The following is a 57,671-nucleotide window of genomic DNA, read 5'->3' on the forward strand; positions in this document are numbered from 1 at the left end:
CAATCGTAATAGGGGTTATCGGGATGTACATCTTCTCCTTCATTATGGGAAAAGTGCTAAAGGTAAGCAAAAATATGGCGTTCGCTATTTCTTTAACTGCATTATATGGCTTCCCAGCAGATTATATTATTACGAACGAAGTGATTAACTCTTTAACACAAAATGAAAAAGAACGAAAGGCACTGACTGATCATATGCTTGCACCGATGCTTGTAGGCGGATTTATAAGCGTAACAATCGTATCGGTTATTCTTGCAGGTATATTCGTAGGATTCTTATAATAAAACAACTAATGGGGGTAATAAAACATGATAAATCAAAAAATAAAGCAATCTATTAATAATAATAGTGAAGAGCTTACTGCCTTACGTCGCCAGCTGCATAGTGAGCCTGAGTTATCATTTGAGGAATTCAAAACAACTGCGTTTATCTGTGAGTATCTAGACAGTCTTGGTATTCCTTACCGTCAAACGGAGCCTACTGGAGTAATCGCTGAAATTCAAGCAGTTCCAGGTGGAAAAACAGTTGCACTACGAGCTGATATGGACGCACTTCCGATTCAACAACTGAACAAACATGTACCATATGCTTCTAAATTTGAAGGAAAAATGCATGCTTGTGGACATGATGCACATACTTCTATGTTGTTAATAGCAGCGAAGGCTTTGAACGATGTAAAAGATCAGCTTCCAGGAAATGTACGTTTCTTGTTCCAACCAGCGGAAGAAGCAGCACGAGGAGCAAAAGCAATCGTTGCTCAAGGTGCGATGGACGGTGTAGACAACGTGTTTGGTATTCATATTTGGTCTCAAATGCCAACAAATAAAGTAGCCTGCTCACCCGGTCCGTCATTTGCTGCTGCAGACATTATCAAAGTGAGATTCAAAGGTAAAGGTGGACATGCTGCGATGCCAGAAGCTTGTATCGACGCAGCAATCGTTGCTTCCTCCTTTGTTATGAATGTGCAAACGGTTGTTTCTAGAACGATTGACCCGCAAAGTCCTGCTGTTCTTACTATCGGAAAAATGATTGTCGGAACAAGATTTAATGTAATCGCTGAAAATGCTGAAATCGAAGGAACAGTTCGTACATTCCATCCGGAAACGCGCGACCATATTGAGAAAAGCATTACGCAGTATGCAGAAAGTGTTGCTGCCGTTTATGGTGCTACTGCTGAAGTGGAATATATTCGCGGTACAGATACGGTAGTGAATGAAGAAGAGAGCGCAAAACTCGTGCAACAAATTACTTCGGAAGCATTTGGATCTGATGCGGTGTACGATGAAAAACCAACCATGGGTGCGGAAGACTTCTCTGCTTACTTAACGAAAGCACCAGGTAGCTTTGCCCTAGTAGGAAGTGGAAATCCTGAAAAAGATACCGAATGGGCACATCACCACGGGAACTTCGATATCGACGAAGATGCACTTGTTACTGGAGCAGAATTGTACGCGCAGTATGCTTGGGCGTATTTGAATAAATAAATCGAGACTGTTAGCTACTCCGAAATTGTTCGGGGTAGCTTTTTTAGTGCTTTTACAACTAAAGCGGCATTTTTTACAACTAATCTTTCAATAATTACAACTAAATGCTCCGGGATTACAACTAAAATTTTTGGAAGACTAGAATAATCATTTAATTCCGAAACTATTTCTTTCTTTTTTCGTATATACTTAAGAAAATGTCTTTGGAGGGATAATTTATGGAAGATTTGTTCGCACTAGGGATTGGCCTAGTGGCTATCGTAATGATTTTTTCTATACCACTTACCGCAATTTGGACAACTCATTTACGAAAAACGCAAAAGTTTAAAGCACAAATTGTAAAAGATGAAATTGAACTAGAAAAGCTGAAGTATAACAACTTTTTAATCGAAACGGAGAAAATGCGGCTAGACCTGCAACAAAAACAAGCAGACCTACTAGAGACAACTGCAGATCCAATTATATTAGATTTACAAAAACGTGCACCAGCAGAAACTAAAACTTCATCTTTCTAAAACAATCGTGCAGAGGTCGCTCCGCACGATTGTTTTTTAAAGAGACGCTGAGTTATTAAATTCAGCTCGTAGCAGCTGCATTATTCGAATCCATTGCAAAAATAATTGTTTCCAAATGCTAATAAACGAACGGTATTCCGTGAATGTATTATGTCATAACCTGGTACCCTTCAACGATTACTAATATACGAGGAGTGTATAAAATGAATAAATATTTTTTGTCTTTTGCAGTTATCTTTTTCGGGATTAGCATTCTTTTTAGTGCCTATATCTTATCACAGGCATTAAAAGAAATAGCTTATAACCAACAGCCTGATAATACAACAATTAATGAAGACACTAGTGAATGGGAAATGATAGTAGTGAATGAAAATAATATTATACTATTCAATCGCTATACCGGAGATTATTGGACAAAATCAATTAACCGCAATGAGGGAAATACTGAATGGGAAAAGGGCCTTTTACCATTCAATTTTTAATAAAAAAACAAAAAGTAATTAGACCCAACTTTTTCAATCCCCTGTATGACATGCAAAACCGGAGATTACTTCTGCCCGCAATCTTGTTTAAAATATAGTCCTCACATAATATAAGCAGCAGTACTCTACGTTCTTTGGAGTACTGCCTACTTTTTTTCATCTAAATATTAAACTGGCTTTCATATAGCTCCGCGTAAAAACCTTTTTGCTGCAACAATTCTTCATGTGTGCCTGATTCGATCAGTTCCCCTTGATTAATAACTAATATTCGGTCAGCATTTTCGATTGTTTTTAATCGGTGCGCAATGACGAAGCTCGTTCTACCTTCCGATAATCGATTCAACCCTTGTTGGATTTCGATTTCGGTTCTTGTATCGATGCTTGATGTTGCTTCATCTAGAATCAATATATCGGAATCGGCTAATATCGCTCGAGCAATTGCTAGTAGTTGGCGCTGTCCTTGACTTAGACTAGATCCGCCTGAAGTAATAAGCGTTTCATAGCGATCTGGCAAATGCTTAATGAACCTATGTGCGGAAGCCATTTTGGCAGCGGCAATGACTTCTTCGTCCGTTGCTTCTAGACGACCGTAGCGGATATTTTCCATGATTGTTCCGGAAAATAAGAATGTGTCTTGAAGTACTATTCCTATCTTTTCACGCAGTTTACTAATCTGATAGTCTTTAATATTTCGTCCATCGATTTTAATTTCCCCGGAATCGATATTATAAAACCGCATTAATAAATTGATAATAGTTGTTTTGCCTGAACCAGTTGGTCCTACTAATGCAATTTTCTCTCCTGCTTTTGCTTGGAAGCTAATGTTTTTTAAGATTGGCTTGCTGTCTTCATATGAAAAGTTTACATCGGAAAACGTGACATCTCCTTTGAAGAAGTCGACTTCAACCGCATTCTCTTTATCCGTTAGATCTGGTGTTTCGTCCATAATCTCAAATACTCGTTCTGCTCCTGCAATGGCAGACTGAAATGTGTTTAATAGACTCGATAGTTGGTTAATCGGACGGAAAAATTGGCGAGAATAGGTAACGAATGCGGCAATAATCCCGACTGTTGCCATCTCTTGTACCGTCATAAGAGCACCAACCCCTATAATAAGCACAAGTCCTAAGTTATTTATGAAGTTATTAATCGGCCCTAAAAAGCCGGATACGGTATCAGCTGCCATCGCAGAATGTCTTAGTCTTTCATTCACCTCGGAAAACTTCGTGAACGTTTTTTCTTCTCGTCCGAAAATAGTAATGACTTCATTTCCGGAAATGGCTTCTTCGATAAAACCATTCAGTTCACCTAAATCACGCTGCCTTTTGATAAAGTTACTACTGCTATATTTAATAATCTTTTTCGTTGTAAAAACAATTAATGGAATGACTAATAAGGATATAATAGCAAGCACCCAATTCAGTAAAAACATCGCTATCGTAACACCAGATACCATTAAAATAGATGAAATAATTTGAATCACACTTTGACTCAGAGCATTATTCAAGCTTTCAATATCATTCGTCACGCGACTCATCAAATCTCCATGTGTTCGTTTATCAAAAAAGCGCAAAGACAATGTCTGAAACTTATTAAACAAATCCTGACGTAAAATCCGAATCGTCTTCAGCGACACTCGCACCATCAAAAACGTTTGTAGCCAAGTAAATATGGATGCAGCTATATACACAATAGCTAGTAACAGTAAAAATCGAAGTGTGCCATTCATATCTTTCGGAATAATATATTGATCAATAATCACACCAATCATATAAGGGACGAGTAAGTTCAAAAGAGTAGAAATGATGACAAAAATAACGGATGTAATCATCGCTATTTTTTGCTTTTCCATGTACCTCCATATCCGCTTCAGCGTACCTTTTCTATCCTTTGCTTTTTCCACTGGCCCACTAAACCCTCTTGGTCCACGTGCTCGCCCAATCGCATTTGAAGTAGAAGCTTTATTCATAAGAATAGACCTCCCTTCCAGTTTGCGTTTCATAAATTCCACGGTATACACTGCTTCTCTCTAGTAGTTCTGTGTGTGCACCGCTTGCTTCAATCATTCCATCTTCTATAACGAGAATTTGATCTGCATCGATTATGGAGGAAATCTTCGCTGAAATAATGAATACCGTTGTGTTTGCATGATTTTGTTGTAATGCTTGTTGAACAGAAGCTTCCGACAAAGCATCGATCGCAGAGGTGGAATCATCTAGTATTAAAACTTTCGGCTGGCGGATAAACGCACGAGCCATCGATAGACGTTGTTTTTGTCCACCAGAGAGATTCTTTGCTCCTTGCATCAGTTCATAAGCAAATTTATGTTCTAGCTTATCGATAAACTCCATCGCAGCTGCTGACTTAGCTGCTCCTTCCATTTCCAAAAGACTCGCTTCTTCTTTTCCATAGCGTAAATTCTCTTCAATTGCGCCTGAAAATAACGTAGCTTTTTGTGGAACAAAACCAATCGTTTCTCTTAAACGCTCAAGTGGATATTCCTTTACATTCACTCCGTCGATTAAAATAGATCCCGAATCTGGGTCATACAGCCTTGGAATAAGCTTGACGAGCGTTGACTTTCCGCTACCAGTAGAGCCGATAATCCCAATCGTCTCTCCTGCTTTTGCTCGAAATGATATATTTTTCAAGACGTATTCTCCATTTTTACTATAGCTAAAATAGACATCTCTAAACTCCACTTCCCCTTTTGCTAGTGGAAGCAAAGCAGGCGTTTTGGTTTCCTGAATATCGATTTCCGTATCCAGTACTTGCCCAATTCGATTAGCAGAAGTAAAAGACCGAGTAATTTGCATTAACACATGACTACTCGTCATCAGTCCATTCATAATAATATTTAAGTAATTGATAAAAGCTAATATAACGCCAACTTGTAGCGTCCCTTCGTTCACTTTTATGGCACCCATCCACATACCTGCGACGACCCCTAAATTCACTACAAATAGCATAATCGGCATCAGTGTTAGAATGACTTGTTCAGCAGACATATTCCGTTTTGTTAATGTATCATTTACGTTTTGGAAGGCTTTAATCTCATAATCTTGACGATCGAATGCTTTAATCACTCGTATACCCGCAAACGTTTCTTGTAGCTTTGTATTCACTTGATCCATCGCTTTTTGGACTTTTGCAAATAGTTGTCCCGATTTAGTCGAAAAATAATAAATACAAATCATTAAAATCGGTATCGCTATCAATAGTACCGGGAACAACTCGCGCGCAGTAAACCAAACAATTGCTACTGATCCAATAAATAATAGCGGCCCACGTACAAAAACACGCAACGTCATCATTAATGCTTGCTGAACCGCTGTTATATCATTCGTTACAATCGTGATTAGTTTTCCAACTCCAAATGCATCCGTATTTTTACTAGAAAACTGCTCCGTTTTTTTGAAAACATCTCGGCGTACGTCAGCAGCAAAATTGACTGCCGCTTTCGTACTATAAATCGTACAACCAGCCCCGCCAATTAAGCCGATCAAGGCGGTTAAAAGCATTAGCAATCCTAACCAAATCACATAAGCATTATCATTATTTGCAATTCCTACATCAATAATATGCTGCATAATGGTCGGCTGTAGTAAATCCATTGCAACTTCTACACACATTAATAGCGGGCCTAAAATCGCAAACAGTGTGTATGGCTTTACATATGGAAGTAGTTTCCATAGGGATTTCATAGCATTTCCCCTCTCTATCTATTTTCTTTTTGTAAACGTTCGGTTATTTCTTTCACGAAATCTATTAATTTGGTCGTTTTTTCTGGACTTTTACGTGATTGTTTAATCGCTTTATGTATTTCCGCTTCCCATAATTCCATTGCTGACTTTAGCTCTGTTGCTTCATCTGAGTTTTGCCAAACCCAACGTGCCTTCCACTCGTCCCAAAAGTCTCCATCTCTTCGACTTGCGGATTCCTCTAGTCGCGTATTCCCTTTTTCTTTTATCTCATAAGTCTTTTTGTCCGATGTAGAATCTAGACCTATCATCTCCTGCTCCATTAACTCTTGGAGCGCTGGATATACCGTGCCAGCACTTGCTGAATAAAGCCCACCAGAGCGATTTTCTAACTCTTTCATCATTTGATAACCATGCATCGGGCCTTCCTTCAGCAAATGCAAAATAGCTATTTGTATAAATCCTCTCCGTCTTTTCATTTGAATCCTCCTTTTAACTATATCGATTATTTTAATCGATATATCGATTAAAAACAATAGATAAGAAATTGGGCAAAAACAAAAACAGGCTACCCAACAAGTCAAATTGCAACTTATCGGGTAGCCTTACTCAGTCTCCAATATCTATTTTTTCAAGTGGCTCATACGCTGGTCCTTCAATTACTTCCCCAGTATATTTATATCTAGATCCGTGACAAGGACAATCCCATGAGCTCTCTGCATCGTTGAATACAACGTCACACCCTAGATGCGTGCATACTGGTTTGACTAAATGGATGATGCCGTAATCGTCTTTATAAGCGCCTACTTTTTGGCCATCTAGTTTGATAATATCTCCAGAGCCCGCTTTTAAGTCTTGAAATACTACGTCTATTTTTTCTGTTTTTCCTTTGACGAGCTCTTTTGCGACGTTTGCGTTTATTTTGGCAAAAGTTGTAATGTCTTCTTTTTTCATTTTTGAACGGGTTGGGGAGTAAAGTTCCGCAAAGCGATTTTCTTTTTCGAGCACATTATCGACCATAATTTTTGCAGCGACGGTACTATTAGTCATTCCCCATTTGGCATATCCTGTTGCAACGAGCACATCCTGAAGTCTCGATGTCATTGGTCCAACGTACGGAAGCCCGTCTAGTGTGACTAAATCTTGTGCAGACCAGCGATAGGCGTACTGCTTTGCTTTGAACTGCTCCCTTCCAAATGCAGCTAAAGCTTCATAATTGATAGTCGTATCTCCTTGAAACCTTCCCGTAATATGCCCTTCCCCGCCTAGCAACAAATATCTTCGCCCATCAGACCCTAATGCTATTCGTATCGACCTTGTAGGTTTTTCTACATTAATATAGATTCCTTTTGGATAGTTTGCTTCCGCGAGTGTTGCGAGTGCATACGACCGCTCGGAGTACATTCGGGTAAAATAAAGTCCGTCTTCATCATTGAAAGGAAAATGACTGCAAACTAATATTTTTTTCGCACGTATTTCATTGCCATCTAACATTTCTACTCGGTTGCTACCATGGATAGACTTTGCACGGGATTGTTCGAAAAATTGAACCCCATTTTCGACTGCTTTCTCCACTAATGCGAGTGCATATTTCAATGGATGGAATTGTCCTTGATTTTCAAGCTTGAGAGCTTCTTTCACTGTAAATGGAAGGCCCGTTTCTTGTGTTAAAGTCCCCCCTTCTATTCCGATCTTATGGTAAGCATCTAGTTCTTTTTTTAATATTTCCACTCCATCATCTGTATCGGCATATAAAAAGGCATCGACATTTTCAAAATCACATTTGATGCCTAATTGCTTAATCGTTAGTTCGATATAGTCTTTCGCCTCCATATTTGCTTTGTAATACAATTCCGCTTGTTCTTCTCCGAAAGTAGTAATGAGCTGTTGATAAATAGGGCCGTGTTGTGCCGTCACTTTTGCTGTTGTGAAGCCGGTAGTCCCTTTTAATATATTACTTCCTTCTACAACGACTACTTTTCGACCGCTTTGACTAAGTAAATAAGCTGCCGTAATTCCGGTGAGGCCCGCCCCAATAATTGCAACGTCTACTTCTATATCTTCACTTAGTTTTGGGAAAAGCGGAAATTCTTTATGCGCCCTCCAATAAGATTGCGATTCACTCGGTAATATTTTCTGCGTCATGTATGATTCCCTCCTGTTTCTTTTATTCTCTATCTATCGGTGAAACTTTATTCAAGTTGGGTCGTATATAATTGAAAAGAAATAGAGGAGGAGCACCGTGGATATGTTTGACGTCATAAGTGTAGTAGGTCCTATTTTTATTGCTGTTGTTTTTATTGTTGTTATTAGCGGATTCATATTAATAATTGTTAGTAGTATTAAACAACGTAATAAAAATAATAACTCTCCGAAACTTTCAGTACCCGTTCAAGTGGTAACGAAACGTTCCGATACTTGGGGAGGTTCAGGTGATAGTTCAGCTTCCACTTCTTACTACGTAACATTTCAAGTAGAAAGTGGAGACCGGATAGAGCTCAAACTAAGTGGCAAAGAATATGGCATGATAGCAGAAGATGATCTTGGCATACTAACTTTCCAAGGTACTAGATTCCTAAGTTTTGAAAGAAAACACTAAAAAACCTCTTCCAAATTTTGAGAAGAGGTTTTTCTTCATTGTGTCCGGATAACCGTATACACAATCTGAAGCATTATTGTGCAGGAGAAATGCCTTCTTCTTCCGCTACTTTGTTCAAAGCACCAACAAATGTTTCTAGTGGCTGTGCACCTGAAATGGCATACTTATCATTTAGCACAAAAAATGGTACTCCGCGAACACCAATTTGACCAGCACGAGCAATATCTAATCGAACCTCTGTCAAATAAGCATCTGAATTTAACACTTTCTCTGCTTCTTCTCTTGATAGACCAAGTGTGTCAATTAAATCTAACAGGACATCATGCTTGCCAATTTCTTTTGCTTCAATGAAGTAAGAGTGTAGTAATAGTTCATTTGCTTCTTTTGCTTTCCCTTGCTCAGATGCCCATTTTACTAAACGATGAGCATCTAGCGTATTAGCTGGTTTCATGGCATCAAAATTATAATCCAATCCAACCGTTTTCGCTTGCTCTACTACACCAGCTGTCATTTGCTTTGCAGCTTCTACAGTGGAGCCGTATTTTTCAGCAAGCAATTCGTACATCGATTTATCTGATGTTTTTGGTGAATTTGGATCTAATTCAAAGCTTTTGAATTCTATTTCTGCTTGGTTATCAAAACCTGCTTGTTGTAACGCTTCTTCTAATCTTCTTTTTCCGATATAACAAAACGGACATACAAAGTCGGACCATACTTCAATTTTCATCTTTATCACCTCATGTTTATTGTAAGGTGTACTTGTTTTGATTTCAAAATAACTGCCTGTAAAATGTTCAGCGGTCGTTATGTCTTGCTCGGCCATTTTACACAGAAATAAAAAAGACTTCCAGACCAAAAAAGCCAGGAAGTCCATTTAATTAGTTAGCTAATGCTTCAGTCAATGCTGGTACAACTTGCTTTTTACGAGAAACGACGCCTTTTAATAGAGCAGTGTTGTTTTCGAAGCTCACTCCGAAGGCTGCTTCTGCTTTTAAAGCTAATTTTCCAAGCGCTAATGCTACGGAGTCGTTATTTAATATATCTGTTACAACGAAGAAGAATAAATCTAATTCTTGCTCTTCGATTTCACGATGAATTAGTTCTTCTAGTTCTGCTTGGCGACCCATTACGTCGTTTACATCTACTGCGTTTACTTGTGCGATAATTACTTTATTGTCGCCCATATTGAATTCTTTTGCGTCTAGTGATAGAAGATCTTCTAAGCTTTTATCACTTAAATCAGCTCCTGCTTTTAGCATAGCTAGTCCATACTCTTCTGCGTTTACGCCAGCAATTTTTTCTAGTTCACGTGCAGCAGCGATATCTTCTTCTGTGCATGTTGGTGATTTGAATAATAATGAATCCGAAACGATTGCAGATAGCATTAGCCCTGCAATATTTGCTGGGATTTCAACGTTTTTTTCTTTATAGATTTTATTTAAAATAGTTGCAGTACATCCTACTGGCTCTGCACGGTAGTATAAAGGCTCAGCCGTTTCGAAGTTTGCAATACGGTGATGATCGATTACTTCTGTTACTTGTACTTCCTCGATGCCATCTGCACTTTGTTGTTTTTCGTTGTGATCCACCAAAATTACTTTTTTCGCTTCAGTTGCAACATTTTCGATTAATCGTGGTGCTTCGAATCCGAATTTTTCTAAAGCATATTTTGTTTCGTTGTTTACTTCACCTAAACGAACTGCTTCGGCTTGTACTCCGATTGCATTTTTTAAATGTGCGTATACAATCGCTGAAGTGATTGTGTCTGTATCCGGGTTTTTATGTCCAAAAACTAATACTTTTTCCATTATAAAATCCTCCTAATCAAGTTAAACAATTTCCGAACTTATTTTATCATACATCCTGCTTGTCATTGAAAAGTAAATTTGCTAATTTGTGCTTTTGGTGCAAAAAATCTGCGAGCGTGTATTCATCCAATACCTTTAAATAGGCAAATAAGGCCCGATTCAATGCACCTTTTAGTCCGCAAACGGGCGAAATAACGCATGTATTTGTTTTACAATCGAAGCACTCTACTAAATGAAAGTCATCTTCCGTATGTCGAACTACTTGTCCTATGTTAATGGCCTGAGGCTCCATTGCCAAACGAATGCCACCTCCTCGTCCACGAATTGTTTCAATATAGCCTAGTTTCCCTAACTCATGTGTTACTTTCATTAAATGGTTTTTAGAAATACTATATGCATCTGAAATAGCTTGAATTGTAGAGAGTTCGTTTTTATCTTTTGTTCCCAAGTATATTAACACTCGAAGTGAGAAATCTGTATACATAGTCAATCTCATATTGCCACCGCCATTCTACCTTCTCATTATAACGATTTTGACAAACCCGTGAAAGAAATGTGTCCGATTTATAAAAGCCGCCTTAAAGATGTATTTAAAATATTGCTTTAAAGAATATTGAGGAGTATCGTAAAAAGTGTAAACACCAACAAAAAGGACGTGTAATAATATGTTATCTCAACAAACAATTGATATCGTCAAATCTACAGCTCCAGTTTTAGAAGTACATGGAGTAGCCATTACTACTACTTTTTATAAAAATTTATTCGAAGCACATCCAGAATTACTTAATATATTTAACCATGCGAACCAAGTAAAAGGTCGTCAACAAACGGCTCTTGCAAATACTGTATATGCAGCAGCCGTACACATCGACAACTTAGCAGCAATTATTCCAGTTGTGAAACAAATAGGACAAAAACACGTCAGCCTTGGCATTAAACCAGAGCATTATCCAATCGTCGGCGAGCACTTACTTGGTGCTATTAAAGAAGTACTAGGAGACGCTGCAACAGATGATATTATCAATGCGTGGGCTGAAGCATATGGCGTAATTGCGAATGCGTTTATGAGCGTTGAAGAAGAAATGTATGTAGCAGCAGAATCAAAACTAGGTGGTTGGAGATTCTTTAAAGATTTCACTGTAGTTCATAAAGAAAAAGAAAGTGAAAATATCACATCATTTTATTTAAAATCAGCAGACGGAAAAGCAGTACCCGCATATGCATCAGGTCAATTTATTACAATTCGAGTAATTGTTCCGGGGGAAAAATATTTACTAAACAGACAATATAGTTTATCTAAAGCTTTTGATTCCGAAACCTTCCGTATTTCGGTTAAAAAAGAAGATGAAAATAATCCAGAAGGAAAAGTATCCGTTCACCTCCACAATAACGTGAACGTTGGAGATACAGTAGAACTAAGTGCACCTGCTGGAGATTTCATCTTAGATCCAGAAAAATGTTCACCTGTCACTTTCATAAGTGGTGGGGTTGGGATCACACCTATGATGAGTATGTTCGAAACAGTTGCTAAAAACCAACCATCTCGAAAAGTTTCTTTCATCTATAGTACACGTAACGAAAGTTTACATCCATTCGATAAAGATATTCATTCATTAATGGAACCTATGGAAGATGCAAAATACGTTTCGCTTTACTCCGAAACGGGAGATGGGTTCATTACTAAAGAGGTTTTAGCAGAGCATTCGATTCAAAATGGAGATGTATATGTTTGTGGACCAGTTGGATTTATGGAAGCAATGATTAATCATTTGCTTGAATTAGGATATGCAAAAGAGCAAATCACTACGAGTTCTTCGGGCCTGTTATGCAACTTGAACTAGCAAACGCTTAATATATAGAGGGTTTAAAAGTGTTACTTCTTCTGGAGTAACACTTTTTTGATGTTGTCTGACCGCAGTCATTTTTTGACGTTTGAATATGCTATAAGTAGTGTGCATAAACGGAAGGTAGTGCTATAATTAGCCTATAATTCTATATAAGAGTAGAAATGAGTGAAGTTATTAACTATGACCAAACACTTTGAAAATAAATATCTTCCCCTTGCAGCTTTTTTCAAACAATCGACAAGTAAAGAAATTACTTTGACTTATAATGAAATGGAAGCGATAATCGGACAAGCTTTGCCGAATGCAGCTTATTTAAGTAGTAGCTGGTGGAAAAAAACAAAGCCACCTGCTTTACATTATTTTGCCTGGGCCGATTATGGATACTCGATCCGAGATGTTGAATTAGGAAAGTCCGTTCATTTCCATAGTGTGGTGCATGAAAAAGATGAAAGAATAGCGAATGAAAGCGAGCAAAAAGACATTTTGATCATACGAGAGGCTGAGCTAGAAGACGCTCGTCCTTTTATCAAGTTACAAGAAACTATTTTCTCAGAGACCGACTTTATGCTGTATGGGAAATCAGATATTCAAATGACCGTACAAGGTATTCGAAAAAATTTCACTTCTTGGAAAAACGAAGCCAATTCCATTCTGTTACTAGCCATTATGAATGGACAATATGCAGGCTATGTTCAATTCACTGGAGGTCCAGCCCCACGTGCCTTACATAGAGCATCTGTTGTAATAGGTGTAACGCAAGAATTTTCTAAAAAAGGAATTGCTTCTTCTCTTATGCTTCACGGCGAAAAATGGGCAAAAGAAGCAGGTATCTCTAAGCTCGAGCTTAGCGTTATTAAAGAAAATTTGAATGCCCAAAAACTATATAGAAAGCTTGGCTTCAAAAATGAAGGCGACCGACAAAACGCACTTATTATTAATGGACATTTTGTTGATGAATACTATATGGGAAAATTAATTTAAAAAGATCGACCCAGTTTAATTGGGTCGATCTTTTTGATGGTGAACGCTTCATATTATCTTGTTTTGGATACAAACGGATTGCCTGTTTCCCAAAATCTATACGGATAATGTATCGCTTCCCCGCTATTTTCGATACCGATTCTTGGGCCTGTAGAAATCGCGTTCACTTTCTCTCCTTCAGCCAAATACAAAGGCTTTTCCGTCCAATGCTTACCGTAGGATTCCATTGTAATTCCTAATGCTTTCGTCAATTTACCTGGACCATTTGTCCATTGTTTCATCGGTTGGTTTTTCCGAAATTCTTTCATTTGTTCTATACCTTGGATCGGTTCCACCGCACGTATTAATATCGCATTCGGGGTATCAACTGGCGCAGCAACTACATTGATCAGTGTATGAGTATGCATTTGATACGTATAGATAAGGCCTGGCTCTCCAAACATCACTTCTGTTCGTTTTGTTCTTCTATTACCGAAGCTATGTGCAGCTCTATCTTCCGGTCCCATATACGCTTCTGTTTCCACAATTTTTCCAATTAGGAGTCCTCTGCTATGTTCATGTACAATGTATTTACCTAGTAAGTCTCTTGCTAAGTCTAATGTCGGTTGATAAAAGAATGCTTTTTCCACTACCTTCAATTTAAATAAACCCCATTTTCTTTGCTTCAAATGTTAATTCTTCTCTAAATTTCGGGTGTGCTATAGAAATAAGCTGTTTTGCTCGCTCTGAAATGGGCTTGCCGTACATTTTAGCAATTCCATATTCTGTTACGATTGCATCTACATCATTTTTAGATGTAGTTACAACAGAACCTGGTGCAAGGCTTAGCTTGATACGTGAAATTTCGTCGTTTTTTGCAGTAGATGTCATACATACGAATCCTTTTCCTTCTTTAGCAAAACGAACTCCTCGTGCAAAATCAGCTTGTCCTCCAGTAGAGGAATAATATTTGCCTGCAACCGTTTCAGATGCACATTGGCCAAATAAATCGACTTCTGTCGTCGCATTAATGGAAACGATACGCTCTTCTTTTGCAATTTCACGTGGGTCGTTAACGATACTTACCGGTAAAAATTGGACAGCAGGATTATTATGTAAAAAGTTATAAATTTTATTGGAACCGTGTGCAAACGTCGCAATAATTTTACCCTTATTTGTAAACTTTTGAGTCCCGTCTACTGCACCCGCTTCTACTAAATCGACGATTCCATCCACAAACATTTCTGTATGGATACCTAAATGTCGATGTTCCTTTAATAGACTGACAACTGCATTCGGAATAGAACCTATTCCGATTTGCAATGTGTCTCCATTTTGAATGCTTTCCGCTACATACGAGGCAATTTGCATATCTTTTTCCCCAATAGGAGGCGCAATATCCTCGAACAAGGGACGATCATTCTCTACAAAACCAGCAATTTGGCTAATGTGAATCTGGTTTTCACCAAAAGTACGAGGCATATACTCATTCACCTCTAGTATGAACGGAACAGTCCCGATAAATTCACTTACAATATCCGCCTGTGTCCCTAATGAAAAATAGCCGAACTCGTCCATCGGGGAAGCAACTGCCATAATCATCGATAAGTTTGTTGACTGCCTTAGTATTCTTGGCATCTCATGGAAATGGTTTGGAACAAGGTCCACCATTCCTTGTTGGAACATTTTTCGTGTAGCGCCACTCAAAAAGTAAGAAACATGCTTGAGTTTTCCTGGATATGCACCTTCCATATACTTTCTTTGTTGCAAAGCTAATAGTTGATGTATCTTAACATTCGTTAGTTCATTTGCATTTGCTTCTAATATATCGAGTAATTTATGCGGTTCCCCATTGGTTAACGGAAAAATGATATCCGCATTTTTTTGGACTAAATCAATTACTTGCCTATTTGATAGCTGTTTAGTGTTCATTTTATTTGCACCTACAATTTTCATTTTTACTACTATTCCTTCATTTTACTATGTTTTATTAGGTAAACAAAATAAAACCTGCTTCCTATAAGGAAACAGGTTCCACCTTCTATTCGAGTTCTGTCTGTTTTGTCTCTGTACCTAGAAATAAAACTGATAATACGCCAATCACGATAGCAATACAGAAAATACCGAAAATATATCCAATTTCATACCCAGCAGCTACAAGTGATCCTACTAGAAGCGGTCCGAGAATACCTCCAACACGTCCAACTGAAGCCGCCATACCTGATCCAGTTCCACGGATTACAGTTGGATATTGCTCTGGAGAATATGCATATAACGCTCCCCAAGCACCTAGGTTAAAGAAGGACAGCAACATCCCCGATACGATTAATAACGTAGTCGTCTCTGCCGCACCAAATACGAATGCACTAGCTGCAGTTCCAAGCAAGTACGTAACCAACACAAACTTACGTCCAGCTTTCTCGATTAACCAAGCTGCTGAGAAGTATCCTGGAAGTTGTGCAATGGTCATGATTAACACATATTCAAAGCTCTTAATAAGTGTAAATCCTTTCATCACCATTACACTTGGTAGCCATAGGAACATTCCATAGTAAGAAAATACAACCATAAACCAAACAATCCAAAGCATAAGCGTTCGCTTTGCGTACTTCTTCGACCACACTTCTTTTATATTTTGCATAATCGATCTAGATTCTGATTTCTTTGCTGTATATTGCGGCGAATCTGGTAATTTAATCCGTAAATAAATTGCATAGAATGCTGGCAACGCTGTTATTAACAAAGCAATTCTCCAACCATAATCAGGAATGATAAAGTAAGCAATGAGTGCGGAAACAATCCAACCAGCAGCCCAGAAGCTTTCTAGCAATACAACAACGCGTCCTCTTTCTTTCGCTTCTACACTTTCAGACACTAATGTGGAGGCAACCGGAAGTTCTCCGCCAAGACCCATTCCAACAAAAAATCGGAAAATCAAAAATATAATTAGTCCTGTAGCTAGCGCAGATAATCCACTTGCGATTGAAAACATTAATAGCGTTAGCATGAATATCTTTTTCCGTCCTACTTTATCTGCAAAAACCCCAAATACGAGGGCGCCTACTGCCATTCCAATAGAGTTAATACTTCCGATCCATCCCATCTCTTCTGGTGTAAGATTCCATTCTACCGCAAGTGCTGCAATAACAAATGATAGAATCCCCACATCCATCGCATCAAACATCCAAGCAAGCCCTGCGATGCCTAGTAATTTATTTTTAGATATTGGTTTTTGTTTCTTTTTAGAGTTCATCATTTACCCCTGTCTTTACACATGTAATGTTTTTAGTTTACATGATTAGTATACCCATAGAATAGAGAACTTACAATAGTAAAATTCTGCTTGTTTTTTTTAAATTATTCAGGTAAAATGTCCATTATAGAAATACATATGTTTATTTAAGAAGAACAGAGAGGCGGATTACATCATGGCTTGGCAAGGACTAATCGAACATTACAAAGAGTTTTTACCTGTAACAGAGAAAACACCTAAACTATCACTACTTGAGGGAAATACGCCTCTTATTAAACTAGAGAATTTATCAAAAGAACTAGGAATTGAGCTTTACGGAAAAGTAGAAGGTGCAAATCCAACTGGTTCGTTCAAAGATAGAGGGATGGTCTTTGCTGTAGCAAAAGCAATTGAAGAAGGAAGCGAATGTGTTATTTGTGCATCTACGGGAAACACTTCTGCCGCTGCTGCTGCATACGCTGCTCGTGCTGGGATTAAATCGATTGTTGTCATTCCAAAAGGAAAAGTGGCATTAGGAAAGTTAGCCCAAGCTTGTATGTATGGTTCTAAAATTATTGAAATTGAAGGTAATTTTGATGATGCGCTGCAAATTGTTCGTAAAGTTAGTGAATCATCTCCGGTTGCACTAGTTAACTCGGTGAACCCATATCGTTTGGAAGGACAAAAAACAGCTGCTTTTGAAATTGTAGACGTATTGGGTTCTGCTCCAGATTATTTATGCATACCAGTTGGAAATGCCGGTAATATTAGTGCCTATTGGAAAGGATTCAAAGAATATAATGAAGCTAAACAATCAGGCTTACCGAAAATTTTTGGTTTTGAAGCAGAGGGCTCTGCAGCGATTGTACAAGGTGCTCCAATCCCTAACCCAGAAACAGTTGCAACCGCTATTCGTATCGGGAATCCAGCAAGTTGGACTTTAGCGGAAGCTGCTCGTGACGAATCTGGTGGTGTAATCGATGCTGTTACGGATGAAGAAATTCTGCAAGCTTATCAATTGATTGCTAGTCATGAAGGTATATTTGTTGAACCTGGCTCTGCCGCTTCTTTAGCTGGAGTTATTAAGTCAGTGAAAAACGGGAAAATTTCAGCAGGAAGCAAAGTAGTATCAGTCTTTACTGGTAATGGTTTGAAAGATCCAGATACTGCGATGGAAGTTTCTACAGTTGACTTAGTATCATTAAAAAATGACGAGGAAGAAATTCGCCAGTATATTGAGGGAGTACTATGAGTAAAAAGTGGTCTATTTCCATTCCTGCAAGTACAGCGAATTTAGGACCTGGTTTTGATTCGATTGGGATTGCTTTAAATAAATACTTGGAGTTAGAAGTTGAACTAGCCTCAAAGTGGAAAATTGATAACTTATCAGAAAACTTACCGAACGTTCCCGATCCGAAAGATCATCTTATTATCCAAGCTGCTGAGAAAACAGCGGAATTATATGGTCAAAGTCTGCCTCCGTGCCATCTATCTGCGAGGAGCGAAATCCCACTTGCTCGTGGTATGGGGAGCAGTGCATCTGCCATTGTGGCAGGGGTTGAACTTGCCAACCAAGTGCTGGAACTTGAACTGACTGCACAAGACAAATTGAAAGTGGCAACCTTAATGGAAGGTCATCCCGATAATGCAGCCGCTTCTATATTTGGCGGTTTTACGATTTCATCAAGTGCAGATAACGGCGAAATTCATGTATTTCATGCGTATCATATTGATGCTTCTTTTGTGTTATTTATTCCTAATTTTGAACTAAAAACGGAAGCAGCAAGAAATGTGTTACCGGATAGTTATACACGTCAGGTTTCCACACAAGCAAGCGCAACCGCTAGTTTACTTACTGCAGCTTTTCTTTCTCAATCATTTGAGCAAGCTGGCGTATATATGGAGCAGGATCTGTTTCATGAACCATATCGTCTTGATTTAATTCCCGAGAGTAGGGAGATTAAAGTTGCTGCGAAAAAGGCTGGTGCATTCGGTACTTGTATAAGTGGTGCTGGTCCTACCCTTCTATCGCTTGTACAAAAAGGAACGGAGCAGGAGTTCATTTCTAATCTAGATGGGATTTTCCCTAACTTTCAGCTTGTACCAGTGGAGATGAACCGAACCGGGATTGTCGTAAAAATTAAAAATGGCAGTGCAGTTTTCTCTAATTGAAAACTGCGCTGCCATTTTTCTGCTTTGAAAAATAAACAAACTCGTCGCGAACTTAGACTGTATTCCTCTATCACAGGCGCTTGTGCTTTTGTTTTATGTCATTAATACTAGACTTAGCGCCATTACTAACATTCCTGCTACAACTCCATACATAGAAGAATGTGTCTCATCATACTTTTTAGCTGCCGGTAGCAATTCATCTAATGAAATAAAGACCATAATACCGGCAACCGCTGCAAAAACAACTCCGAAAACAACACCATTTAAAAATGGCATCAATATTAAATACGCAACAAAAGCGCCTAGCGGTTCTGCAAGGCCTGAAAGAAAGGATAGTTTAAATGCCTTTTTACGATTACCAGTTGCATAATAAATCGGGACAGCGACAGCGATACCTTCTGGGATATTATGAATCGCAACCGCAATCGCAATCGCAATTCCTAAATTAGGATCTTGTAATGCAGATGCAAATGTAGCAATACCTTCAGGAAAATTGTGAATTCCTATAGCAAGTGCAGTAAAAACACCCATTTTCATCAACTTCGTATATTCTGCATTGTTCGGTTCTGTATCCATATCCTCCACACTTTTTACTTCATGCGGATTTCCGAGCTTTGGCAATAACCGGTCGACCAACGCAATAAAAATCATCCCGCCAAAAAATCCAACGATTGTCATCCAATATCCGTTTGTTGTACCAAGCTCTTCTGTTAACGAATCTTTTGCTTTCACGAATATTTCAACTAAAGAGATATAAATCATTACCCCTGCAGAAAATCCCAATGCGACAGATAAAAACTTCGTATTTGTACGCTTCGTTAACAATGATAGTAAACTACCTATCCCTGTTGCTAGACCTGCAAATAACGTAAGTAATAATGCAAAGACCACATTTCCGTCCACCTGAATCATCTTCTTTCTAAATATCGATTTTCATTTATTATACGCATTAAGTTTCCCTAGTACAATTCTTTTCGGCTGATGAAAATCCAAATTTTGAAGAAGCGATATATTTTCCAATTTTTTCCCAATCTCCTTCTAAAAAATCGCGATTGGAAGGACGATAAAATACAGCTGCTGGATGGTATGTTGGTATGATCATATATTTTTCATCCGACCATATAAATTTATTTTCTTCCAACGAGGCTAAATGTTGTATTTCGTGTTCGATTAGTTGTCCATGCAAAACAGACACTTTTGCATCTTTGCCTAGTAAACGTTGTAAGCCTACATTACCTAACGTAACAATGACGACTGGCGCTATATGGGTTAGTTCATAATCGAGCACTGGTGCATGGGCCACTATTTCTTGCTGAGTAGGTGGACGATTATACTTTCTTTTCGTCATCTCGCCGTTTCTTTCTTTTTTGTCTTTCCATACATATGGCCTGCTTCTCACTGCGCTTGTCATATATACGTTATCTCTTGTTAAACCGATGCTTGCAAGGGATTTGACTAATTCATCTCCTGCTCTGCCGATGAATGGTAACCCGTGGATTGCTTCATTTTCACCTGGTGCTTCTCCTATTAGCATAATAGTAGGGTTTTTTGGTCCTTTTCCTTTGACGAATCCTTCTACAGGAAATCCTTCTATTCTTTTCATGCCAAGTGTGACTAATTCATCCGGTAATTCAAACATTGCGCTTACACTCCTTTATAAAAAATCCTTTCCGAAGAGAGGAAAGGATTTTAGTCTATATTCTTTTTAAAATTATTTTTCCGAGATTCGTACCACAATGCAACGAATACAAACCATGTATACCCTGCCATCCAACCTGCTAGTACATCTGTGGCGAAATGGCGACTTTCTGCGATTCGAGATAATCCGATAAGTATTGCAAGTAAAAGTGCGCCAATCCATAATAGTACGCGAATCTTTTTATTGGATTGATGTTCTGCTAAGAAGTAGGCAATAGTGAATACGTATAATAATCCAACCATCGCATGCCCAGATGGAAAACTGAAGCTTTCTAATTGATTTGGAATGTCAGGACGCGCTCTTTGCACCCATTTTTTGAGTAGTTGGTTAAGTACATTTCCCACCCCTACTGTAAATAAACCAAATAACATGCCACGATAATTTTTTGAATGTATCCATAAGTATGCGAACAGGATTAGCATCATAATGACGATAAATTTTGGTTCTCCTAAATAATGAAATGGCGCGATAAATTGATTGCCATTTAACAGTTCATTCATTTTACGATCTAGCTGAACCATTTCTTCTGATGTAAATGTTATATATAATGTAGTAAATCCAAGTAATGTTACAAGTCCCAGTGGATAAAACCATTTTTTCATTGTGCCCACTCCTTTCAAACTTATTCATGATAAAAGTATAGTCTACATTATAGCTATGTACAATTGAAAGAAGTATTCATAATGATACGCTATTTAGGGATAAGCGTCTTAAATAGCTTTATCAGGTGACTGCTGCGATTTTCGCTGCAGTCGGAAGCTTTCCTCCGGGTGAGCGATGAGCCATCACCGACGCTTGCGCGTACGTTGTGATGGTTCACCTGTCTCACTGATCCGGCTGGAGTTGCAGCCCCTCCGCTTCAATCCACGAAAATTACTAACTAATAAGAGTCACTGTTTTTATATTCAATCCTATGTAGTATTTCTTGAAAATAACATCCAGTAAATGGGTAAGAGCAATCAAACAGCTATTGAAAGCAACCAATTCTATTCGGAAAGCAACTAACTTAGCACGAGAGCAACCAAATTGCTGGTGAAAGCAACTAACTCTTAAAATAACAAGTTTACTTGGGATGAGACGACGATGATTACGAGGTGTTATTTCAATAAATGGTTGAATAGTTTGAACTTTATCCTAGAAAATGTTCCACTTTTTTTTCGACTGCATTCTCTAATTAGGTTTAATGAATATTGCGTATTAGACCTGATAAATTTAAGTCTCTAAAAACTGCAGACTCCAAATTAGCAAGAATTTCCCATTGATTGCAGCGCAATGCGGCGACTCATGCTGGATAGCGGGACAGGTGAGACCCCGCAGTGGAGCGCCAGTAACCGAGGAGGCTCACCCGCCCGCCCAGCAGCGGAAATCCTAGCGGTAGCCTACTTACGACACATTATCCCTATATTACGTTTAATAAAATAGTGGCATACCTTATGTTGTTTGGAAAATGTTAGATCGATAACCTTTAGTTTGATAATTTCTTAAGCAATACGAAAAAATCCACGAGGATCAACTCCTCGTGGATTTTTATTATTTACTTGCTTTTAATTCATATACTCCACCACTGGACTCAATGATGTGATCAGGCTTTGGCTTACCAAGGTTTGCTTTATGACCCGCAATATGCTCGGGGCTCTTTTCCCAGTTTTTCCAATCTTGCTCTGACGCCCATTGAACGATGACTAGAACTTCTTCTTCCCCGCGACGAACTTTTTTCACAAGTACTTCTAGCTTTTCGAAACCTGGTTGCTTTTCGATAAGCCCTTCTCCTTGAAAACGATCTACGACAAGTTGGGAAGTTCCTTCTTTAACAATCATACGTCTAACTTGATAAAACATTATTGAATCGCCTCTAATACAGCAGCAAGTTTCGCTTTTTCTGATTCAATACCGCCACCTGATAAATACCAAGCTTCTGGATCTAAGTAAAAGACTTTGCCGTTTTTAACAGCATTTGTTTTACTAACGATTTCATTTTCAATTGCTGCTTTTGTACCTGATTCACCTTCAGAAGCTACTGCATCGCGGTCTACTACAAAAAGCATATCCGGATTTTTTTCAAGCACATATTCAAAAGAAACACTTTGTCCATGTGTAGATACTTCTAAGTTTTCATCAACAGGTTTAATACCATATACATCATGGATTACACCAAAACGTGAACCAGAACCGTAAGCACTTAATTCTCCTTCAGATGCAAGAACTACTAATGCTTTTTCATCTAAGTTAGCAGTTTTAGCAGTAATTTCTGCAACTTGTGCATCAATTTCTTCTAAAGCTTTCGTTGCTTCTGCTTCTTTACCGAAAATTTTTCCTGCTAATTCTGTGTTTGCTTTAAATGAGTTAAGATAATTTGTCGTGTCTAAGCCAACATAAACAGTTGGTGCTATTTTACTTAATTCTTCATATGCATCTGCTTGACGACCAGAGATGAAAATAACATCTGGTTTCATAGCGTGAATTGCTTCAAAATCAGGTTCTTTTAAAGCACCAGCGTTTTTATAAGTAGCTTCATCCGCATATTTGCTTAAATATTTTGGTAAGCTTTGTTGTGATACTGCAGCTACGTCAACGCCTAGTGCATCTAGCGTATCCAGGAAACCATAGTCAAATGCTACAACTGTTTTTGGCTGTTCTTTCAATGTTACTTCTGCATATCCTTCTGGTTGTGGAATTGTTAATGGATATACAGATGACTCATCTGTTGTAGCTGTTTCATCAGTAGTACCTTCGTTTGGATTAGATGTGTCTTCTGTTGCATCTTCTTTATTTCCACATGCTGCTAATACTAATAAAAGCATTGCGAACATGATCGTAAAAAATTTAAACTTTTTCATTTGTAAATTTCCCCTTTTTCTTATGAATTAAAATATACACAAATACGACAGCTATTCATTTCTTGGATTGGAATATCCATATCATAAATCTCTTTTAGGGCATCTGAATTAATAATTTCATGTGTTGGACCGTCCTTGATTACACGTCCATTTTTCAATGCAACAATATAGTCAGAATATACAGATGCAAAGTTAATATCATGCAATACAATGACGACTGTTTTTCCGAGCTCTTCTACAAGCTTTCGTAGAATTTTCATAATTTGGACAGAATGCTTCATATCCAAGTTGTTTAACGGCTCATCCAACAGAATATATTCTGTATCTTGCGCAATAACCATAGCGATGAAAGCACGTTGACGTTGCCCACCAGACAATTCGTCTAAATAATCATCTTGAATATCCGCTAAATTCATATATTCAATTGCTTGATCAATCATTCTCGTATCTTCTGCATTTAATCGTCCTTTAGAGTAAGGAAAACGACCAAAGGAGACTAGTTCACGTATCGTTAAACGAACGTTCATATAGTTCGATTGCTTCAAAATAGAGACGCGTTTAGAGAACTCATCGGATTTCCATTTACGTACATCTGATTTATCTAGTAAGACCTCACCCGTATCTGCATCCAATAAACGACTAACCATTGACAATAGGGTTGATTTTCCAGCGCCATTTGGCCCAATAAACGAAGTAATCTTTCCTGACTGGATATTGACACTTACTTTGTCTACTACTGGTTTTTTACCAAAGTGCTTTGTTATCTCTTTTACTTGGATCATACCTAAGCTCGACTCTCCTTTAATAATAAGTAAATGAAGTAAATTCCACCAATAAAGTTAATAATGACACTTAGTGTTGTATTAAACGTGAAAATTCTTTCCACAATCCACTGTCCACCTATTAAAGCAACTATACTCATCAAACTGGCACCAACTATAAGTATTGAGTGCTTGTAAGTCTTAAAATATTGATACGATAAGTTTGCCACGATTAATCCAAAAAACGTTATTGGACCAACAAGCGCAGTAGAAGTGGCTATTAACACTGCTGATAACACTAGCATACTTTTTACAATTTTATCGTAGTTGATACCTAAGTTAATCGCGTTGTCTCGCCCTAGAGACAATACATCCAATTCTCGAATGGACCGCCATCCGTATAAGATAGATAACGTAATAATAATCAGGGCGAACCATACTAAGCCACCATTTACATTATTGAAGCTCGCAAACATTTTGTTTTGCAAGTTTGTAAACTCGTTTGGATCGATTAGCACTTGTAAGAAAGTAGTAATACTTCCTAGAAATGTCCCTATAATAATCCCAACTAGTAATAAGAAATAAATTGGACGTTTCCCCGCGTTAAACAAAAAGCGATACAGCAAAAGTGCAAACACAACCATTGCTACTATAGAAATAAAGAAATTATAATTCTTGTTAATTACTAAAATGGACATCGAACCAAAAAAGTAATAAATGAATGTTTGTACAAGCATGTATAACGAATCTAACCCCATTACACTCGGTGTTAAAATTCGGTTATGCGTAATCGTTTGGAAAATTACAGTGGAGTAAGCAATTGCAACTCCTGTTAATGCCATTGCCAATACTTTAATCGCACGACGTGGCAACGCATAATCATAGCTACCATTTAATCCTTGGAATAAGTACAATGCTATACACAAAATACTTAAAGCAATTAAAAGAAGCATTTTTGTTCTATTTCGCATATGCTTTCCCCCTAAACAATAAGAATAGGAAGATTGCACTTCCGATAACACCAACCGTCATACCAATCGGTATCTCGTAAGGGAAAATGAGAACTCTACCTAAAATGTCACATATTAATAAGAAAATGACACCGAGTAGTGCTGTATGTGGTAATGTTTTTTCTAAATGATCCCCTTTAAAGATGGATACTATATTCGGGATGATTAGTCCTAGAAACGGGATCATTCCAACTGTTAAGACAACAGTAGTAGAAATCAATGCTACGAGCACCAGCCCTAAATTTAGGACCCTTTTGTAGGAAAGTCCTAGGTTTTTAGCAAAGTCCTCGCCCATTCCTGCAACGGTAAAACGATTTGCATATATGTACGCAATGATTAGTACCGGTACACTTATGTAAAGTAATTCATATCTGCCTTTTAAGATCAAAGAGAAATCTCCTTGTAACCAGACAGTCATATTTTGAATAATATTGGATTTGTAAGCAAAAAACGTTGTAATGGAAGATAGAATATTTCCGAACATTAACCCAACTAATGGAACAAATATTGCATCCTTAAATTTAATATGATTTAATATTTGCATAAATAACAATGTACCTGCTAATGCGAAGATAAAAGCGAATGTTATTTTCTCCATATACGTAGCATTTGTAAATACTAACATCGATATTAATACTCCTAGTCTAGTCGCATCAAGCGTCCCAGCTGTAGTTGGAGATACGAACTTATTCCTACTAAGACTTTGCATGATTAAACCTGCAATACTCATCCCTGCTCCTGCAAGTATAATGGCAATTAGTCTCGGTAAGCGGCTAATTAGAAATATTTGCGTCTCTTCCGAATTAAAGTCCAACAAGTCTGCTGGCGAAATTCTACTTACACCAACAAAGAGAGATAAAAGAGAAAGTGCTACTAGTGCAATTACAAGATATCTTTTTTTCATGTCTATCCTCATCATTCTTTTTGCGAGTTTACGATAGTGAAAATCATTATCATTTACCCGCAAATTAATTATAACATCTTGCCTATACAAGTCAACCTTTAAATGAAAATGATTTTCAATTAAAGATATACTATATATAAGCTATTTTGCCCCACTACAATCTTACTATAGATTAGGAGGAAAACAAAAAGACTGCTCCCAATTGTCCGTTTTATCGCAACAATTGGGAGCAGTTTATAAGTTCTACAATTTTATAGTTCTACAGCGTTATCGACTACTTCTTGCGGAATGACGATTTCTTCTACTTTGTTGAAATCAGAGAAAGTAGATTTTACGTCTTGTAATACTTTCATTTTCTCTCCGTCAACTTCCATATCCATATCAATTACAACATCTAATTTATTCGTTTGGAATGTCTCTTTATCAATGTGTATTAAATAGTTTACCGAGTTAATAACGAAATCCATTTGAATCTCTTCGCCAGCACCCATTGATTGCATCACTTCATCTACTTGCGCTTTTACAAGTTCTGTGAATTTCTCACCTGAAGCTTCGAGCGTCAATATATAGTTTTCATTATCTTGTTCGAATGTAAATTCATCTAAATATCCTTCAATCTGTTTCAATTGATCGGAAGCATTTGCTTGTTCTGCAGCATTCATAATTCCTGTCATCATTTCTTGTGGGAACTTCATCCACTCTCCAGCAGACTCTTCGTACACATAGAAATTATCCGCCGTGATATAACTTTCGGATGTTGATGTTTGAGCAGGCATACCTTCTGCCAATCCGTTTACAGTTGAAGTACCTTTTTGATGCATCTGCATAGGTTCTACTATATATTCCATATCCATTTTCGAGCTAATTTCTAATTCAGTTTCTTCACTCGGTACATTCATTGTTTGATTTAGATCCATTACTGCTCGTACACTTTTCAACTCTTCTGATGCAGCAATAGACTTATCATATACTTCTTGAAGTGTTAACTTACTCTTTTCTGTTACCTCTCCACTTCCTGCTGGAGTTGCAGTTTCGTTACATGCAGCTAAACCTAATGATAATGTGGCTACTGCTATAAGCGTTGTCCATTTTTTCATATCAGTTATCATCCCTTCATGCTTTGATAACTATTATACGAGGAAGGTTTCGGAAAGGTTTCATTTATTTTACTCCACGCATATATTTTTGGATTAAAGGCGTCATTAAGTATAATAACAATCCAATAACAAGCGCGAGGACACCAATTACACCGAAGTATATAATTTCATTTTCTGGTGTATACAATTTAACGACTTGTGCATTTATCGCTTGCGCGGATGCATTCGTCATAAACCACAAACTCATCGTTTGAGCTGCAAAAGCACCTGGGGCAAGCTTCGTTGTTGCAGATAAACCTACTGGTGACAATAGCAACTCACCAAGTACAACTAAGAAGAAACTTAGTACAAGCCAAAATGGATTAACAAGTGTCTCCGTTCCATTCGTATAAGCTGGAATGATCATCACAATGAATGACATCCCTGCAAAGAACAAGCCTAAAGCAAACTTTTTAGGCGTAGACGGTTGTCTATCACCAAGTTTTAACCACATCCAAGCAAAAATAGGTGCGAGCACAATGATAAATAAAGGATTCAGCGATTGGAACCATGCAGGCGATATCTCAAAAGATCCTACCATCAGATTAACGCGCTCATCTGCATACTGCGCCAATATATTCGCTCCTTGTTCTGCAATCGCCCAAAACATCATCGCCGCTACAAATAACGGAATATAAGCAAGCAATCTCGACTTCTCATCAGCCGATGTTCGATCACTTCTATACATTACGATGAAGTATAAAGTAGGAATAACAATACCTAAAATTGAAACCGTCATTGTAAATACATCAATTGTCATAATACCTTGTTGCACTAAAACATACCCAAGAGCTAACACGATTACAATGACAATACCGATTCTAGAAAATATCTTTTTACGTTCTTCTCTAGGCATTGGATTTGGCACATACGAACCAGCTAATCCAAGATTATTTTTCTTCGTTAGTAAAAAGACGATTAATCCTATGGCCATCCCAATTGCTGCTAGTCCAAATCCTAAATGGAAATTGTACTCAAGACCAACAGTTCCAACGATCAATGGCGCAAGGAATCCACCCATATTAATACCCATATAGAAAATACTGAATCCAGAGTCACGACGTGCGTCCTTCTCTGAATATAAATCTCCAACAATCGTTGAGATATTTGATTTCAATAGCCCTGTTCCGATGATGATAAGTGCCATCGAAATAAATAGTGGCGTAATTCCACCTGGAAACGACAATACAATATGCCCGAGCATTATTAATACTCCACCATAAAATACAGTTTTTGTCGTACCTAACAGACGATCGGCTATCCAACCACCAATAATCCCTGACATATACACAAGAGAACCATACACTGCCATTATAGAGTTTGCAGTAGATCTCTCAAGTCCTAATCCACCTTGTGTTACTTCATAATACATATAATAGATTAGAATCGCGCGCATCCCGTAGTAAGAAAAACGCTCCCAAAACTCCGTGAAAAATAAGGACATTAATCCTTTCGGATGTCCGAAGAAGCCTTTTTGAGGAACTGATTTTACAATTTCATCTTTTGAAAACATGCTTTTACCTCTTTTCTAAAATAAGATATTCATTATAACGTCCCCGCTTTTTCCTGTCAAAAAATATCCAATTATTTCGTTTTCTGAAATTTTCCGATATAATAGTCACGATATATAAAAGGATGGAGGAGATTTTGTGCTAAAGAAGTTTTTTTCATTTTATAAACCACATAAACGATTATTCGTTATCGATTTTAGTAGCGCGGTATTTGTCGCCATCCTAGAGCTTGCTTTTCCTATAGCAGTGCAACGGTTTATCGATGTATTATTGCCTACAGGCGATTGGAATATGATTGTACGAGTTAGTATTTTGTTGCTACTTGTATATATGTTGAGCACTTTTCTAAACTATGTAGTGAGTTATTTAGGTCATAAGCTCGGTATTAATATCGAAACCGATATGCGTCAGCAATTATTCACTCATGTGCAACGGCAATCATTCCGTTTTTTTGATAATACAAAAACCGGACATATTATGAGTCGCATTACGAATGACTTATTTGATATTGGTGAACTAGCCCATCATGGACCGGAGGATTTATTCATCGCAATTATGACGCTTATTGGTGCGTTTGTGATTATGTTCAATATCAATCCGGAGCTTGCGATTATCGCAATCGTTATGGTTCCAATCCTATCCATTGTTGCAACTTACGGAAATATTATGATGAATAGAGCATGGAAGAACATGTTCGGGAAAATAGCAGATGTAAATGCCCGTGTCGAAGATAGTGTATCCGGTGTACGTGTAGTCCAATCATTTACAAATGAAAAATTTGAAATCGCTCGTTTCAAAGAAGATAATGGGCAATTTCGACTAGCCAAACTACGCGCTTATAAAGTAATGGCTGGTACTCATACAAGCATTTATATGATGACCCGCCTCGTGACATTAGTCGTACTTGTTGTAGGGTCTTGGTTTACATTTAAGGAAATGCTCTCACCTGGTGAACTTGTAAGCTTTATCCTGTATGTCAATGTGTTGATCAAACCAGTAGATAAAATTACTGCACTTCTGGAGCTATATCCGAAAGGAATGGCTGGATTTAAACGATTTTTGGATCTTATAGAGCAAGAGCCAGAGATTAAAGATCGACCAAATGCTTTAAGTGTTACACATTTAAATGGAAACATTGAGTTTGAGAACGTTAGCTTCCGATACGATCAGCATAAATCTGTATTAGAAGGCATTAACCTATCAATTAAAGCTGGAGAAACAGTTGCGTTTGTTGGTCCGTCTGGAGCAGGAAAAACAACTATTTGTTCACTTATTCCACGTTTTTATGATGTGAATGAAGGTGCAATTTCAATAGATGGTCTAAATATTCAGGACGTAACGATGCAATCGTTACGTGCTCAAATTGGCATTGTACAACAGGATGTATTCTTATTTACTGGCACAATTGAAGAAAACATTGCTTACGGTAAAAAGGATGCTTCTACTGAAGAAATTCGTGATGCAGCGAAAAAAGCCCATTTAGAAGACTTTATTGCTTCCCTTCCAGAAGGGTATGACACGCAAATCGGAGAAAGAGGGCTTAAATTATCAGGCGGACAAAAACAACGCTTAGCCATAGCTCGTATGTTCCTAAAAAACCCACCTATTTTAATATTGGACGAGGCTACCTCCGCACTTGATACGGAAACAGAGAAAATTATTCAAAAGTCATTAATGGAGCTTGCAGAAAATCGCACGACGCTTATTATTGCGCATCGACTTGCGACTATTCGGGATGCGGATCGAGTGTTAGTCGTAACCGAAGATGGGATTGCAGAAGATGGTTCGTACAATGAGTTAGTTGCACAAGATGGTATATTCGCTAGGCTTCATAATATACAGTTCCAGCAAGTTTAAAAAGGAAGCTTATCGCCTGGGCGATAAGCTTCCTTTTGTTATTCTTGTACGAAAACAAATTGTTGCAATCGATCATAGTCTGATTTTTTCAGTTCTACTTTTATAAGCGTTCCTTCTTCTTCATAAGAAGTTGACTTAACAGACGCGTGTTCATTTAAATAAGATACAAGATCCCCTCTGTCAAAAGGGATTAACATACTGCATACAACATAGTCTGCAAAAATATGTTTTTTAATCGTCTCCAGCAGTTCATCTAGACCTGCTCCTTCTTTCGCAGAAATCCAAATATTTTCTCCAGCAACGTAAGGGTATCTCAAATCTGCCAAGTCTGATTTATTGTATACATAAATCGTTCGAACATCTTCCACTCCAACAGCGAGCAACGTTTCATTTGTAACATCCATCATATAACGGTGTTCTGGATTTGATACGTCTACTACATGGAGCAGTAAGCTCGCATCTCGTGCTTCTTCCAATGTGGAACGGAATGCTTTCACTAGGTGATGCGGTAGCTTACTAACAAATCCAACCGTGTCTGTTAATAAAAACTCTTTTTGGTCGGACAACTTAATCTGACGAACGGAAGTCTCAAGCGTAGCAAATAACATGTCCTTCTCAAATACTTGTTTAGAATCCGCTTGCCCAACTTTATGGAGCAATTGATTCATAATGGTGGACTTACCAGCATTTGTGTATCCTACTAATGATACGACTGGAATCGCATTTTTCTTTCGCTGTTTACGTTGTGTTTCTCGCTGGTATTTGACATGCTCCAACTCTCGTTTTAACTTAGCAATTTGGTCTTCAATTTTACGTCTATCTAGCTCTAGCTTCGTTTCCCCAGCACCACGGTTTTTAAAACCGCCGCCTGTCCCTCCTCCTTGACGACCTAGCGATGCCCGGAGCCCGACTAATCGTGGCAACATATATTGAAGCTGTGCTAATTCTACTTGCATTTGCGCTTCGCTCGACTTTGCACGACGAGCAAAAATGTCCAAAATGAGCATCGTTCGATCGATTACTTTACATTCTAAATCTCTTTCTAAATTTCGAATCTGCGAGGGTGTTAGTTCATCATTAAAAATAACAAGATTGGCACCAGCTTCGTCGTAAAAGTTTTTAATCTCTTCCACTTTGCCTGTACCGACATAATGGGAATTCGTTACCCGTTCTAGATTTTGCGTAACTTCACCTACTACTTCCACATTCAGCGCTTCTGCTAAATTGTGCAATTCTTCTAATCCGTATTCAAAATGCTCATCATGTTGCAAATTAACCGCAACAATGATTGCCTTTTCTATAAATTCTTCCAAAAATAATTCCTCCTCTTAGTGGAAGTGATACATTGCCTGTTCATATAGAAGCTTTTCATTATTCTTGAATCCTTCTATATGAACTACTGCTAGCCTTTCTCTCGTTCCCTTTTCTAAGGGTTTGAAGACTAATTTTGTATTTCTAAGTAATAATATGTGTTCATCTTCCTCTACTAAATCAAAATATCTTTTCCACTTATTCATTATTTCCCGTGGATGATGCACATGAAACTCACAGGCTGAAATGCTTAATTGTAAATTACTTTCGTTAATTGTGCCATCTTCTTGAAGTAATTGATAGCGATCTTCATCACTTTCCTCCCATTCGATGAAAAATGGGGTAGGCAATGCATCGCTTATTTCTTCTTTCACAAATAGCATCTTCCATTTACGTATCAGACCACTCGTTGTTTTTCTTTCAGCATGTAAAACTCCAGAGGTTTCTATACCTTTATCTTCTAGTTGTTGGCATAGTTCGTCAATTGTCGTCGTACGAATACAAATGGTTCCAAACCCAGGGGCTGTGGTCAAATCATGCAACAATAGATTAATTAATGGATGGTTCGCATTTTCGGCAATTTCCTTATGTTCAAGTGCTAACCACTCTATATAACTAGTGTTTGTGGATAAAAGCGCATTATATGTACCCCAATATGTATGCTGACCTCCCATAACTGCATGGAGACCTTTGTTGCTCCAATACGTCGCTACTTGACTCGGCGCCTTTGTTACGTGATGAACGATATGATCTAAATACATTTTAACAATCCTTTCCTATTTTAGTTGAATGAAAACGTGTAAAACAAAAGAGATGACTTAGAAATATGTCATCTCTTTGTCGATTTCCCGGGAAATATCTTACACGAAGACTTTTTCTTTCGACATTTCACGAAGTAGGAACTTTTGAATTTTACCGGATGCTGTCATTGGGTATGCATCGATAAACTCAATGTATTTCGGAATTTTATGATGTGATATTTTCCCTTTACAGTACTCCTTTAGTTCTTCTGCCTCTAAGCATTCGCCTGTTTTTAGAATAACCCACGCCATAAGCTCCTCTCCGTATTTCGGGTCGGGAACGCCAACTACTTGTACATCTTGAATAGCAGGGTGCTGATATAAAAATTCCTCTACTTCTTTTGGATAAATATTTTCCCCACCACGAATAACCATGTCTTTCATACGACCTGTTATATCAATATACCCTTCCTCATCCATAACCGCGATATCGCCAGTATGTAGCCACCCTTCTGCATCAATCGCAAATTTTGTCGCTTCTTCATTTTTATAATAACCTTTCATCACTAGATAACCTCTTGTACATAGCTCACCCGGCACTCCTGCTGGTGTATCTTCTCCAGTTACCGGATCGATAATTTTCACTTCTACTCCCGGATGTGCTTTCCCAACAGTGGATACACGTTTCTCAATCGCATCGTCCGTTTTCGTTTGGGTAATTACAGGAGAAGATTCTGTTTGCCCATATGCAATTGTAATTTCGGACAAGCCCATATCTCCCATTACCCTTTTCATCACTTCAATTGGACAAATGGAACCCGCCATAATTCCGGTACGCAAGGACTTAAGATTGAACTGAGCAAAATCTGGATGGTTTAACTCGGCTATAAACATGGTTGGTACGCCATGTAATGCTGTGCATTTTTCGTCCTGCACCATTTGTAATACTTTTTCCGCATTAAACTGTTCGATGATGACCATTGTTGTTCCATGAGTTACCGATGCAATTGTTCCCATGACACATCCGAAGCAATGAAAAAATGGTACTGGGATACATAATCGGTCATTTTCTGTGAGATGTATATAATCTCCAACAAGTTGTCCATTATTCACCACGTTCTTATGCGTTAGCATAACCCCTTTTGGAAATCCTGTTGTACCAGACGTATACTGCATATTAATGACATCTTCATTATGAAGTGCATTCAAACGTTGCGATAGCGTTTCATCAGATACTTTTTCTGCATGAGCTAGTAACTCAGACCAGTTATAAACTCCAGGGTATTCATTGTCACTCATGACAATGATACGTTTAAAATGCGGCAATTTCTCGGATTGGATTTTACCTTTTTCTGAGCCTTCGATTTCTGGGCAAACAGCACGTATAATGTCCAGATAGGATGTCCCTTTATATGACTCACATAAGATAAGCGTCGTTGCATCGGACTGTTGCAGTAAATACTCCAACTCTTTTTCCTGATAATTTGTATTAACAGTTACAAGAACAGCTCCCATTTTTCCTGTTGCAAACTGACTTAATAACCACTCTCTTTTGTTATCAGACCAGATCGCAACATGCTCCCCTTTTTGAATGCCCATACCAATGAATGCTTTTGCTAGTTCGTCCGTTTCTTCGTCAAATTCTCTATATGTTTTTCGAATACCATGCTCAGGATATACGTATGCTTCTGTTTCAGGAAACTTTCTCGCTGTTTCTTTTACAATTTGTCCAACAGTTTTTTCGTTTAACAAACAAATCTCCCCTTACTTGAGTGTTATTTCTTCCCCCTATTATTCTATCATAAAATTCTGACAAAATAGACTTTTTTATGACTAATTGACTTAATGCTAAAACGTGATAAAATCCTAATTACTTCGCCACTTCAAAGCGTTGAAGCGCGAAAGTGTTTTAATTTATTTTATTTAGGAGGATTTACTATGTTTCGAATTCGCTCGACAATTACACCTTCTTTTTTAGAAGCTGTTCTCATTACATTTATGATTATTGCATTAATGGCAGTTTGTATTGTTCAATTTGATGCAGTTCCACATATGCCGATTGTACTGGCGATTTTACTACTGATCACTTATGGGTTATTTAAAAGAGTACCTTTCAAGAAGTTAGAGGAAGGGCTTGTTGAAGGATCGAAAGCCGGACTTGGGGCAATTTTCATCTTCTTCTTTATAGGTATATTAATAAGTAGTTGGATGATGGGAGGAACTATTCCTACACTTATCTACTTAGGTTTCCAATTTATCACTCCACACTTTTTCTTTGCGATTGTATTTATTGTTACATGTATTGTTGGATTGTCTATTGGGAGCTCCTTAACAACGGTAGCAACAGTTGGTGTAGCATTTATTGGGATGGCAAGCGCGATGGATACTTCATTGGCTATTACAGCTGGCGCAATTGTGTCAGGCGCTTTTTTCGGAGATAAAATGTCTCCGTTATCTGATACGACAAACCTTGCATCTGCCATTGTTCAAGTGGATTTATTTGAACATATTCGCAATATGGGGTGGACGACGATTCCGGCGTTTTTTATATCGCTTGTTGGATATGCGATCTTATCTCCTAATAAAGAAATCCAAGAGCTAGATCAAATTAATGCCTTTCAAGAAGGACTCCTTCAAACAGGTATGGTCCACTGGTATACATTACTTCCAATAGTTTTACTCTTGATACTTTCTATTAAAAAAGTGCCTGCGATTATCGCTTTAGCTCTAACTTCCATTGCAGCTATTTGTGTTTCTTATTTTTTTCAATATACGCCTTTCGGGGAAGTACTGAATATATTGTTTAATGGTTATGTATCTAGCACTGGAATTGAAGCGGTTGACTTGCTGCTTACACGCGGTGGTATGAATAGCATGTTATTTACAATAGGGCTTGTCATACTTGCATTAAGTATGGGGGGACTTCTATTTACATTAGGCATTGTACAAAGTTTACTTTCAAAAGTGGAAAGTTTATTGAAAAGCGTAGGATCTGTCATTACAGCGGCAGCATTTACAGGCATTGGCGTGAACACGTTAATAGGCGAGCAATATTTATCTATATTACTGACAGGAGAATCATTTCAAGCACAATTTAAAAAAGTGGGACTAGCTAATAAAAACTTAGCACGTGTCATGGAAGACGCAGGTACAGTTGTGAATCCGCTCGTTCCTTGGAGCGTATGCGGGATATTTATCACTAATGTGTTAGCTGTTTCAACGATTGACTACTTGCCATTCGCGTTTTTCTGCTTGTTAAGCCCAATCCTTACGATATTGTTTGGACTGACTGGCAAAACACTTACCTACTTGAAGTGAATTCCATTTTTTTCCTATTACAACTAAGTCTACGATTTTTACAACTAAACTATCTCAAATTACAACTAAAGGGCTCGATTTTCCAACTAACCTAAAATATCACCTATGTGTTACACTATTTCCAAGTATATTACGGAAAAAGAAGGCGAATTATATGGAATTTCAAGAAATGAAAGCATATCTAATAGATCAAATTGTAAACAAGCAATTGGTTGCCGCAACAATCAGTCAGCCACGAGCAAAGTCCAATGAAGTAAAGCGTGTAAAACTAAAACCAATTGAAATAAAAAATATGTATCATATTCAACTAGAATATCAATACGAGCGCATTTTAAAGCATGAAAATGTACCATTAGAAAGTTTTGCGGAAACACTAGATGATCTGTTGGAGCAATTCCGTCAAGTCCATGCAGATTTCACAAGGGAAAAAGTACAAGTCCAACTTTCCAAGAAAAACAAAGTAATGTGGAAATCGGAGAAAACGGATGATGCAAAACAAGTGAATCTATCACATAATCGTAAAAAGAATTATTTGTTAGATGAAAATAAATCCTACCCTTTCCTTATTCGTTTAGGCGTGCAAACCGAGGAAGGAAAAGTAAAAAAACAAAAGTATGATAAATTCAAGCAAATTAATCGTTTTGTGGAATTTATCGACGATGCACTTGCCCATTTACCAAAGAATAAACCAGTGCGAATTCTCGATTTTGGATCTGGGAAATCGTATTTAACATTTGCGCTTTATCATTATTTAAAAGTCGAAAAAGGACTCGATATTCGAGTAACTGGTCTGGATTTGAAAAAAGAAGTCATCGAGGAATGTGCGAAGATTGCAGAGGATTTAGGTTATGATCAGCTCGAGTTTTTAGTTGGCGATATTAATGATTACAATGATGAAACCGCTGTGGATATGGTTGTCACACTGCACGCTTGCGATGTTGCGACAGATATGGCGATTGCACGTGCAGTTAAATGGGGAGCGAGTGTTATTTTAAGTGTCCCTTGCTGCCAACACGAATTGAATAGACAACTTCAAGCCCCTGGACTAGACATCATGTTAAAACATGGACTTATTAAAGAACGTTTTGCCGCGCTCGCTACAGATTCGATCCGAGCGGAAATTTTGAATATGGTCGGCTATGAGGCACAATTAGTCGAGTTTATCGACATGGAAAATACCCCGAAAAACATTTTGATACGTGCTTATAAGAACAGGAAAAAAGTGACTGCCGAACAACTGGAAGATTATAAACAATTTAAACAGTTGCTAAATGCAGAGCCGTTTTTGGAGAATGAATTGAAGGAATTGATGCATGGTTCCTTGGATAGGAGTAGACAATGAAAGAGCCTACACTAAAAAAAGTAGCGTATGGTGTAGCAATGGCCATCGCTATCATCCTTGTACATTTTATCGATGTGCGTGTATATAATATGTCCCCTATCTTCGCTTTGCTTTTAGCAATTGTCATCACCTTTTTGGGGATAAAATTCATCAACAAATCGGAGAAATTTGATAAAAAGATTTCAAGAATGCAGTACAGCTTACTTAATACAGTAGTTGTACTCGTTCTATTCATTGCTTATTTTGCAATTACACAATAAAAGGTCGTCCCCAATGGGACGACCTTTTTTATAACTCTTGTCTTAATGCTTGAATCACATCAATTTTCGTTGCTTTTCGTGCTGGTCTCCATCCCGAAATCATTGCAACCCCGATACTAATGATCGATGCAACAACCACAAGCTGCCATGGGATTAACGAAAAGGTCATCGATAAATCTTGGAACTCGTCCTCTCCTAGAGCTGCTCCTACTACCATCGGCAATATCCAGTTTGCGAGATAACTTACCGCATATGAAATGATAACTGCTAACACTGTCCCAATTACACCAATCCATGCACTTTCCATCAAAAATAAACGCTGGATCAGTTTAGGACTTGCGCCAATTGCTTTCAACACACCGATTTCACGCGTTCTTTCCGTTACTGCCATCGTCATTGTGTTAAAAATACCGATTGATGCGATTAACACTGCGATTGTCCCAACGAAGATAAGTCCAATTTTGAATGCCATGAAAAAGACATCTAACTGCTCTAATTGCTCTGAAACGGAATACACACTATAACCCATTTCTTTTAACTCTTCTGTTACCGTTTTAACATGCTCTAAGCTAGAAGTATAGATTTTCGTGCTTGAGTAGAATAAATCAATATTCTCACCTTCCACATTCGCATCGTACACTTCTTGAAACTTGTCCTTCCATGATTCATCAAATAACATATTCGTATCGACAAGCCAATCCTTTGCTGGTTTCTCTGTTATTCCTACAATCGTAAAATCCCATGTTTCTGGGAAGGCTTCTTCCGATTCATAAGATTGAAGAGACATGGAAACTGTTTTTCCGATTAAAGACTCTTTGAAGCCTCCTATAGGTTCAGCATCTTCCTCCGTACTTTGCTCCATTGCTTTTCGTTCCTCATCAGTCAACAAATTTTCCGCAAACTGGTAACCTACAACGATTTCATTATCCTTTGTAGGCATACGCCCTTCGGATAGTTTGAGGTTTGATTTTTCTTCTTCTACAAAGTTAGTAAGTAGTGTAGCCCCTTCAATCGAGCGATCTCCTAATTGAGAAACTGCCATAGCGCCAATGCGTGTTCTTTGCACAATTGCATCTACATACTCCACGTTACTAATCTTAGAAATTTCAAGTTCTTCTCCGTCATTTGTATACACTTCTACTTCGGTAATGGCTTGATCTTCTAATATTTCTTTACGCATCGTATCTCGTATGCCAAATCCGATGGAAGCAAGTACGATTAAAAATGCGCAACCCATCGTTGCGGCAAGTACGGTCATAAATACGCGTAATTTGTTTTTCTTTATATGCTGGCGCACAAAATCGACTTGGTCTTTAAATAGCATTATCTATATCTCCTCTCATTAATTCCCCATCACGCATTTTGAATTTACGGTGAGCGATGCTCGCAACTTCCTCGTCATGCGTAATAATAACGAATGTTACGCCAAGCGTTTGATTGAGATCTTGTATTAACAACAAAATATCCTGTTCTGTTTCTGAATCTAAACTACCTGTTGGCTCATCTGCAAATAGAATTGGAGGGTTTGTAATAAGTGCTCGTGCAATACTAACCCGTTGCTGTTGTCCCCCTGATAGTTCATTTGGGTAATGATCCGTAACTTCTTCTAGTCCTACTTTTTTCAATAATTGTTGCACGCTTTTTTTTCTTTTTTTCGATGCTACTCCTTTTAGTTTCAAAGGTAATTCAACATTTTCGAATGCAGATAATCCTGGCATGAGTTGAAAGTTTTGAAAGATAAAACCGAAATTATCTACTCGGAACTGCGCTCTTTCGGTTTCATTTAAAAATGCCGTTTCTTGCCCGTTCACCGCTATCGAGCCTTGTTCTGGACTCATAAAGCCTGCTATGGTGTGAAGTAATGTGGACTTGCCAGATCCACTTTTGCCAACGATCGCCACTATTTCACCTTTTTCCACTTCAAAGGATAATCCCTTTAAAACAGGAACTTTCTTTTCCTTACCTTTTTTCCCTATTAGAAATGTATGGTTAACGTTCTGTACTTGTATCATTTACTTTCTCCTTCCGTTTGCTACTTTAGTTAGTGTATAATTTGTTTCTTAACATTTTAGAAGGATAAAAATGAAGAATTTCTTAAGAAATATTTGATTGTCACTCAAACTTTCCAAAACACTTGCCCGTCTAATCATTGAAACGTAATCGCGGTACGGGAAAAAGGAGTTCATATATGTCATGACGAAAAATGAAAAATTTCAACTTGTTGAAAACTACATAGTAGAAAACCAAAACGATTATTATCGACTAGCTTTCAGTTATGTAAAAAACAAGGAAAATGCGTTAGATATTATACAAGACAGCATTTTAAAAGCATTAAAATCCATTGATAACTTGGAAGAAACCCAATATATAAGAACTTGGTTTTATCGAATCGTTATTAATACATCTCTCGATTTTATCCGAAAGCATGGACGTATGCAGGCATGGGACGATGATATGCTTCATTCAATTTTGCCGGAGCAACATGATTTAGAAAAAGACTATGATTTATATGAAGCAATTGATCATTTGAGAGAGCCATATAAAACCATTATTGTATTACGTTATTTGGAGGATTTGAAAATTGATGAAATAGCAGAAATACAGAACGAAAATCCAAATACGATCAAGACAAGAATTTACTCCGCTTTAAAAAAATTACGAGTAAATATGGAAAAGAAGGTGGAAGCATGAAGAAATTGCAAGATGCCAAAAAGAAATATGAAGAGATTGAAATACCTAGCGAGCTAAAAAGTGTAGTAGCAAACTCCATTCAACAAGCTAAAAGAAAGCAGAGGAAACCTTTCAAACAATTGGGAATTGGCTTCGTTGCTGCTGCAGCTCTATTTGTTGCAAGTGTTAATATGAGCCCCGCCCTAGCACAATCGCTTTCAACGGTTCCTATGCTTAGTTCAATCGTACAAGTAGTGACTTTTCAAGACTTTAAGGTTGCAGAGGACACATATAGTGCGGATTTAAAAACGCCAAAAGTAACTGGACTCGAAAATAAAGAATTAGAAAATATGCTAAACGAGAAATATATTAAAGAAAACGAAGCGCTATATGAAGGCTTCCAACAAGAGATGGAAGTACTAAAAGAGGCTGGTGGGGGGCATTTAGGCGTTGCATCTACGTATGAAATAGTAACAGATACGGACGATATACTTTCCATTAGTCGCTATGAAGTGAATGCAGCTGGGTCATCTTTTACAACAATGCGTACAGATACAATCGATAAGAAAAATGAAATTCTTATCACCTTGCCGAGCTTGTTTAAAGATGATGCATATATCGAAGCGATTTCGACTTATATTAAGGAAGAAATGGTTAGACAAATGGCAGCAGATGAAAATGTGAGGTATTGGATTGCAAGTGAAGAAGAGATTGGTTTTGAAGCAATTCGCCCGGACCAAACTTTCTCGATTACAGCTAATCATAAGTTAACCATTTCTTTCGATAAATATGAAGTGGCACCTGGGTCTAGTGGGGTTATTACGTTTGAAATTCCAACAGATGTTATAAAAGAATATTTAATAAGTAATTACTATATAAAATGATGACAGGCGCATAATTGGATTCGACTCGTTGACTATCCTATTATAATCTTTACTCAAAACAGCTCCTTCTCACAAACTTGTGAGAAGGAGCTGTTTTTGCTAGTTAAGATGGCATTCGTGTTTTAGTTGGTACTGCATAACCTTCTTTATAAGCTTCGTCAATTGCGTTTCGAATTTCTACTAATGACTTACCTTCTTGTACCATTTTAATAGAAGTGACAGCAGTTTCTAAGCAAGCTGCGCAACGTGTTCCGTGGTCATCCCACACAACTTCTCCGTTTTCTTTTATCTCGTGAACGAAACAGTTAAAGTTATCCCTATGTCCTGCACTATCACCGCAACCGCAGTAACAAGGCATCCACTTCAACACATCATGCGATTTTGCTGCCGCTTGATAAACAAGTTGCATATCTTCTGACTGATTGTCTAAAAATGTTGGCATCACTTCTGTTGATGCTGTCGTTTCATGGATATCGCCATTTGCTAAATGTGAAATATGGTCTTTATGATGATCTTCATGCTCTTCATGATTTTCTTCCGTTGCTTTCTGCCCACATGCTGAAAGCACTAATATGGAAATGATGCATATAAATAGTATTTTTTTCATGTTAGAGAATTCCTCTTCGATTTAAATCATTTTTTCTGGGCGGACAATTTCATCGAACTTTTCAGCAGTTAATAAATCAAGCGCTACTGCTGCTTCTTTCAATGTCGTGCCATTTTTATGTGCATGCTTCGCAATTTTCGCTGCATTTTCATAGCCTATATACGGATTTAATGCAGTCACTAGCATAAGCGAATTGTTTACATGGTGTTCGATCGTTTCTAGGTTTGGTTCAATTCCTACTGCACAATTGTTGTTAAAGCTAATGATTGCATCGCTTAGTAATCCAACTGATTGAAGGAAATTGTGAATGATTACTGGTTTAAAAACATTCAACTGATAATTTCCTTGACTCGCTGCAAAACTTATCGTTGTGTCATTACCCATTACTTGGGCAACAACCATTGTCATTGCTTCACTTTGCGTTGGATTTACTTTACCCGGCATAATGGAGCTTCCTGGTTCATTTTCCGGAATAGAGATTTCCCCGATACCCGAGCGTGGACCACTTGCAAGTAAGCGAACATCATTGGCGATTTTCATTAAGTCTGCAGCAAGTGCTTTTACTGCCCCGTGCACATACACAACATCGTCATAGCTTGTTAAAGAGTGGAATTTATTTTTTGCAGAAGTAAATTCAATTCCTAACGCTTTTGAAATCTCGGCTGCAACTAAATCACCAAATTCTTTTGGAGCATTTAGCCCTGTACCTACTGCTGTACCACCAATTGCAAGTTCTTTCATGTCTTGCACACTTTGAGTAATCATTTTATCTGATTTTTCTAGCATACGATGCCATCCGCTAAACTCTTGTCCTAGTGAAAGAGGCGTTGCGTCTTGCAAGTGCGTACGTCCGATTTTCACAATGTCCATGAATTTCTCAGATTTCTTACCAAGTGTTTCTTTTAATACATCAATTGCTGGCAGTAGTTGTTTTTCTACAGCGAGTACTCCTGCAATATGTAAAGCTGTTGGGAATGTATCATTAGAGCTTTGAGATTTATTGACGTCATCATTTGGGTGAAGTCGTTCGTCGCTTCCTTGTTGTTCCAAAATTTGATTACCCCGGTGAGCGATGACTTCGTTTACATTCATATTGGATTGAGTACCGCTACCTGTCTGCCATACGACTAACGGAAAATGAGCATCTAGTTTTCCTGCTAGAATTTCATCTGCTGCTATTGCAATAGCATCTTTTTTACCTTCTGATAGATTTCCTAGAGAGTGACTAACTATTGCAGCAGATTTTTTTAATAGGGCAAGTCCATGGATAACACCAATTGGCATTTTTTCATTGCCAATTTTAAAGTTTTCTTTGGACCTTTGTGTTTGTGCACCCCAAAGACTTTCTTGCGGAACTTGAATTTCTCCCATAGAATCATGTTCAATACGATAAGACATTTTTCTCTCTCCTTTTTAATCCCATTTATTATTTTTTTCTTCTAGCATTTTCAAAAACTCATCCACTACAACCGGGTTAAATTGAGTGCCTTTTCCGTCTTTCATTTCTTGAATAGCTTCTTCGATCGTCATAGCGCCTCTATATACACGGTTCGTCGTCATGGCGTCGAACGCATCCACGACAGCAACAATAGAAGCTTCCAATGAAATTTCGCTCCCCATTAACCCATATGGATATCCTTTTCCATCATATCGTTCATGATGCTCTTCTACAATAAAAGCGGCTTTTCGTATTCGATCTATATGATGGTTTCTCATCAATTCCGCACCTAAAGTAGTGTGCATTTTGATGACTTTCCATTCTGCGTTTGTCAGTTTACTTGGTTTGTTTAAAACTTCTAGTGGAATAGCTAGTTTTCCTATGTCGTGAAAATAAGAACCAATACTGATAACAGCTAAACTTTCTTGAGGACTAATTCGTTTCCATAGTTCAATAGAGTAATCTCTAATACGGGCACAATGATGGTAGGTATATCCATCCACTTCTTGTATTTTTCGTGCATCCCGCTGAATAATTTCTCTTTCAGTAAAGCTTCGCTCGAAAACGAAAGAAGTCATTTCAAACAGGATTTCCACCGTTTCTTTTGCATAACAAGTGTGAACTGCATGATCCATACTTGCATCAATGACATCACCAGGATATAAAATAATTTTATCTCCATCTTTATCTATCTCTAACTCGCCAAATAGAATTGTATACTTTTCTGTATATTCAACATGATCGTTTGGATGATAATTGATCCAAGAGGTGCTCCCGGGAAATAAAGTATATAAGGAGTATGTAATACCATTTGCACTCCCTATGTAAGTCGTCACAGATTTATCTGTCACAACTTTTGGCAAATGCATCTTTTGTTTGAGATCCTGCAACTGTTTAATTGTTAGCATGCTATTTGCCTCCATTCATTTGACAATATCCCACATAATATATATATATTATATAGTTTATTTAGAATAAATGAAATATGACGAAAAAAGCTCAGAATAATTTTCTGAACTTTTTTCCTTTAGATGCTATTCAGCTATCTGATCATTGGACTTTTTTACTTCTTCCGTCAGTTGTTCGATACTTGGTCGAATATTCCCTTTACCAGAGTAGTTTTCAAGCATTTCTTTTACATCGATTCCCGATGAAGCTTTTAACGTTTCTTGTAAGGTAGACATTAAGTTAGTTGCATAAGAAGTCACCTTATTTGCACCGCCACCTTCTCCACTTCCAGTATCGACTACCGTAATTTTGTCGATATTAGAAAGTGGACTCGCAATTTGTTTTGCATATTCCGGTAACATATGGACAATCATATCTAGAACCGCTGCTTGACCGTACATATCAAATGCTTCGGCAATTTTGCGTTTTGCTTCGGCTTCGGCGAGACCCTTTAGGCGAATAATATCTGCTTCAGATTCCCCTTGTGCTCTTTGGGAATCGGCTTTTGCAAGACCATCTAAGCGGACTTTTTCTGCATCGGCTTTCGCTTTTGCTTCAATTCGATACTTTTCAGCGTCGGCTTCGGCAATTTCGCGGGATTTAGAAGCTGCTGCATTTTGTTCAATTGCATAACGATCAGCATCTGCTTTTTTCTTTACTTCGGAATCATATTGTCTCTCACGACGTAATATTTCTTTTTCTTCTAGCTCAATTTGTTTTTGACGCTCAATAATTTGTATTTGCATTTCTTGCTCTGTTACTTCCTGTTTCGAGCGTGCGGTTTCCAGTTCGTATGCTTGGTCGGCACGTGCTTTTGCAATATCTTGTTCGCGACGGTATTCCGCCACTTTCAGTTGATTGTCTTTTTCTGCTTCTGCAATTTCAGTTGCGCGTTCAATCTCAGCACGCTGCGCATCTTTGGAAGCTTCGGCACGTTTAATACGTGTTTCTTTTTCTGCTTCCGCTGTTGCAATATCTGCATCTCTTTTCACTTGTGCAATTCTTGGTCTACCTAACGAATCTAAGTAACCATTTTTATCACGAACATCCTTAATTGTAAAAGAAACGATGACTAATCCCATTTTAGCTAAATCTTGTGATGCAACTCGTTGTACTTCTTGTGAGAATTTGTCCCGGTTTTTATAAATTTCTTCTACTGTCATGGATCCTAAAATGGAGCGTAGATGACCTTCTAATACTTCTTTTGCTTCATTCTCACGATCTTGTTTTGATTTACCTAGAAATTGTTCTGCTGCAGTTGCAATTTCCGAAATAGAGCCACCAATTTTTATAATTGCCGTTCCATCCGCCATCACAGGTACACCTTGCTCTGTGTATACTTCAGGTGTCGTAACTTCCAGCTTACTTGATAAAAGACTTAGTGGTACTCCTTGTTGAAACACCGGAAATACGAAAGTTCCTCCACCGCGAATTATTTTAATACGGTTTCCTGAATCGTCCGTATGTACGTTTTTAGATCCTAAATAACTACCTGTTACGATTAGCGCTTCGTCTGGACCAACAGTTCGGTATTTCGTAATATATACTGCAAGTACAACGATCAAAACAAAAACAACAATTCCAATTACGATTAACAATCCCATATCCATCATTTTATATTCCCCCTAATATTATTTTAAAGGCTCATATTCTTTTACAAAAAATGTACCGTCTTCCACATCAATTATTAACACCCGTTTATCATAATCTATCTCTTCTCGGTCATATCCTGTTGCCCTTTTCGAAACGATTCCATTCACTGTTTCAATCACTATTTCTCCAAAACCATCCATCGGAATTGGTACAATTACTCGTGCAACTTGGCCTTGCAGTGACTCATTTGTATAAGCTGTCGAAACTTCGGCAGAAGCTAATGGAACAAGCACAAAGAAATATAATAAAAATGTAATAATGCTCGAAACTACAATTGCTACTATAATAATTAGTTCTTCGTTCCAGTTCGTTAATTTTAATAGGATAAACCCGGTTGCACAGATAAATAATAAGAAAGTAAGTACAGTCGTGGGATTTAAAATTCCACTATCCATCCCATCAATTGCATCTGCAAACAACACATATAAAATCGTGATTAAACCAATAGCGATTAACCCATACAAGAAGATTTGCTCTATTTTCCTCACCCCTTTCTCTTTTGTATTTTTATAATCTTATATACGGGATAACTCACGGAAAGTTTCATATTTTTTAATTTTTATAAATACTCAAATTCAATTCGATAAAAAGCGCTTTCATTCAACAATTTCTATCCTTATTTCAGGTAGTAATGTTACAGCATTGTAAATTTTGATAATAAAACGTAAAAAGTGTGTAGGTTTTGTAATTTTTTTGGTATGCTATTTGAGGAAAAACGTTGAAAAATAAACTTTAAAGTCCAGGAGGCTTTTTTATGATTGGTTCAAAAAAAACAGATCCTTTTTTCGCATCATTGTTAAATATCGCTAAAAATGTGCAAGAAGCAACGCACTATGCAGATGACTTCCGTATTCAATCGATTTCAGATTTAAAGGAAATCAGTGTTCATGTCAAAAACTATGAGACAGCAGGAGACAAATTAATTCATGAGTTGATTGTCATGCTGAACAAATCGTTTATGACTCCTATTGAACGAGAAGACATTTTACAATTAGCCATTAGAATGGATGATATTCTAGATGGTATTGATGATTTTACAGCTAATTTAGAAATGTTCTCTCTTCTTGAAATCGATGACTCTATGCGTACGTTTTTGGGATATATTGTAAAAAGTACGGATGAAATCGTAAAAGCAATGGAACTGCTTGCACAGAAGAAACTACTTAAAATGCATGAACATTCAGTTCTTATTAAAGATTATGAACGTAAATGTGATGAAGTACTTCGTTCATCGATTAAACAACTGTTTTTAAAGGAAAAAGACCCGATTCGAATTATTCAATTTAAAGATATATATGAAAAACTAGAAGAAGTTGCAGATTATTGTCAAAACGTAGCTACTACGATTGAAGCAATTATCATGCGAAATGCGTAGGAGCACGTCTTATGGATTCTATTTTAATTCTTACAATTCTTGTTGTCGTTTTTGCTTTAGCCTTCGATTTCATAAACGGTTTTCATGATACGGCTAACGCTATTGCAACTTCAGTTTCAACAAGAGCGTTAAAACCAAGAGTTGCGGTATTAATGGCCGCTACTATGAACTTTGTTGGAGCGCTTACTTTTACCGGAGTTGCAAAAACAATTACAAAGGATATCGTTGATCCATTCTTATTACAAAATGGTTCCCTAATTATTTTAGCCGCTTTACTTTCCGCTATTATATGGAACTTATTAACTTGGTATTTCGGTATCCCTTCCAGTTCTTCACATACTTTAATCGGTTCTATCGCCGGTGCCGCTGTATCTGCTGCTGGATTTGCGATTTTGAACTGGGAAGGATTTATTAAGATCCTTCAAGCACTAATCATTTCACCATTTTTAGCGCTAGCAGTTGGATTTTTAATGATGTCTTTATTCAAAGTAATTTTTAAAAAGACAAGCTTACATGGGACAAATAAAGGATTCCGTATATTTCAAATTGGGACTGCCGCTTTACAATCGTTTACACACGGTACAAATGATGCGCAAAAAGCAATGGGGATTATTACAATGGCTTTAATCGCAGCGCAATTACAGACTACGGATGATATCCAGATGTGGGTACGAATTGCCGCAGCTACTGCTATGGGGATAGGTACATCCATTGGAGGTTATAAAATCATTAAAACAGTTGGCGGTAAAATTATGAAGATCCGTCCTATTAACGGGGCGGCCGCTGATTTGTCATCTGCCATGATTATTTTTGGAGCAACAACTATTCATTTACCAGTTTCCACGACACATGTTATTTCTTCCGCTATTATGGGAGTTGGAACTGCCCAACGTGCGAAAGGTGTTAAATGGGGCGTTGCGAAAAAAATCGTTCTAACTTGGATTATTACGTTACCGATTTCTGCTGTATTAGCAGCAGTTATTTTCCAAATACTGAACTTGTTCTTTTAAGTAGAAAACCTCGTCCGAATGGCGAGGTTTTTTTGTTTCGTTTATTCTTTTATGATCAAACCGAGTGATTTTGCAAATCCAATTGCTTGTTCAGTCGATACTGTACAATCCGCAAGATTTTCCATCGTAACAGTAAGTTGTTCATATGTGTTCGTGCTTAAATCTATTCCTTTTAAATCGGTCTCGGTGAAATTTGCACCGTCTAGTTCGCAATTTTCCAAACTGACTTTATCGAAGGATGCTTCTATAAAGTCAGCACGATTGATAACTGTCTGTTTAAATGCTACTTTTTTTAATTTAGAAAAACTCATACTCATATAATTTGCGATGGAGTCTTCTATCTTCACATCTGTTAGTTTACTTGCAGAAATATTCGTTCCTAATAGCTTGGAGTTGCTAATCTCTACTCGATGAAATACTGCATCTCCAAAATCTACATTGGACAAATCACATTTTTCAAACAAGCAGTCCACGAATTCGACTTGATGGAATCGAACCCCTTCCATGGAAACACCTTGGAAGTGAATTTGATCAAATATGATTTTATCTTCATACTCCTCTTCCAACTCCAAAAATGTTACGATCCCTTCTGATACGTAATAATCTTCTAAAAGTGCACTCTTTACATCCAGTTCAGGTAAAAAGCTACGTAGCTTTGGTGGAGTAATTTTCAATTAGGATCCTCCCTTTCTTTGTTCCTCTTATCTTAACATCATATTAGTATATTCTCTCTGCTTTTTAGTACAATAAAGAAAGTTATTTAGTATGAGGAGGAAACTTTATGCAATGGTTGTCTAATACAGTGACACGCTATTACAAAACGATATTGATCTGTTGGTTAGTACTTTTTATTGCTTTAGCGGTTCTTGCCATTCGTTTACCAAGTTTATTGGAAGGAGACGGGTTTAGTACGAACGGCGAGCATCAGCAGGTGATGGATGAACTTACGGAAACATTTGATCTTCCAGCGGAAACGTTATTTATTGTTTTTGATCGTACGACAGACGAAACGATCCGACATACTATATCCGAGATGGAAGATTTACAAATTGCTGAATCGATTCAGTCACCTTTAGATGATCCCTCACTTTATAAGGATCATGTTGCTTATGCGATGTTACATTTCAGTGGCGACACAGAGAATATGCCAGAAGTTGTGGATAAAATTCGCAACGCCATCGACGGAGAAAAAGGGGTTACGTTAACCGGAGGAGCTGCTATTAATAAAGATATTAACGCTGCCAGTCAAAAGGATTTAGCGAGTGCTGAAGCAATTGGACTACCAATTGCTATTATTGTACTACTTCTTGCTTTTGGTAGTGTAGTTGCTGCATTTGTCCCGCTAATAGTTGGTATCGTAACGGTTGTATCCACTTTTGGCGTCATGACTTTATTTAGTGAAACGATGAATTTATCGATATTCGTATTAAATATTATACCAATGCTTGGGCTTGCGTTAAGTATTGACTTTGCGCTCTTACTTATTAACCGCTATAAGGAAGAACGGTTAAAGCAATCTATTATAGATGCAGTTCAGACGTCTATCCAAACAGCCGGCCGCTCCATTATTTTCTCTGCAGTTTGTGTGTTCATCGGGTTAGGGGCGATGCTTGTCATGAAAGTAGAGATATTCCAAAACCTAGCACTTGGAGGAATGCTTGTTGTATTTATGGCGGTGCTAGCTTCTATTACGCTACTTCCTTCCCTCTTATTATTAATGAAAGATCGTATTAATAAGTGGACAATTATTCGAGTAAAGCCCGGTGCTTCGAATAGATGGCGTAACTTTGCTGCGTTTGTTATGAAGCGTCCTGTGGCATTAATCCTAGTAGCTTTAATCATTTTAGGGATTGGTATTATTCCTGTAAAGGATATGAAGTTAGCGATTCCACAAGTAGATTCATTGCCTATTTCCTATGATTCTCGCCAAGCTTATGAATTAATGGACAAAGAGTTCGGATTGGGAGAAAAATCGACTGTTTATATGATTGCAGAACGTAATGACGGTTGGGAAAATACAGATGGTTTAATGACCATGAAAAAACTAGAAGATGAATTGTTGGCTGATAAAAATGTTGATGCTGTCAATTCCATTTTTACTGCAAGTAATATTTCTACTGTTGAACAGTGGGAGCAAAGCATGGAGGTCCCAGAAGTAAAAGCTCAACTAACTCCTTTGTCAGAGTCGTTTGTGCAAGGAGATAAATTATTAATACCAGTAACACTTAACTTAAACGGCTCTTCTAGTGAAGCGCAAGACTGGGTTCGCACGTGGTCTGAAAAAGATGTCGGTGTTGACACTATGTTAGGTGGACGCCCTAAATTCAATCAAGAAATTTTCGATGAAATATTTAATAAAGTAGGGGCTCTCCTTGCGATTATTTTAGGATCCACTTTTATCATATTAATGATTGCTTTCCGTTCGATTTTAATTCCTTTGAAGGCAATTATTATGAATGTAATTGGGCTTTCCTCGACGTTTGGAATACTTGTTTACATATTCCAATATGGTCATTTCGGAATTGAAGCAACATCTATTGCGCTAATTATTCCGGTTATCGTATTTAGTCTCGTTTTCGGGCTAAGTATGGATTATGAAGTATTTTTAATTTCTCGTATTCAGGAGGAGTATTCGAAAAGTCTTAATAATACGGCAGCCACGATAGATGGGCTTACTTCCACTAGTAAAATTATTACGTCTGCTGCACTTATTATGATTGTGATCACCGGTGCCTTTGCTTTTACGGATGTGATGCCAGTGAAGCAAATAGGGCTCGGCATTGCGATTGCCGTTGCTATTGATGCATCGATTATCCGCTTACTATTGGTTCCAAGTTTGATGAAGCTATTCGGGAAATGGAATTGGTGGATGCCTTTTAGAAAAGGACCATATAAAACTAGTAAATGGCATTAAAAGTCGAAAAACCGCCAAGCAAAGTTAAACTTTGTTTGGCGGTTTTGTTATTCTTCCAAATATAACTTTTTCTTCATAATTACCAATAAAAAAGGATAGTTCACAATTTAGGAATAATGTGTCTTAAAGAATTTACCGCTAGGATTTCCGCTGCAGGGCGGACGCTTTCCGCGGGGGGAGCGATGAGCCTTCACCGCCGCTTGCGCGTACGTTGTGAAGTCTCATCTGTCTCACTTAATCCCGCCGAAGTCGCCGCCCTTCCGCTCCAATCCACGAAAATTGCTATCTAATCAGCTTCAACTCTTACAGTATATGGTTGAACGAGACAAAATCCACTGCGAACGCGACAAACCTGAAGAACCTATCCGTAGGACGCAGTATCCCTATATTACGCTCCATTGAAAAGTGGCTTAATTTTTCGGTAAAACCAATCTACAATTTATAATTTCCTATAGCATTAAAAAGTCCAATAAACCGGTTCATACCCGATTTATTGGACTCTGCACTCTGCATACCTTAAAAGTTGTTATTATACCAAGTTTTTGCAGCTTGTACTTCATCTTGTGTTAATTGATGTCCATATGAATGCCAATACAGCTCTACTTCTGCTCCGGCACCTTGTAGTAAATCACGTAATTCCTCTGATTCTGTTGCTGGGCACATATGGTCATTTTTCCCTGCACCGATAAACACAGGTGCACCTGTAAACGTTGGAAGTTCTACTCCGCGTCTAGGTACCATTGGATGATGCAAAATAGCACCTTTCAAGACGTTTTCATATTCGAATAAAAGATTAGCTGCAATATTCGCGCCGTTCGAATAGCCGATTGCTACTACATTGTCTCGATCAAATTCATAGTTATCTGCCGCTTCATCGAGGAATTTTTTTAATTCTTCTGTACGAAGCATTAAATCCTCCATATCAAATACACCTTCAGCTAACCGTTTGAAAAAACGCGGCATGCCATTTTCTAATACATTTCCTCGAACACTTAATATGTTAGCCGCTCCGTCTATTTCTTTTCCTAGCCCTACTAAATCATGCTCATTTCCACCTGTACCATGCAAAAGTAATAATGTAGGTTTAGACTGGTCATCACCTTTATAAAAAACATGCTTCATGTTAAAACTCCCTTTCAAATATCTCGAATTTGAGATAATTATAACGTGAATCATTTTCTTGGTCAAATAAAGAGATTCCCATTGCTTGAAAGCAATCCTTTCAATTTTTCCGGCTCATCTACACGTATTGCAAACTCCGTGACACTTTTTTTCATTCCCATAAATATCGTTGCTACTATAGGCTCATGAAGATGGATAACCACTTGCGGCTCTAATTTTTCAAAATCTTTATACATAAATTGCAACGTATCTTTACTAGGAAGTGTAGCTCCCCATTCAACTTCTTTAATCATAGACAGCGGTACAATAATCCGAGCCGTTAATCCTTGTGTAATGTATAGCTTGTCATTTTTAATTTCCAATGGATGTAACCTGGTTATTTGGATATCTGCCACAAAGAAGATGACAGTGTATATATTTAAAATGAGTAGAATGATTGATAATATCATTGATTTTTCGTGGAGCCACCAATGGAGCCCAATTGTTTCAATAACAATCGCATGTATGAGCATAATATTCATCGCAATTGCACTTGTTTTTTCATGCATGGACACTACACCACTGTGTCTAGCCGTTTTCTTTTTCCATGAAAGAAACGCATAATAGAACATTAAAAATTCAGAGATTAAAATGCGAATGAATACATTTTTTGTCGCTATTTTTTCAACCGAAGGTAGCAGACTATAAATAGGGTCTTCGTTCATTTCTTTCATTTGAATTCGTATTGCGGAAGTTTTTCGAATCACTACAAAAATAAGCGCTAGTTCTGCAAGTACAAGTATTCCTTCGACTGCAAGACCGGCATAAAGTACTCCTTTATAAGGTGCATACAGTTCAACTGGTACGATAAATCTTACAGTAACTAATCCTAAGACCATTAGAGCGATTGTCTGTTTGAAAGAAGTTTTAAATACAGCATAAACTAGTAGTGGTGCGACAATCGTTAAATCAATAAGCGACCCTATTACTACTCCACTTGTTAATTGGAGAGTTAAAAATTCTTGTACACCGGGTTGATACAAAAGAAAGTTTGTTGTAAGGACTAGAAGCAGAAAAGCTAATGCCAAATTGGCTTTTCGTGTTTTACGGTAAACCATTTATATTCCCCCTTTCTTTTATTATATCTATACGTTTTTTTAAACACTAGCGAATATTCTCAAAAGTATTACAATTTAACAACAACCCAAAAAGCTGCCCCGTAATTCACTATACGGGGCAGCTCTCCTTAATTTATATTTGTCTCGAACCCTTCCACAAAATCGATCCGATCGTTGTCAGTAGTAGGACGATCAAACCTAAAACAAATGGATAAATAATATGCACATCATATAATAACCCAGCAAGAAGTGGTCCAAGCACATTTCCAATACTCATATACGCATTATTCATACCCATTGCAAATCCTTGCTCTTTTCCTGCCAACTTCGATATGAGCGTTGTAAGCACTGGACGTAAAATAGAAGAGGAAAGGAAAATAATCATCGTTATAACGAAGAAAAATTCGTAGCTTGATATGACAATGGAAAGGAAAAAGCCAAAAGCTGCTACACCTAAAAAAATCCTCAATACATTTAATTCTCCAAAGCGACGTACAACCCAGTCAACAGCAACTAATTGTACAATCACGCTAACAATTCCAGTAGCTGTTACCATCCAGGCTATGTCTTGAGGAGAAGCACCAAATTCATTATCTACAAAAAGACCAAGAACGGATTCAAATGCCATTAATCCAAAGCTCATCACTAGTGTAATGACAAGTGGGATAAAATATGGCTTTTTAACTGATTGCATTATCTCTTTCACCATAGGTTCTGGTTTATTTTCAGGATCAAAACTATTTTCAGGTTTACTTTCCTTTAGTACGAGCAGTGAGAATATAACTGCTACCACACCTACAATTGCAGATATCAAAAGCGGTACTTTCAAACCAAAGTCGGCTAGAAATCCACCAATACCAGGTCCAATAACAATACCGAGCGACATCGATGCAGAGATAAAACTATTCCCTTTCGCACGTTGGTCCATTGTCGTAATATCTGCCACATAAGCAAAAATTGCTGGTATTAATAATGCAGCACCAACGCCACCTATCACACGCGACACATATAAAACACTTACAGAATCAGAAAAATAAAATACGAACATAGATAATGCTAAGCCACTTAGACCTGCAATAATCATAATTCTTCTTCCATATTTATCTGCCCATTTACCTGCAATTGGAGACATCACAAGCTGTGCCCCAGCGAATATCGCAATCATAAGTCCTGCCGCCATTCCACCCTGGTCGATAGACTTCAAATACGCCGGCAAAATAGGAATAATTATTCCAAAACTTCCTATTGCGATAAACATATTTATCATTAATACAAATAATTTCTTTCGTTGATCTTTCGTCATTTGTTACCTACTTTCAATCAAAAATAATAGTACCTGCAAAAGAATACCACGCTTAGGGCTACTATACAAGAAAGCAACTAAACTCCAAGTGAAAATATTGCTATAAGAAAATCGCCAGTACAGAAAGAAAAAGAGCTGCCCGATTAACTCCGAGCAACTCTCTTATTATTCATTCAACTTCTCCAACGTTTTAGCTGTTCCTTGCTTTGGAAAAGACTCCTCTAAAGTATCAAAACCCACTTTTACTTCATCGTATACTTCTAGTACGTCTCGTTGACCCATAGTTATCGTAAACCAAGTTGCATCTTTTCCGTTATCAATTGCTTCTTGTACTGAAAGGCTTTTGGCTTCCTCTTCCAAAAGATCTCCTACGACAAGTATACTCGTATTATTCATGTCTACAATAATTCCAGTCATATATCCATTTGGCTTAGATTGGGTTGGATTTTTTTCATAAAACTGCATGATGAAATAAAAGATTGCTCCAATCGCTATAAGCGTAAGGACTAACATAATGGCAACAGTAGATCTTCCTTTCACATGAAATCCCCCTTACTTAGAAGTTACTTTACGGAAGCCTTCTTCTAATAGATACGCTTTCGCTTCTGCATAGGAACCGAAGCTTTCTTCTAAGTTGTAGCCATGATAAATATTCCACATTTCATCTTCTTGTAATAAGGTTAGCTTCGAGTTTTCTTTGTTTTTCCACTCTTCTTCTACTTCTTCCAAGGCAACCTCTTCTTCCTCTGTCGCTAAATAAGCAATCGAGTCCTTAATCGTTTGTCTTAATTCATTAGCAGATGCCTCACGGATGTTCAAAAGTCCTTTGTCATTTGCTTCTTCATATTGTGGAAGATCTCCTACATAGACAAATCCATTCCCATTTGGATGCAGGTGATAAACGACTGTCGTTTTTTCATATAAGCTTTCTTCATAATGATAATTTACCCGTTTCAAAGAAACTTCTTTTCTAGTGAGCTCCGGAAATTCTTGAATAATTGCTTCTTTTTCTTCAAATGTTAGCATGTGATTCCTCTTTCTTTTCTCTTTTCATTTGTATAGTATAGCATACTCCTTAACCTCTACGCGTCCACCATTCCGCAACAATTATAAAACAAATAACTACTGCAATAGCGACTGCAAAAAACCAATCTGGTAAACTACCCAATTGTCTTATTCCTCCTTGCTAATTTGCTCAACAAATCGACCGAAGTTTTGTGATGTAAATCCTTGAACCTTTTCTACTGCATAACTTTTCAACAAATGACTAACTAAACTTTGTGTTTTCGAAGCATCTTCCAACCCATCTACAAATTCACTTATTCCGTCAAAGTCTGAGCCTAATCCTATCAGATGTTCTCCACCAAGAGAAACAATATGATGGACATGTTCTACTAAATCCGACATATCCACAATTTTATCAGAATTGTTGATAAATTGTGGATAATAAACTATATGAATTGGTGATTCTCTTTCGATTAATGCTTCTAGTTGCTTATCCGTTAAATTTCGGTTCGAGTCGCATATCGCTCTAGCATTCGAGTGGCTTGCCATAAGCCATTTTGCTTTTGGGAGTACATCCCAAAATGACTTTTCACTTAAATGGGAAACGTCGATAATAATATTCTGTTTGTTTAATAACGTCACTACTTCTTCACCGAATGAGGTCAACCCAGTCCCAGATTCCTCCGCTGCCCCGTCTGCTACTGCATTTGCACCATTCCATGTAAGTCCAACTAATTTAACCCCATGAGATAAAAGCAGTTTTAGCTTTTCTATATCTCCATCTATCATATCCAAGCCTTCAAGTGATAATACCGCACCGATTTGCCCTTCTTGTAGTGTTTCAAGTTGTTCCCACTTATAAATTGCTACTAAATCGTCATGCTTTCCAACAATCTCGGTATGGAAAAATTCAATTTGTCGGACTGCCTCCATAAACTGCTTCTCTTTTGGAAATCCTTCAGATACAAACACAGCAAATACTTGAAGAGCTACTTTACCAGCTTCTAACCGCTCTTTATTTGCTTGAAGTGAGGGTGAATCTGTAAAAGAAATCGGGGATTCTGCTTTAGCGAGTTTATATAGCACATCACAATGTAAGTCATATATTTTCATTTTCTTCCTCCTAAAAAAACCGGCACTCTTCTATTAAGAGGTACCGGTCTAATTTTATAGTAATTCTGTACGAAGTTGTTCTTCGGATTTTGGTGAAAGTAACCCTAGTGGAATATCAAAAGCTGTTTTCGCACCACTTTGACCGGATTGACCTAGTCTGTAAGCAGCTCTGGCATATGCAACTAATACACTGGAAGTGAAATTAGGATTACTTTCAAGCTTCAACGAGAACTCCATCAATTGTTTTTCTTGTGTGCCACTTTCTCCGCTACGAATTACAAATCCACCATGCGGCATCCCACTATGATTTTGTTGTAGTTCTTCTGAAGTGATAAAATGCACTGTTGTATCGTAGTCAGCAAAGTAATTTGGCATTGTGATAATTTGTTGCTCTACCTGTTCTTTACTCGCTCCATCTTCTAATACAACATAACATTCTCTCGTATGTTTTTCACGTGTCGAAAGCGTTGGATGTTCTCCACTACGAACACGGTCTACCGCTTCTTTTACAGGAAGTGTATATTGAACTGCGTTTTTTACTCCTTCAATTCGGCGTACTGCATCGGAATGTCCTTGACTTAAGCCGTCTCCCCAAAATGTATATGTATTACCTTCTGGAAGTACTACTTCTCCAAGCAATCGGTTTAACGAGAATAAACCAGGATCCCATCCTACTGATATAACACTTATTTTGTTAGAAGCTTTCGCAACTTTATCTACTTTATTAAAAAACTCTGGTATTAATGCATGTGTATCAAAGCTATCCACTGTGTGGAAAGTCTTCGTTATTTCTGGTGTTTGTTCTGGCAGATCTTTCGCAGAACCACCACATAAAATCATGACATCTATTTTATCTTGAAAATCCTTTACTTCATCCACTAAATATACCCCAACAGAAGCATCGTTTACTTGAACAGTTAATGGGTCACGTCTCGTAAATACACCAACTAATTCCATATCAGGATTTTGTTTTACTGCTAGCTGGACTCCTCGCCCTAAGTTTCCGTACCCTATAATACCAATTCGAATTTTACTCATTTACTTTC

Annotated in this window: 55 protein-coding genes and 1 pseudogene (1 of these 56 only partly in view); 18 read left to right on the top strand and 38 right to left on the bottom strand. The window is 37.7% G+C overall.

The annotated features are described in order from the left end of the window. The 4 genes from ACIQYS_RS02295 to ACIQYS_RS02310 all read left to right on the top strand — a co-directional run. Positions 1–281: the 3' end of a hypothetical protein gene (locus ACIQYS_RS02295; protein WP_402974261.1), read on the top strand. It extends 907 nt beyond the left edge of the window; only the last 281 of its 1,188 coding nucleotides appear in the window; its start codon lies beyond the left edge, outside the window; its stop codon occupies positions 279–281. A 30-nt stretch (positions 282–311) separates the two neighbouring features. After that, entirely contained in the window at positions 312–1,484 is a 1,173-nt protein-coding gene (locus ACIQYS_RS02300; RefSeq protein ID WP_402974863.1) for a M20 metallopeptidase family protein, read from the top strand. Between the two features lie 218 nt (positions 1,485–1,702). Then, on the top strand, positions 1,703–1,999 hold the full coding sequence (locus ACIQYS_RS02305; RefSeq protein WP_402974264.1) for a hypothetical protein: 297 nt from the start codon (positions 1,703–1,705) through the stop codon (positions 1,997–1,999). A 203-nt stretch (positions 2,000–2,202) separates the two neighbouring features. Beyond that, the gene (locus ACIQYS_RS02310) at positions 2,203–2,481 is read left to right on the top strand and encodes a hypothetical protein (RefSeq protein WP_402974267.1); all 279 of its coding nucleotides are present in this window, start codon (positions 2,203–2,205) and stop codon (positions 2,479–2,481) included. A gap of 160 nt (positions 2,482–2,641) precedes the next feature. Here ACIQYS_RS02310 and ACIQYS_RS02315 read toward each other — a convergent pair whose 3' ends face one another. The 4 genes from ACIQYS_RS02315 to ACIQYS_RS02330 all read right to left on the bottom strand — a co-directional run bounded on the left by ACIQYS_RS02315 (position 2,642) and on the right by ACIQYS_RS02330 (position 8,327). After that, positions 2,642–4,450 carry an ABC transporter ATP-binding protein gene (locus ACIQYS_RS02315; protein ID WP_402974270.1) on the bottom strand — a complete coding sequence of 603 codons (1,809 nt, stop codon included), beginning with the start codon at positions 4,448–4,450 and terminating at the stop codon, positions 2,642–2,644. Continuing rightward, positions 4,443–6,185, bottom strand: coding sequence for an ABC transporter ATP-binding protein (locus ACIQYS_RS02320; protein ID WP_402974273.1), 1,743 nt, complete (start codon positions 6,183–6,185; stop codon positions 4,443–4,445). Before ACIQYS_RS02320 ends, ACIQYS_RS02315 begins: the two co-directional genes overlap by 8 nt. Positions 6,186–6,199: 14 nt before the next feature. Next, the gene (locus tag ACIQYS_RS02325; protein ID WP_402974276.1) at positions 6,200–6,661 is read right to left on the bottom strand and encodes a PadR family transcriptional regulator; all 462 of its coding nucleotides are present in this window, start codon (positions 6,659–6,661) and stop codon (positions 6,200–6,202) included. 130 nt (positions 6,662–6,791) lie between these two features. Next, entirely contained in the window at positions 6,792–8,327 is a 1,536-nt protein-coding gene (locus ACIQYS_RS02330) for an FAD-dependent oxidoreductase (RefSeq protein WP_402974279.1), read from the bottom strand. Positions 8,328–8,430: 103 nt separating this feature from the next. Here ACIQYS_RS02330 and ACIQYS_RS02335 point away from each other — a divergent pair, with 103 nt between their 5' ends. Beyond that, entirely contained in the window at positions 8,431–8,781 is a 351-nt protein-coding gene (locus ACIQYS_RS02335; RefSeq protein WP_402974866.1) for a DUF2500 domain-containing protein, read from the top strand. A 73-nt stretch (positions 8,782–8,854) separates the two neighbouring features. Here the strand turns inward: ACIQYS_RS02335 and ACIQYS_RS02340 are convergent, their stop codons facing one another. The 3 genes from ACIQYS_RS02340 to ACIQYS_RS02350 all read right to left on the bottom strand — a co-directional run bounded on the left by ACIQYS_RS02340 (position 8,855) and on the right by ACIQYS_RS02350 (position 11,085). Further along, the gene (locus ACIQYS_RS02340) at positions 8,855–9,508 is read right to left on the bottom strand and encodes a DsbA family oxidoreductase (protein WP_402974282.1); all 654 of its coding nucleotides are present in this window, start codon (positions 9,506–9,508) and stop codon (positions 8,855–8,857) included. 151 nt (positions 9,509–9,659) lie between these two features. After that, positions 9,660–10,589, bottom strand: coding sequence for a manganese-dependent inorganic pyrophosphatase (locus tag ACIQYS_RS02345; RefSeq protein WP_402974285.1), 930 nt, complete (start codon positions 10,587–10,589; stop codon positions 9,660–9,662). 46 nt (positions 10,590–10,635) lie between these two features. Then, positions 10,636–11,085 (bottom strand): RrF2 family transcriptional regulator, encoded by a 450-nt coding sequence (locus tag ACIQYS_RS02350; protein WP_402974288.1) that lies wholly within the window; start codon positions 11,083–11,085, stop codon positions 10,636–10,638. Between the two features lie 169 nt (positions 11,086–11,254). On the opposite strand from ACIQYS_RS02350, the pseudogene hmpA reads away from it, so the two are divergent. Continuing rightward, a pseudogene (hmpA, locus tag ACIQYS_RS02355) lies at positions 11,255–12,441 on the top strand (NO-inducible flavohemoprotein). A 160-nt stretch (positions 12,442–12,601) separates the two neighbouring features. Continuing rightward, a complete protein-coding gene (locus ACIQYS_RS02360; protein ID WP_402974291.1) occupies positions 12,602–13,417 on the top strand; it encodes a GNAT family N-acetyltransferase in 816 nt (271 codons plus the stop codon). Between the two features lie 53 nt (positions 13,418–13,470). On the opposite strand, the gene ACIQYS_RS02365 is transcribed toward ACIQYS_RS02360, so the two are convergent. The 3 genes from ACIQYS_RS02365 to ACIQYS_RS02375 all read right to left on the bottom strand — a co-directional run bounded on the left by ACIQYS_RS02365 (position 13,471) and on the right by ACIQYS_RS02375 (position 16,649). Beyond that, a complete protein-coding gene (locus ACIQYS_RS02365) occupies positions 13,471–14,085 on the bottom strand; it encodes a DNA-3-methyladenine glycosylase (RefSeq protein ID WP_402974294.1) in 615 nt (204 codons plus the stop codon). Next, a complete protein-coding gene (locus tag ACIQYS_RS02370) occupies positions 14,057–15,328 on the bottom strand; it encodes an acetyl-CoA hydrolase/transferase family protein (RefSeq protein ID WP_402974297.1) in 1,272 nt (423 codons plus the stop codon). The genes ACIQYS_RS02365 and ACIQYS_RS02370 overlap by 29 nt, the downstream gene beginning before the upstream one ends. Before the next feature lie 109 nt (positions 15,329–15,437). Next, a complete protein-coding gene (locus ACIQYS_RS02375) occupies positions 15,438–16,649 on the bottom strand; it encodes an MFS transporter (protein ID WP_402974300.1) in 1,212 nt (403 codons plus the stop codon). Positions 16,650–16,824: 175 nt separating this feature from the next. Between ACIQYS_RS02375 and thrC the strand changes: the two genes are divergently transcribed. Both thrC and thrB read left to right on the top strand, forming a co-directional pair. Then, entirely contained in the window at positions 16,825–17,880 is a 1,056-nt protein-coding gene (gene thrC / locus ACIQYS_RS02380; protein ID WP_402974306.1) for a threonine synthase, read from the top strand. Next, positions 17,877–18,800 (top strand): homoserine kinase, encoded by a 924-nt coding sequence (gene thrB / locus ACIQYS_RS02385; RefSeq protein ID WP_402974311.1) that lies wholly within the window; start codon positions 17,877–17,879, stop codon positions 18,798–18,800. The genes thrC and thrB overlap by 4 nt, the downstream gene beginning before the upstream one ends. A gap of 93 nt (positions 18,801–18,893) precedes the next feature. Here thrB and zupT read toward each other — a convergent pair whose 3' ends face one another. From zupT to ACIQYS_RS02435, 10 genes are all read right to left on the bottom strand, one after another. Next, a complete protein-coding gene (gene zupT, locus ACIQYS_RS02390) occupies positions 18,894–19,703 on the bottom strand; it encodes a zinc transporter ZupT (RefSeq protein ID WP_402974314.1) in 810 nt (269 codons plus the stop codon). A 46-nt stretch (positions 19,704–19,749) separates the two neighbouring features. Next, entirely contained in the window at positions 19,750–20,439 is a 690-nt protein-coding gene (locus ACIQYS_RS02395) for a uracil-DNA glycosylase (RefSeq protein WP_402974317.1), read from the bottom strand. 50 nt (positions 20,440–20,489) lie between these two features. Continuing rightward, the gene (locus tag ACIQYS_RS02400) at positions 20,490–21,101 is read right to left on the bottom strand and encodes a phosphatase PAP2 family protein (RefSeq protein WP_402974320.1); all 612 of its coding nucleotides are present in this window, start codon (positions 21,099–21,101) and stop codon (positions 20,490–20,492) included. Positions 21,102–22,029: 928 nt separating this feature from the next. Further along, entirely contained in the window at positions 22,030–22,338 is a 309-nt protein-coding gene (locus ACIQYS_RS02405) for an antibiotic biosynthesis monooxygenase family protein (RefSeq protein ID WP_402974323.1), read from the bottom strand. Beyond that, on the bottom strand, positions 22,338–23,336 hold the full coding sequence (locus ACIQYS_RS02410) for a siderophore ABC transporter substrate-binding protein (RefSeq protein ID WP_402974326.1): 999 nt from the start codon (positions 23,334–23,336) through the stop codon (positions 22,338–22,340). Before ACIQYS_RS02410 ends, ACIQYS_RS02405 begins: the two co-directional genes overlap by 1 nt. A gap of 20 nt (positions 23,337–23,356) precedes the next feature. Beyond that, a complete protein-coding gene (locus tag ACIQYS_RS02415) occupies positions 23,357–24,118 on the bottom strand; it encodes an iron ABC transporter ATP-binding protein (RefSeq protein WP_402974329.1) in 762 nt (253 codons plus the stop codon). Positions 24,119–24,120: 2 nt separating this feature from the next. Then, positions 24,121–25,068: an iron chelate uptake ABC transporter family permease subunit gene (locus tag ACIQYS_RS02420; RefSeq protein ID WP_402974332.1), complete on the bottom strand. Its 948-nt coding sequence runs from the start codon at positions 25,066–25,068 to the stop codon at positions 24,121–24,123. Then, positions 25,058–26,011 (bottom strand): ABC transporter permease, encoded by a 954-nt coding sequence (locus ACIQYS_RS02425; RefSeq protein ID WP_402974335.1) that lies wholly within the window; start codon positions 26,009–26,011, stop codon positions 25,058–25,060. Before ACIQYS_RS02425 ends, ACIQYS_RS02420 begins: the two co-directional genes overlap by 11 nt. Before the next feature lie 251 nt (positions 26,012–26,262). Beyond that, positions 26,263–27,108, bottom strand: coding sequence for a DUF6612 family protein (locus ACIQYS_RS02430; protein WP_402974338.1), 846 nt, complete (start codon positions 27,106–27,108; stop codon positions 26,263–26,265). Between the two features lie 64 nt (positions 27,109–27,172). Continuing rightward, positions 27,173–28,660 carry a peptide MFS transporter gene (locus tag ACIQYS_RS02435; RefSeq protein WP_402974341.1) on the bottom strand — a complete coding sequence of 496 codons (1,488 nt, stop codon included), beginning with the start codon at positions 28,658–28,660 and terminating at the stop codon, positions 27,173–27,175. 136 nt (positions 28,661–28,796) lie between these two features. Here ACIQYS_RS02435 and ACIQYS_RS02440 point away from each other — a divergent pair, with 136 nt between their 5' ends. Further along, complete coding sequence (locus ACIQYS_RS02440; protein WP_402974344.1) at positions 28,797–30,515, top strand: ABC transporter ATP-binding protein; 1,719 nt, start codon at positions 28,797–28,799, stop codon at positions 30,513–30,515. Between the two features lie 38 nt (positions 30,516–30,553). On the opposite strand, the gene hflX is transcribed toward ACIQYS_RS02440, so the two are convergent. The 3 genes from hflX to ACIQYS_RS02455 all read right to left on the bottom strand — a co-directional run bounded on the left by hflX (position 30,554) and on the right by ACIQYS_RS02455 (position 34,318). Then, complete coding sequence (hflX, locus tag ACIQYS_RS02445; protein WP_402974347.1) at positions 30,554–31,828, bottom strand: GTPase HflX; 1,275 nt, start codon at positions 31,826–31,828, stop codon at positions 30,554–30,556. Positions 31,829–31,843: 15 nt separating this feature from the next. Further along, a complete protein-coding gene (locus ACIQYS_RS02450) occupies positions 31,844–32,587 on the bottom strand; it encodes a VOC family protein (protein WP_402974350.1) in 744 nt (247 codons plus the stop codon). A gap of 99 nt (positions 32,588–32,686) precedes the next feature. Further along, on the bottom strand, positions 32,687–34,318 hold the full coding sequence (locus ACIQYS_RS02455) for an AMP-binding protein (RefSeq protein ID WP_402974353.1): 1,632 nt from the start codon (positions 34,316–34,318) through the stop codon (positions 32,687–32,689). Between the two features lie 186 nt (positions 34,319–34,504). On the opposite strand from ACIQYS_RS02455, the gene nhaC reads away from it, so the two are divergent. The 3 genes from nhaC to ACIQYS_RS02470 all read left to right on the top strand — a co-directional run bounded on the left by nhaC (position 34,505) and on the right by ACIQYS_RS02470 (position 37,486). Next, positions 34,505–35,884: a Na+/H+ antiporter NhaC gene (gene nhaC, locus ACIQYS_RS02460; RefSeq protein WP_402974356.1), complete on the top strand. Its 1,380-nt coding sequence runs from the start codon at positions 34,505–34,507 to the stop codon at positions 35,882–35,884. 154 nt (positions 35,885–36,038) lie between these two features. Further along, positions 36,039–37,226 (top strand): methyltransferase, encoded by a 1,188-nt coding sequence (locus ACIQYS_RS02465; protein ID WP_402974359.1) that lies wholly within the window; start codon positions 36,039–36,041, stop codon positions 37,224–37,226. Continuing rightward, positions 37,223–37,486 (top strand): hypothetical protein, encoded by a 264-nt coding sequence (locus ACIQYS_RS02470; protein ID WP_402974362.1) that lies wholly within the window; start codon positions 37,223–37,225, stop codon positions 37,484–37,486. Before ACIQYS_RS02465 ends, ACIQYS_RS02470 begins: the two co-directional genes overlap by 4 nt. 28 nt (positions 37,487–37,514) lie before the next feature. On the opposite strand, the gene ACIQYS_RS02475 is transcribed toward ACIQYS_RS02470, so the two are convergent. Together ACIQYS_RS02475 and ACIQYS_RS02480 are read right to left on the bottom strand one after the other, a co-directional pair. Continuing rightward, on the bottom strand, positions 37,515–38,810 hold the full coding sequence (locus ACIQYS_RS02475) for an ABC transporter permease (RefSeq protein ID WP_402974365.1): 1,296 nt from the start codon (positions 38,808–38,810) through the stop codon (positions 37,515–37,517). Next, positions 38,800–39,498 (bottom strand): ABC transporter ATP-binding protein, encoded by a 699-nt coding sequence (locus tag ACIQYS_RS02480; protein WP_402974368.1) that lies wholly within the window; start codon positions 39,496–39,498, stop codon positions 38,800–38,802. Before ACIQYS_RS02480 ends, ACIQYS_RS02475 begins: the two co-directional genes overlap by 11 nt. A gap of 181 nt (positions 39,499–39,679) precedes the next feature. Between ACIQYS_RS02480 and ACIQYS_RS02485 the strand changes: the two genes are divergently transcribed. Both ACIQYS_RS02485 and rsiV read left to right on the top strand, forming a co-directional pair. After that, positions 39,680–40,177, top strand: coding sequence for an RNA polymerase sigma factor SigV (locus ACIQYS_RS02485; RefSeq protein ID WP_402974370.1), 498 nt, complete (start codon positions 39,680–39,682; stop codon positions 40,175–40,177). Beyond that, entirely contained in the window at positions 40,174–41,040 is an 867-nt protein-coding gene (gene rsiV, locus ACIQYS_RS02490) for an anti-sigma-V factor RsiV (RefSeq protein ID WP_402974373.1), read from the top strand. The genes ACIQYS_RS02485 and rsiV overlap by 4 nt, the downstream gene beginning before the upstream one ends. Positions 41,041–41,143: 103 nt before the next feature. Here rsiV and ACIQYS_RS02495 read toward each other — a convergent pair whose 3' ends face one another. The 5 genes from ACIQYS_RS02495 to ACIQYS_RS02515 form a co-directional block, all read right to left on the bottom strand. Beyond that, complete coding sequence (locus tag ACIQYS_RS02495; protein WP_402974376.1) at positions 41,144–41,647, bottom strand: PCYCGC motif-containing (lipo)protein; 504 nt, start codon at positions 41,645–41,647, stop codon at positions 41,144–41,146. A gap of 21 nt (positions 41,648–41,668) precedes the next feature. Next, positions 41,669–43,045 carry a class II fumarate hydratase gene (gene fumC / locus ACIQYS_RS02500; protein ID WP_402974379.1) on the bottom strand — a complete coding sequence of 459 codons (1,377 nt, stop codon included), beginning with the start codon at positions 43,043–43,045 and terminating at the stop codon, positions 41,669–41,671. A 15-nt stretch (positions 43,046–43,060) separates the two neighbouring features. Continuing rightward, the gene (locus tag ACIQYS_RS02505; protein WP_402974382.1) at positions 43,061–43,993 is read right to left on the bottom strand and encodes an HD-GYP domain-containing protein; all 933 of its coding nucleotides are present in this window, start codon (positions 43,991–43,993) and stop codon (positions 43,061–43,063) included. Positions 43,994–44,119: 126 nt separating this feature from the next. After that, positions 44,120–45,643 carry a flotillin lipid rafts scaffold protein FloT gene (locus tag ACIQYS_RS02510; protein WP_402974869.1) on the bottom strand — a complete coding sequence of 508 codons (1,524 nt, stop codon included), beginning with the start codon at positions 45,641–45,643 and terminating at the stop codon, positions 44,120–44,122. 21 nt (positions 45,644–45,664) lie between these two features. Beyond that, positions 45,665–46,174: an NfeD family membrane protein gene (locus ACIQYS_RS02515; RefSeq protein ID WP_402974384.1), complete on the bottom strand. Its 510-nt coding sequence runs from the start codon at positions 46,172–46,174 to the stop codon at positions 45,665–45,667. A 266-nt stretch (positions 46,175–46,440) separates the two neighbouring features. Here ACIQYS_RS02515 and ACIQYS_RS02520 point away from each other — a divergent pair, with 266 nt between their 5' ends. Beyond that, a complete protein-coding gene (locus tag ACIQYS_RS02520) occupies positions 46,441–47,061 on the top strand; it encodes a DUF47 domain-containing protein (RefSeq protein WP_402974387.1) in 621 nt (206 codons plus the stop codon). A gap of 11 nt (positions 47,062–47,072) precedes the next feature. Further along, on the top strand, positions 47,073–48,071 hold the full coding sequence (locus ACIQYS_RS02525; RefSeq protein WP_402974390.1) for an inorganic phosphate transporter: 999 nt from the start codon (positions 47,073–47,075) through the stop codon (positions 48,069–48,071). 41 nt (positions 48,072–48,112) lie between these two features. Here the strand turns inward: ACIQYS_RS02525 and ACIQYS_RS02530 are convergent, their stop codons facing one another. Next, positions 48,113–48,745: a pentapeptide repeat-containing protein gene (locus ACIQYS_RS02530; protein ID WP_402974393.1), complete on the bottom strand. Its 633-nt coding sequence runs from the start codon at positions 48,743–48,745 to the stop codon at positions 48,113–48,115. Positions 48,746–48,852: 107 nt separating this feature from the next. Between ACIQYS_RS02530 and ACIQYS_RS02535 the strand changes: the two genes are divergently transcribed. Then, positions 48,853–50,985 (top strand): MMPL family transporter, encoded by a 2,133-nt coding sequence (locus ACIQYS_RS02535; protein WP_402974396.1) that lies wholly within the window; start codon positions 48,853–48,855, stop codon positions 50,983–50,985. Between the two features lie 516 nt (positions 50,986–51,501). Here ACIQYS_RS02535 and ACIQYS_RS02540 read toward each other — a convergent pair. The 7 genes from ACIQYS_RS02540 to ACIQYS_RS02570 form a co-directional block, all read right to left on the bottom strand. Beyond that, positions 51,502–52,107, bottom strand: a complete 606-nt coding sequence (locus tag ACIQYS_RS02540) for an alpha/beta hydrolase (RefSeq protein WP_402974399.1) — start codon at positions 52,105–52,107, stop codon at positions 51,502–51,504. A gap of 62 nt (positions 52,108–52,169) precedes the next feature. Next, positions 52,170–53,204, bottom strand: a complete 1,035-nt coding sequence (locus ACIQYS_RS02545; protein ID WP_402974402.1) for a beta-carotene 15,15'-monooxygenase — start codon at positions 53,202–53,204, stop codon at positions 52,170–52,172. Between the two features lie 133 nt (positions 53,205–53,337). Further along, positions 53,338–54,507, bottom strand: coding sequence for an MFS transporter (locus ACIQYS_RS02550; RefSeq protein WP_402974411.1), 1,170 nt, complete (start codon positions 54,505–54,507; stop codon positions 53,338–53,340). A 165-nt stretch (positions 54,508–54,672) separates the two neighbouring features. Beyond that, positions 54,673–55,047 (bottom strand): DUF3221 domain-containing protein, encoded by a 375-nt coding sequence (locus ACIQYS_RS02555; protein ID WP_402974414.1) that lies wholly within the window; start codon positions 55,045–55,047, stop codon positions 54,673–54,675. A 12-nt stretch (positions 55,048–55,059) separates the two neighbouring features. Beyond that, positions 55,060–55,533, bottom strand: coding sequence for a hypothetical protein (locus ACIQYS_RS02560; protein ID WP_402974417.1), 474 nt, complete (start codon positions 55,531–55,533; stop codon positions 55,060–55,062). Between the two features lie 147 nt (positions 55,534–55,680). Further along, positions 55,681–56,625, bottom strand: coding sequence for a dipeptidase (locus tag ACIQYS_RS02565; protein ID WP_402974420.1), 945 nt, complete (start codon positions 56,623–56,625; stop codon positions 55,681–55,683). A 54-nt stretch (positions 56,626–56,679) separates the two neighbouring features. Beyond that, complete coding sequence (locus tag ACIQYS_RS02570; protein WP_402974423.1) at positions 56,680–57,663, bottom strand: diaminopimelate dehydrogenase; 984 nt, start codon at positions 57,661–57,663, stop codon at positions 56,680–56,682. Between the last annotated feature and the right edge of the window lie 8 nt (positions 57,664–57,671).

Source organism: Psychrobacillus sp. NPDC096426, from assembly GCF_044762745.1.
Lineage (GTDB): Bacteria > Bacillota > Bacilli > Bacillales_A > Planococcaceae > Psychrobacillus.

Coding starts and splice junctions, on each gene's coding strand:
- ACIQYS_RS02510 (WP_402974869.1), bottom strand. CDS start 45,643: ATGGATATGGGATTGTTAATCGTAATTGGAATTGTTGTTTTTGTTTTG.
- ACIQYS_RS02320 (WP_402974273.1), bottom strand. CDS start 6,185: ATGAAATCCCTATGGAAACTACTTCCATATGTAAAGCCATACACACTG.
- ACIQYS_RS02525 (WP_402974390.1), top strand. CDS start 47,073: ATGGATTCTATTTTAATTCTTACAATTCTTGTTGTCGTTTTTGCTTTA.
- ACIQYS_RS02375 (WP_402974300.1), bottom strand. CDS start 16,649: ATGAACTCTAAAAAGAAACAAAAACCAATATCTAAAAATAAATTACTA.
- ACIQYS_RS02550 (WP_402974411.1), bottom strand. CDS start 54,507: ATGACGAAAGATCAACGAAAGAAATTATTTGTATTAATGATAAATATG.
- ACIQYS_RS02450 (WP_402974350.1), bottom strand. CDS start 32,587: ATGTATTTAGATCATATCGTTCATCACGTAACAAAGGCGCCGAGTCAA.
- ACIQYS_RS02370 (WP_402974297.1), bottom strand. CDS start 15,328: ATGAACACTAAACAGCTATCAAATAGGCAAGTAATTGATTTAGTCCAA.
- ACIQYS_RS02350 (WP_402974288.1), bottom strand. CDS start 11,085: ATGAGATTGACTATGTATACAGATTTCTCACTTCGAGTGTTAATATAC.
- ACIQYS_RS02330 (WP_402974279.1), bottom strand. CDS start 8,327: ATGACGCAGAAAATATTACCGAGTGAATCGCAATCTTATTGGAGGGCG.
- rsiV (WP_402974373.1), top strand. CDS start 40,174: ATGAAGAAATTGCAAGATGCCAAAAAGAAATATGAAGAGATTGAAATA.
- ACIQYS_RS02520 (WP_402974387.1), top strand. CDS start 46,441: ATGATTGGTTCAAAAAAAACAGATCCTTTTTTCGCATCATTGTTAAAT.
- fumC (WP_402974379.1), bottom strand. CDS start 43,045: ATGTCTTATCGTATTGAACATGATTCTATGGGAGAAATTCAAGTTCCG.
- ACIQYS_RS02415 (WP_402974329.1), bottom strand. CDS start 24,118: ATGATCCAAGTAAAAGAGATAACAAAGCACTTTGGTAAAAAACCAGTA.
- nhaC (WP_402974356.1), top strand. CDS start 34,505: ATGTTTCGAATTCGCTCGACAATTACACCTTCTTTTTTAGAAGCTGTT.
- ACIQYS_RS02560 (WP_402974417.1), bottom strand. CDS start 55,533: ATGCTAACATTTGAAGAAAAAGAAGCAATTATTCAAGAATTTCCGGAG.
- ACIQYS_RS02465 (WP_402974359.1), top strand. CDS start 36,039: ATGGAATTTCAAGAAATGAAAGCATATCTAATAGATCAAATTGTAAAC.
- ACIQYS_RS02340 (WP_402974282.1), bottom strand. CDS start 9,508: ATGAAAATTGAAGTATGGTCCGACTTTGTATGTCCGTTTTGTTATATC.
- ACIQYS_RS02470 (WP_402974362.1), top strand. CDS start 37,223: ATGAAAGAGCCTACACTAAAAAAAGTAGCGTATGGTGTAGCAATGGCC.
- ACIQYS_RS02400 (WP_402974320.1), bottom strand. CDS start 21,101: ATGAAAAAATGGTTTTATCCACTGGGACTTGTAACATTACTTGGATTT.
- thrC (WP_402974306.1), top strand. CDS start 16,825: ATGGCTTGGCAAGGACTAATCGAACATTACAAAGAGTTTTTACCTGTA.
- ACIQYS_RS02480 (WP_402974368.1), bottom strand. CDS start 39,498: ATGATACAAGTACAGAACGTTAACCATACATTTCTAATAGGGAAAAAA.
- ACIQYS_RS02395 (WP_402974317.1), bottom strand. CDS start 20,439: ATGTTTGAATTACCGGATGAATTAGTCACACTTGGCATGAAAAGAATA.
- ACIQYS_RS02325 (WP_402974276.1), bottom strand. CDS start 6,661: ATGAAAAGACGGAGAGGATTTATACAAATAGCTATTTTGCATTTGCTG.
- ACIQYS_RS02410 (WP_402974326.1), bottom strand. CDS start 23,336: ATGAAAAAGTTTAAATTTTTTACGATCATGTTCGCAATGCTTTTATTA.
- ACIQYS_RS02570 (WP_402974423.1), bottom strand. CDS start 57,663: ATGAGTAAAATTCGAATTGGTATTATAGGGTACGGAAACTTAGGGCGA.
- ACIQYS_RS02565 (WP_402974420.1), bottom strand. CDS start 56,625: ATGAAAATATATGACTTACATTGTGATGTGCTATATAAACTCGCTAAA.
- thrB (WP_402974311.1), top strand. CDS start 17,877: ATGAGTAAAAAGTGGTCTATTTCCATTCCTGCAAGTACAGCGAATTTA.
- ACIQYS_RS02405 (WP_402974323.1), bottom strand. CDS start 22,338: ATGTTTTATCAAGTTAGACGTATGATTGTTAAAGAAGGAACTTCCCAA.
- ACIQYS_RS02420 (WP_402974332.1), bottom strand. CDS start 25,068: ATGCGAAATAGAACAAAAATGCTTCTTTTAATTGCTTTAAGTATTTTG.
- ACIQYS_RS02435 (WP_402974341.1), bottom strand. CDS start 28,660: ATGTTTTCAAAAGATGAAATTGTAAAATCAGTTCCTCAAAAAGGCTTC.
- ACIQYS_RS02310 (WP_402974267.1), top strand. CDS start 2,203: ATGAATAAATATTTTTTGTCTTTTGCAGTTATCTTTTTCGGGATTAGC.
- ACIQYS_RS02345 (WP_402974285.1), bottom strand. CDS start 10,589: ATGGAAAAAGTATTAGTTTTTGGACATAAAAACCCGGATACAGACACA.
- ACIQYS_RS02475 (WP_402974365.1), bottom strand. CDS start 38,810: ATGCTATTTAAAGACCAAGTCGATTTTGTGCGCCAGCATATAAAGAAA.
- ACIQYS_RS02430 (WP_402974338.1), bottom strand. CDS start 27,108: ATGAAAAAATGGACAACGCTTATAGCAGTAGCCACATTATCATTAGGT.
- ACIQYS_RS02335 (WP_402974866.1), top strand. CDS start 8,431: ATGTTTGACGTCATAAGTGTAGTAGGTCCTATTTTTATTGCTGTTGTT.
- ACIQYS_RS02540 (WP_402974399.1), bottom strand. CDS start 52,107: ATGAAGCATGTTTTTTATAAAGGTGATGACCAGTCTAAACCTACATTA.
- ACIQYS_RS02495 (WP_402974376.1), bottom strand. CDS start 41,647: ATGAAAAAAATACTATTTATATGCATCATTTCCATATTAGTGCTTTCA.
- ACIQYS_RS02545 (WP_402974402.1), bottom strand. CDS start 53,204: ATGGTTTACCGTAAAACACGAAAAGCCAATTTGGCATTAGCTTTTCTG.
- ACIQYS_RS02425 (WP_402974335.1), bottom strand. CDS start 26,011: ATGAAAAAAAGATATCTTGTAATTGCACTAGTAGCACTTTCTCTTTTA.
- ACIQYS_RS02505 (WP_402974382.1), bottom strand. CDS start 43,993: ATGCTAACAATTAAACAGTTGCAGGATCTCAAACAAAAGATGCATTTG.
- ACIQYS_RS02485 (WP_402974370.1), top strand. CDS start 39,680: ATGACGAAAAATGAAAAATTTCAACTTGTTGAAAACTACATAGTAGAA.
- ACIQYS_RS02535 (WP_402974396.1), top strand. CDS start 48,853: ATGCAATGGTTGTCTAATACAGTGACACGCTATTACAAAACGATATTG.
- ACIQYS_RS02315 (WP_402974270.1), bottom strand. CDS start 4,450: ATGAATAAAGCTTCTACTTCAAATGCGATTGGGCGAGCACGTGGACCA.
- ACIQYS_RS02305 (WP_402974264.1), top strand. CDS start 1,703: ATGGAAGATTTGTTCGCACTAGGGATTGGCCTAGTGGCTATCGTAATG.